At 67.1% G+C, this 48,931-nt stretch carries 45 protein-coding genes and 1 pseudogene; 25 read left to right on the top strand and 21 right to left on the bottom strand.

Going from position 1 to position 48,931, the window contains the following annotated elements; all coding sequences use genetic code 11:
- Positions 1-149 (bottom strand): annotated as a pseudogene (gene glyA / locus HMPREF2716_RS29355) (serine hydroxymethyltransferase); the annotation flags it as partial.
- Positions 150-364: 215 nt separating this feature from the next.
- Here glyA and HMPREF2716_RS05440 point away from each other — a divergent pair.
- The 3 genes from HMPREF2716_RS05440 (at position 365) to HMPREF2716_RS05430 (ending at position 5,972) form a co-directional block, all read left to right on the top strand.
- Positions 365-1,006, top strand: coding sequence for a hypothetical protein (locus tag HMPREF2716_RS05440; RefSeq protein WP_023518210.1), 642 nt, complete (start codon positions 365-367; stop codon positions 1,004-1,006).
- A gap of 83 nt (positions 1,007-1,089) precedes the next feature.
- Positions 1,090-2,130 carry a threonine aldolase family protein gene (locus tag HMPREF2716_RS05435; RefSeq protein WP_003096773.1) on the top strand — a complete coding sequence of 347 codons (1,041 nt, stop codon included), beginning with the start codon at positions 1,090-1,092 and terminating at the stop codon, positions 2,128-2,130.
- A gap of 1,412 nt (positions 2,131-3,542) precedes the next feature.
- Complete coding sequence (locus HMPREF2716_RS05430) at positions 3,543-5,972, top strand: hypothetical protein (protein WP_033863045.1); 2,430 nt, start codon at positions 3,543-3,545, stop codon at positions 5,970-5,972.
- Here HMPREF2716_RS05430 and gbcB read toward each other — a convergent pair.
- Positions 5,966-7,066 (bottom strand): glycine-betaine demethylase subunit GbcB, encoded by a 1,101-nt coding sequence (gbcB, locus tag HMPREF2716_RS05425; RefSeq protein ID WP_003096769.1) that lies wholly within the window; start codon positions 7,064-7,066, stop codon positions 5,966-5,968. The two genes, HMPREF2716_RS05430 and gbcB, sit on opposite strands and share 7 nt — an antisense overlap.
- Positions 7,067-7,490: 424 nt before the next feature.
- Here gbcB and gbcA point away from each other — a divergent pair, with 424 nt between their 5' ends.
- From gbcA to HMPREF2716_RS05410, 3 genes are all read left to right on the top strand, one after another.
- A complete protein-coding gene (gbcA, locus tag HMPREF2716_RS05420; protein ID WP_003096766.1) occupies positions 7,491-8,780 on the top strand; it encodes a glycine-betaine demethylase subunit GbcA in 1,290 nt (429 codons plus the stop codon).
- Positions 8,781-9,054: 274 nt separating this feature from the next.
- A complete protein-coding gene (locus tag HMPREF2716_RS05415; protein ID WP_003096765.1) occupies positions 9,055-9,615 on the top strand; it encodes an HdeD family acid-resistance protein in 561 nt (186 codons plus the stop codon).
- Positions 9,616-9,619: 4 nt separating this feature from the next.
- Positions 9,620-9,796: a hypothetical protein gene (locus HMPREF2716_RS05410; RefSeq protein ID WP_003096763.1), complete on the top strand. Its 177-nt coding sequence runs from the start codon at positions 9,620-9,622 to the stop codon at positions 9,794-9,796.
- Here HMPREF2716_RS05410 and HMPREF2716_RS05405 read toward each other — a convergent pair.
- The 13 genes from HMPREF2716_RS05405 to HMPREF2716_RS05345 all read right to left on the bottom strand — a co-directional run bounded on the left by HMPREF2716_RS05405 (position 9,793) and on the right by HMPREF2716_RS05345 (position 20,627).
- Positions 9,793-10,083, bottom strand: a complete 291-nt coding sequence (locus HMPREF2716_RS05405) for a cell division protein ZapA (protein WP_003105708.1) — start codon at positions 10,081-10,083, stop codon at positions 9,793-9,795. The genes HMPREF2716_RS05410 and HMPREF2716_RS05405 overlap by 4 nt on opposite strands.
- Positions 10,080-10,313, bottom strand: a complete 234-nt coding sequence (locus HMPREF2716_RS05400) for a hypothetical protein (protein ID WP_003105710.1) — start codon at positions 10,311-10,313, stop codon at positions 10,080-10,082. The genes HMPREF2716_RS05405 and HMPREF2716_RS05400 overlap by 4 nt, the downstream gene beginning before the upstream one ends.
- Positions 10,314-10,408: 95 nt before the next feature.
- Complete coding sequence (locus HMPREF2716_RS05395; protein ID WP_003105712.1) at positions 10,409-10,642, bottom strand: hypothetical protein; 234 nt, start codon at positions 10,640-10,642, stop codon at positions 10,409-10,411.
- A 13-nt stretch (positions 10,643-10,655) separates the two neighbouring features.
- On the bottom strand, positions 10,656-11,060 hold the full coding sequence (locus tag HMPREF2716_RS05390) for a hypothetical protein (RefSeq protein ID WP_003117179.1): 405 nt from the start codon (positions 11,058-11,060) through the stop codon (positions 10,656-10,658).
- Between the two features lie 31 nt (positions 11,061-11,091).
- Positions 11,092-11,298 carry a helix-turn-helix domain-containing protein gene (locus tag HMPREF2716_RS05385; RefSeq protein ID WP_003096753.1) on the bottom strand — a complete coding sequence of 69 codons (207 nt, stop codon included), beginning with the start codon at positions 11,296-11,298 and terminating at the stop codon, positions 11,092-11,094.
- Positions 11,299-11,305: 7 nt separating this feature from the next.
- Complete coding sequence (locus HMPREF2716_RS05380) at positions 11,306-11,875, bottom strand: hypothetical protein (protein WP_003096751.1); 570 nt, start codon at positions 11,873-11,875, stop codon at positions 11,306-11,308.
- A gap of 124 nt (positions 11,876-11,999) precedes the next feature.
- The gene (locus HMPREF2716_RS05375) at positions 12,000-12,773 is read right to left on the bottom strand and encodes an electron transfer flavoprotein subunit beta (RefSeq protein ID WP_003105716.1); all 774 of its coding nucleotides are present in this window, start codon (positions 12,771-12,773) and stop codon (positions 12,000-12,002) included.
- A gap of 35 nt (positions 12,774-12,808) precedes the next feature.
- Positions 12,809-14,041 (bottom strand): electron transfer flavoprotein subunit alpha, encoded by a 1,233-nt coding sequence (locus HMPREF2716_RS05370; RefSeq protein WP_019727058.1) that lies wholly within the window; start codon positions 14,039-14,041, stop codon positions 12,809-12,811.
- 118 nt (positions 14,042-14,159) lie between these two features.
- Positions 14,160-16,121, bottom strand: coding sequence for a dimethylglycine demethylation protein DgcB (dgcB, locus tag HMPREF2716_RS05365; RefSeq protein WP_023518208.1), 1,962 nt, complete (start codon positions 16,119-16,121; stop codon positions 14,160-14,162).
- Positions 16,122-16,224: 103 nt separating this feature from the next.
- Entirely contained in the window at positions 16,225-18,285 is a 2,061-nt protein-coding gene (dgcA, locus tag HMPREF2716_RS05360) for a dimethylglycine demethylation protein DgcA (protein ID WP_070621834.1), read from the bottom strand.
- Between the two features lie 15 nt (positions 18,286-18,300).
- Positions 18,301-18,831, bottom strand: coding sequence for a DUF5943 domain-containing protein (locus HMPREF2716_RS05355; protein ID WP_003121333.1), 531 nt, complete (start codon positions 18,829-18,831; stop codon positions 18,301-18,303).
- Between the two features lie 126 nt (positions 18,832-18,957).
- A complete protein-coding gene (locus HMPREF2716_RS05350; protein WP_003106042.1) occupies positions 18,958-19,935 on the bottom strand; it encodes a dipeptidase in 978 nt (325 codons plus the stop codon).
- 221 nt (positions 19,936-20,156) lie between these two features.
- On the bottom strand, positions 20,157-20,627 hold the full coding sequence (locus HMPREF2716_RS05345; RefSeq protein WP_023114997.1) for a nuclear transport factor 2 family protein: 471 nt from the start codon (positions 20,625-20,627) through the stop codon (positions 20,157-20,159).
- A 153-nt stretch (positions 20,628-20,780) separates the two neighbouring features.
- Here HMPREF2716_RS05345 and cls point away from each other — a divergent pair, with 153 nt between their 5' ends.
- The 5 genes from cls to argE all read left to right on the top strand — a co-directional run bounded on the left by cls (position 20,781) and on the right by argE (position 26,220).
- Positions 20,781-22,253 carry a cardiolipin synthase gene (gene cls, locus HMPREF2716_RS05340; protein ID WP_003121332.1) on the top strand — a complete coding sequence of 491 codons (1,473 nt, stop codon included), beginning with the start codon at positions 20,781-20,783 and terminating at the stop codon, positions 22,251-22,253.
- A gap of 293 nt (positions 22,254-22,546) precedes the next feature.
- On the top strand, positions 22,547-23,899 hold the full coding sequence (locus HMPREF2716_RS05335) for a flavin-containing monooxygenase (RefSeq protein WP_003122387.1): 1,353 nt from the start codon (positions 22,547-22,549) through the stop codon (positions 23,897-23,899).
- Positions 23,899-24,321, top strand: a complete 423-nt coding sequence (locus HMPREF2716_RS05330; protein WP_003096732.1) for a RidA family protein — start codon at positions 23,899-23,901, stop codon at positions 24,319-24,321. Before HMPREF2716_RS05335 ends, HMPREF2716_RS05330 begins: the two co-directional genes overlap by 1 nt.
- A 13-nt stretch (positions 24,322-24,334) precedes the next feature.
- Complete coding sequence (locus HMPREF2716_RS05325; protein ID WP_003106037.1) at positions 24,335-25,009, top strand: DUF1028 domain-containing protein; 675 nt, start codon at positions 24,335-24,337, stop codon at positions 25,007-25,009.
- A 56-nt stretch (positions 25,010-25,065) separates the two neighbouring features.
- Positions 25,066-26,220, top strand: coding sequence for an acetylornithine deacetylase (gene argE / locus HMPREF2716_RS05320; protein ID WP_023518207.1), 1,155 nt, complete (start codon positions 25,066-25,068; stop codon positions 26,218-26,220).
- Here argE and cdhR read toward each other — a convergent pair.
- Positions 26,150-27,160 (bottom strand): HTH-type transcriptional regulator CdhR, encoded by a 1,011-nt coding sequence (cdhR, locus tag HMPREF2716_RS05315; RefSeq protein WP_033863044.1) that lies wholly within the window; start codon positions 27,158-27,160, stop codon positions 26,150-26,152. The genes argE and cdhR overlap by 71 nt on opposite strands.
- 210 nt (positions 27,161-27,370) lie before the next feature.
- On the opposite strand from cdhR, the gene HMPREF2716_RS05310 reads away from it, so the two are divergent.
- The 5 genes from HMPREF2716_RS05310 to HMPREF2716_RS05290 all read left to right on the top strand — a co-directional run bounded on the left by HMPREF2716_RS05310 (position 27,371) and on the right by HMPREF2716_RS05290 (position 31,813).
- Positions 27,371-28,309: a choline ABC transporter substrate-binding protein gene (locus tag HMPREF2716_RS05310; RefSeq protein WP_003096718.1), complete on the top strand. Its 939-nt coding sequence runs from the start codon at positions 27,371-27,373 to the stop codon at positions 28,307-28,309.
- Positions 28,310-28,381: 72 nt separating this feature from the next.
- The gene (locus HMPREF2716_RS05305; protein WP_003096716.1) at positions 28,382-29,266 is read left to right on the top strand and encodes a 3-dehydrocarnitine:acetyl-CoA trimethylamine transferase CdhC; all 885 of its coding nucleotides are present in this window, start codon (positions 28,382-28,384) and stop codon (positions 29,264-29,266) included.
- A gap of 50 nt (positions 29,267-29,316) precedes the next feature.
- Entirely contained in the window at positions 29,317-30,282 is a 966-nt protein-coding gene (locus tag HMPREF2716_RS05300) for an L-carnitine dehydrogenase (protein WP_003096713.1), read from the top strand.
- Between the two features lie 50 nt (positions 30,283-30,332).
- On the top strand, positions 30,333-30,812 hold the full coding sequence (locus HMPREF2716_RS05295) for a thioesterase family protein (RefSeq protein WP_004351796.1): 480 nt from the start codon (positions 30,333-30,335) through the stop codon (positions 30,810-30,812).
- A gap of 5 nt (positions 30,813-30,817) precedes the next feature.
- Positions 30,818-31,813 (top strand): acylcarnitine hydrolase, encoded by a 996-nt coding sequence (locus tag HMPREF2716_RS05290; protein ID WP_023116424.1) that lies wholly within the window; start codon positions 30,818-30,820, stop codon positions 31,811-31,813.
- On the opposite strand, the gene HMPREF2716_RS05285 is transcribed toward HMPREF2716_RS05290, so the two are convergent.
- Entirely contained in the window at positions 31,757-32,824 is a 1,068-nt protein-coding gene (locus HMPREF2716_RS05285; protein WP_003146698.1) for a YeiH family protein, read from the bottom strand. The genes HMPREF2716_RS05290 and HMPREF2716_RS05285 overlap by 57 nt on opposite strands.
- Positions 32,825-32,931: 107 nt before the next feature.
- Here HMPREF2716_RS05285 and HMPREF2716_RS05280 point away from each other — a divergent pair, with 107 nt between their 5' ends.
- Positions 32,932-33,825, top strand: coding sequence for a LysR family transcriptional regulator (locus HMPREF2716_RS05280; protein ID WP_019682150.1), 894 nt, complete (start codon positions 32,932-32,934; stop codon positions 33,823-33,825).
- Positions 33,826-34,093: 268 nt separating this feature from the next.
- Positions 34,094-34,342 carry a hypothetical protein gene (locus tag HMPREF2716_RS05275; RefSeq protein ID WP_003096701.1) on the top strand — a complete coding sequence of 83 codons (249 nt, stop codon included), beginning with the start codon at positions 34,094-34,096 and terminating at the stop codon, positions 34,340-34,342.
- A 46-nt stretch (positions 34,343-34,388) separates the two neighbouring features.
- Here the strand turns inward: HMPREF2716_RS05275 and HMPREF2716_RS05270 are convergent, their stop codons facing one another.
- Both HMPREF2716_RS05270 and HMPREF2716_RS05265 read right to left on the bottom strand, forming a co-directional pair.
- Complete coding sequence (locus HMPREF2716_RS05270) at positions 34,389-35,492, bottom strand: choline metabolism transcriptional regulator GbdR (RefSeq protein ID WP_003096699.1); 1,104 nt, start codon at positions 35,490-35,492, stop codon at positions 34,389-34,391.
- Between the two features lie 419 nt (positions 35,493-35,911).
- Entirely contained in the window at positions 35,912-37,288 is a 1,377-nt protein-coding gene (locus HMPREF2716_RS05265) for an L-serine ammonia-lyase (RefSeq protein ID WP_003111339.1), read from the bottom strand.
- A gap of 463 nt (positions 37,289-37,751) precedes the next feature.
- Between HMPREF2716_RS05265 and HMPREF2716_RS05260 the strand changes: the two genes are divergently transcribed.
- Genes HMPREF2716_RS05260 through choV form a run of 3 tightly spaced genes read left to right on the top strand, consistent with a single transcriptional unit; the run spans position 37,752 to position 40,753 of the window.
- The gene (locus HMPREF2716_RS05260) at positions 37,752-38,690 is read left to right on the top strand and encodes a choline ABC transporter substrate-binding protein (RefSeq protein WP_070621833.1); all 939 of its coding nucleotides are present in this window, start codon (positions 37,752-37,754) and stop codon (positions 38,688-38,690) included.
- A 41-nt stretch (positions 38,691-38,731) separates the two neighbouring features.
- Entirely contained in the window at positions 38,732-39,571 is an 840-nt protein-coding gene (gene choW / locus HMPREF2716_RS05255) for a choline ABC transporter permease subunit (protein WP_003096692.1), read from the top strand.
- Positions 39,572-39,574: 3 nt separating this feature from the next.
- Positions 39,575-40,753: a choline ABC transporter ATP-binding protein gene (choV, locus tag HMPREF2716_RS05250; protein WP_003096690.1), complete on the top strand. Its 1,179-nt coding sequence runs from the start codon at positions 39,575-39,577 to the stop codon at positions 40,751-40,753.
- Between the two features lie 218 nt (positions 40,754-40,971).
- Here the strand turns inward: choV and HMPREF2716_RS05245 are convergent, their stop codons facing one another.
- Positions 40,972-42,522, bottom strand: a complete 1,551-nt coding sequence (locus HMPREF2716_RS05245; RefSeq protein ID WP_003104844.1) for a BCCT family transporter — start codon at positions 42,520-42,522, stop codon at positions 40,972-40,974.
- Positions 42,523-42,854: 332 nt separating this feature from the next.
- Between HMPREF2716_RS05245 and betI the strand changes: the two genes are divergently transcribed.
- The 3 genes from betI to betA all read left to right on the top strand — a co-directional run bounded on the left by betI (position 42,855) and on the right by betA (position 46,802).
- A complete protein-coding gene (betI, locus tag HMPREF2716_RS05240; protein ID WP_003096684.1) occupies positions 42,855-43,448 on the top strand; it encodes a transcriptional regulator BetI in 594 nt (197 codons plus the stop codon).
- 60 nt (positions 43,449-43,508) lie between these two features.
- A complete protein-coding gene (gene betB, locus HMPREF2716_RS05235) occupies positions 43,509-44,981 on the top strand; it encodes a betaine-aldehyde dehydrogenase (RefSeq protein WP_003104846.1) in 1,473 nt (490 codons plus the stop codon).
- Positions 44,982-45,116: 135 nt separating this feature from the next.
- Positions 45,117-46,802: a choline dehydrogenase gene (gene betA / locus HMPREF2716_RS05230; protein WP_003104848.1), complete on the top strand. Its 1,686-nt coding sequence runs from the start codon at positions 45,117-45,119 to the stop codon at positions 46,800-46,802.
- 45 nt (positions 46,803-46,847) lie between these two features.
- Here betA and HMPREF2716_RS05225 read toward each other — a convergent pair whose 3' ends face one another.
- Positions 46,848-47,252, bottom strand: coding sequence for an acyl-CoA thioesterase (locus tag HMPREF2716_RS05225; RefSeq protein WP_003096677.1), 405 nt, complete (start codon positions 47,250-47,252; stop codon positions 46,848-46,850).
- A gap of 287 nt (positions 47,253-47,539) precedes the next feature.
- Between HMPREF2716_RS05225 and HMPREF2716_RS05220 the strand changes: the two genes are divergently transcribed.
- Positions 47,540-48,856: an MFS transporter gene (locus HMPREF2716_RS05220; RefSeq protein WP_003104851.1), complete on the top strand. Its 1,317-nt coding sequence runs from the start codon at positions 47,540-47,542 to the stop codon at positions 48,854-48,856.
- Positions 48,857-48,931: the final 75 nt, after the last annotated feature.

Genomic DNA, 48,931 nt, shown 5'->3' with positions numbered 1-48,931 from the left:
CCGCTGCCCTGCGCCTGCATGACCCGCTTGCTGGTGTAGTTCTCCGAGGCGATCAGTTCGAGATGGTCTTCCTGGCGGGCCTCTTCGGCGTCCATCGCGGCGAGCAGTTCGTCGTCGTAGCCGCGGATCTGGTCATGCTTGCTGAACATCGCTGGGTCTCCCTGCGGCGCCGGAACCGCGCCGGAATGGCTGCAACGGGACACGCGGTCCCTTTGCCAGCGATGGTATGACCGGCCCTGCCGGCCCAGATGCCTATGCACGCCACGGGGAGGTGCGTTTGCGACATGGCGGTGGGATTCGGCAACCGATGCGGAACGCCCCGGGCTGGCGCTAAACTGCGTGCTCTTCGTCTTGCGAGAACACCATGAAACGCCCGCTGATCTTCCTTTCCGCCGTGCTGCTCGGCGCATCCCTGCAAGGGTGCGGGGGCGGCGATGAAAAGCAGGCCGCCGCGCCTGCGCTGCCGGCCGATTCCTGCACCGGCCATGAACTCGAAGTGGCCTTGCCGCCGGCCGGCAAGCCACTGTTCGGCTACGACTTCCTCTCCCGCCAGTGCGGCTACAACGACGCCACCGTGGTCTTCGGCGCTGCCGACGGCAGCAAGCGCCTGGAGATCGTCCTCACCGACACCGGCCTGCCGGCGCCGCCGACCGAGGGCGACGCGGTGGCCTATCGGGCGGCGCAGGACAAGCTGCGCGAGATGACCCAGAGCAACCTGACCCTGCTCCACAAGACCCGCGAGACCGCCCTTAAGAACGGCACCGCCGAGCGCTTCGGCGGCGAGGACTACCTGCCGCTGATCGATACCACGCGGATGGGCGACCCGCTGGGAGTGATGGTCCCGGCCAAGGGCGAGGAGGGCGTCTCGACCCTCAGCGGAGTGATCAAGAACCGCTACGTACTGACCCTCAGCACCCGCGACATGCCCAATGGCGGCAGCGCCACGGCGATGCGCCAGGTGCTGGTGCCGTTCGTCGAGCAGATGAAGCTGACCAAGCTACCCTGACAGACTGTGCCGGCACCTACCCGTACCGGCGCGACCGCACGGAGCCCCACGAGGGCTCGGCAACCGTTCCATCCGAGGCCCACATGACCGATAACACCCAACAGTTCGCCAGCGACAACTATTCCGGTATCTGCCCCGAAGCCTGGGCGGCGATGGCCGAAGCCAACCGCGGCCACGAGCGCGCCTATGGCGACGACCAGTGGACCGCGCGCGCTTCGGACTACTTCCGCCAGTTGTTCGAGACCGATTGCGAAGTGTTCTTCGCCTTCAACGGCACCGCCGCCAACTCCCTGGCCTTGGCCGCGCTGTGCCAGAGCTACCACAGCGTGATCTGCTCGGAGACCGCCCACGTCGAGACCGACGAGTGCGGCGCGCCGGAGTTCTTCTCCAACGGCTCCAAGCTGCTGCTGGCGCAGACCGAGGTCGGCAAGCTGACCCCGGCGTCGATCCGCGACATCGCTCTCAAGCGCCAGGATATCCACTATCCGAAGCCGCGCGTGGTGACTCTCACCCAGGCCACCGAGGTCGGCACGGTGTACCGCCCGGACGAGTTGAAGGCGATCAGCGCCACCTGCAAGGAACTCGGCCTGCACCTGCACATGGACGGCGCGCGCTTCTCCAACGCCTGCGCCTTCCTCGGCTGCTCGCCGGCGGAGCTGAGCTGGAAGGCCGGGGTCGACGTGCTCTGCTTCGGCGGCACCAAGAACGGCATGGCGGTGGGCGAGGCGATCCTGTTCTTCAACCGCGACCTGGCCGAGGACTTCGACTACCGCTGCAAGCAGGCCGGCCAACTGGCCTCGAAGATGCGCTTCCTCGCCGCGCCCTGGGTCGGCGTACTGCAGGACGATGCCTGGCTGCGCTACGCCGATCACGCCAACCGCTGCGCGCGCCTGCTGGCCGAGCTGGTGGCCGACGTTCCCGGCGTCAGCCTGATGTTCCCGGTAGAAGCCAACGGCGTGTTCCTACAGCTTTCCGAGCCGGCGATCGAAGCCTTGCGCGCGCGCGGCTGGCGCTTCTACACCTTCATCGGTGAAGGTGGCGCGCGTTTCATGTGTTCCTGGGATACCGATATCGAGCGGGTCCGCGAACTGGCGCGGGACATCCGCCTGGTGATGGGCGCCTGAGTCCGCTCTCGGTCGCCCCCATGGCGCGGGGCGGCCGCTCTTTCCCCAAATTCTGTGGATAACTCTGTGGGCTAACTGTTCGGGAGCTATGCAAAAGTGCTCCCTGGAACGTCCTTCCTGTCTCCGCCCGAGACGCCGAAAGCCTTTATCCACGCGGCTCCACTCCAGTGGCGGGATAACCTGTCCAATCCACAAACACTGTGGAACCGAATGTGAATAACGTGTTCGCAGTCGCTTCCGGGCAGCGCCCCGCCGGGCTCTCCGGAGGCTGGTCGGTTTTTGAGCGAAAACAGCCGTTTGTGAACAGAGGATGACGGTTCGGGTGAAACGCGCTGACGAAACGGTGACGGGTATTGTCCCCTCCGGGCCCATGCAAGCCTGTGGATAGAAAAGACGGGGAGCGAAGTGGGCGCAAAAGTCGAAAACACCCTGCGCGGACGTAACGGCTTGAGGAAAAAGACAAAATTCTTCCGTTCCGAAGTCGCTGGGACAATGGAAGCAATCGCCGAGGGGAATTTCCCCCAATTCCTGTTGAGGTCGATGTGAAGAGCCTGTTTATAGAGTGCGGAGAGCCCGGTGGGGCGAGCCTTTCAGGGAATTGCTCAAGAATTGACCGGATGTTCTGTCAACAGGTGGCGGGCTTGCTTTAGGGAGCTTGTGTATAAATGCAGGGTTGCCCACAAAAGGCCTGGAAAGTCTTGTGGACAACCTGTATGGATAGCGCCAGAAGCCGCACAGGGCTAAGCCTGCGGTGGATTGATCAATAAACGATCGGTGCGCATGGGAAGAGCCGGACTGCCTGAGAAAGCAGAGATTTTTCTTCATGCTGTGAATATTTTTTTGTTTTTCCCCACGGGAAGTGTAAAGCCCTGTGGAAAAGTTGTTCGCTCACGCTTGGGGGGGCCGTACGGCGGGGTCTCTGGCGTATTGATCGTTAAATGAGCAGGAGAGTGCGGCCAGGCCGAGCGTGTGGCGAAGTGCGATTTACCCGGAAGGGAAGCCGGATGGGCTTGCGGAGCCCTCGCGCCACGGAGGAGGTATTGTCGGTATGTTTTGCCTGGACCCGCAGGACATAGGGGAGGCGATGGATTGCACAACTTGTGGATAAGTCTGTGATCAACCTAGCCTGGAAAGGGCTTCCCGGAGGCAGGGACGGGCTGAGTAGCCGGCCCTGAAATGCACTTGAATTTGTAGAATTTATCTTTTATTTCAAATGCTTGAGTGAACACATGGCGGACATCCAGGCGGCGAAGGAACACCTGTATGGAATTCCAGTCCGAATGTGGACAACCTTGGCGCCCTGGTGTTTTCCAGTATGAGAAGGTCAGCTTCGCCGTGGCTCTGGTGGTTGGTCGGAGCCTTGATTACCCTTGGCTTTTGCCAGGAAAGTGGGATGGATCATGGATGATCGGATGTCAGACAAGCCGCTCGGCCGCTTGTTGCTCGAAGGTCTCGGCGAGATCGCCTGGATCGCCGTGCTGGTGGCCCTTGGCGTCCTCCTTCCGTTGCCGCTGGTAGCGCTGGGTTGGGTGCTGCTGCTGGGCGCCGAGTGGGCCACGGATCGTTGGCGCGGCAAGGTGCCGTATCGCCTGCAACAGGCGCTGTTCTTCTGGGTTCTGGGTGGCGGCATCGCCCTGGGCCAGGCACTGCCGGGCTTCTGGCTGGGACTGGGCGGTGGCTTGCTGGCGGTGATCGGCGGCGTGCTGTTGCAGATCCGCTTCGAGCGCGGCCTGCGCCTGGAGCGCCAGGCTCCGCAAGCGCTGGACGTACCCCTGCCGGCCGGAGGTAGCGCATGGGGCGGCGAAGCGCCCGAGCGGACCCCCGAGGGCGAGGCGATCCGCCTGTTCGACGGCGGCGAGATCGCCATGGGCGGCCCGCTGGTATGCCACTACCTGATGCCCGACGGCTGTTTCATCCCCGACTGCAATCCTTCGGCACGCTTTTCCAGCGATGGCCGCCACTTCGTTTCGCCGATACCGAGCCGAGGCGCGTGGGGCCTGGCGATCTTCGACCGGCAGGAGCGGTTGCTCTACCGCTGTGCCGTGGACAACTTCTGGGAGCTGGACAGCGTCACCGAGCGCGAGGTGATCGGGCGGCACAGTCCGCTGACGTCCAACGCACCGCAGCGCCTCGAGCTGCAGGCGCTCAAGGCCGGCAGCGAGGCCGAGGCCTTCGTTGCCATCGGCGACCTCTGGCTGCCCGAAAGCGAATGGCAGCGCTGGAGCGGGGATCTGCGCGCGCAACCGCTACCGTCCCCGCTTGGCGGGCCCGCGCTGGAAATCCGCCCCTGGCTGCCGGACAGCCTGCTGGCCCTGGACGATCCTTTCGCGCCGCTGCGCGCCAACCGCGGCGAGCTGTGGATAAACGACGAGGCCAGCGGCCTCTACCTGTCCCGTGAAGCGCCGCCATTGGCTTGGAACGATGACGGCCGGGCGCTGGCGCTGCAGGCAGCAGGCGAGCCGCTGGGGCAGGATGCCTACTGGCTTTGGCGAGAGGACGGCGGCCTGCGTGCGCTGGGCGCGCCGTGGTCGGCGTTGCCCGCCGAGCCCCATGCCGGCGGGCCCGAACTGCTCGGGCTGGAGGATGGCTGGCTGCGTTTCGGCCTGGACCTGGCGCAACCCTGCCTGACCTACGAACGCTACGGCACGCTGGGTTCGTACAGCCATTCCAGCCTCTACCTTCTGCACGCTCGCGATGCGGACGACCGGCCGCGCTGGCGCGAGGCCGACATGCCGCGCCTGGACCTGTTGCTGCCGCTGGATGGCGCGGCCGGCAGGCCGGGATGCCTGTTGCAGAGCGCACCGCTGGCCGATGGCAGCCGGGCCGTCTGGGAGTGGTTGCGCGACGATCAGGAGGCGGAGCGCGGCGCCTATGCCTTGCGCCTGGGCGACTGGCGCCTGGATGGCGAGTGGACGCTCGACCACCGCGTGTCCGATTGCGGTCGCTACCTGGCCGTGGTGGCCTTCGCCGAGGCGCCGACCCTGCCGCAGCGCCTGGCCATACTCGATAGCCGGGAGCGGCGCCTGGAGTGGCTCGCCGAGCCGCTGGCCGATCTACACCTGCAAGGTTTCATCGATGGCCAGGTGCATTTGCTCCACCTGCTCGGCCGCAACGCCTACCAGCCGCCGGGCGGGCCGGGCGAAGGCGACCCCGGCCTGTTGCGCCGCTTCGACGAAGGCTTGCCCGAGCCCGGCGCCTGGCACGCATTCGGCCGCTTCCACGACGACTGGCGGCATTACTACGAGCAGGCGCGGGTGGCGTTCGATGGCACGGCCTGGCGGCTGTGCCCCACGTCGCGCTGGCTGGACGCAGCGCCGCGGCCCTGGAGCGACGGCGACTTCGTCTTGCCGTCGGTGGGCGCGGAGGACGCCGCCTGGGGCTTCGGTTTCCACTACGAGGGCATGCACCGCGACGAGGACGTGCGCGCCGGGTTCAGCCGCGACGGCTACCTGCTGACCGCGTCGGGCATCGGCTTGGGCAACCTGGCGGCGCCAATGATCTGGTCGGCGGACGGTCGCTACCTGGCGCTGACCCGGTACGTCCAGCGCTACGAGGAAAGCGACCTGGAACGGGACCAGTGGCGCCTGCTGCTGCTCGACGTGCAAGAGCGGACGTTGCGTCGCTACCGCGACGACCTCGGCGAGTACCCGTGCTTCGACAGCTTCGACGACGACCTGTGCTTCCGCTGCGCGGGGACGGGGCGCTACGTGCTGGCCCTGGACTCGCTGCTGAAGGCTCCCGCCGAGCCGCTGCAGGCCTGCGCCGGACGCTGGCTGCCGGCCGAGGAACTGCCGCGGCGGCGCTACTGGGAGCGCCTGGCGTTTCCCTCGCGCCCTCAGTAGTCGATGACCACGTCGCCCTTGGGCACGCTGCAGCAGGAGAGGATGTAGCCTTCGGCGACATCCTCGTCGGTGATCCCGCCGTTGTGCTCCATCTCCACCTCGCCGGCGGTCTTCATTACCTTGCAGGTGCCGCAGATGCCCATCCCGCAGGCCTTCGGAATGTGCAGGCCGAGCTTGGCGGCGGCGGCGTGCACGGTTTCCCCGGGGCTGACGCGGATGCTCTTGCCGGTGGCGGTGAATTCCACCTGGTGCTGGTCGGCGACCGGTACCTCCGGCGCCTCGGCGGCTTCCGCGGCCAGTTCCCTGACGTCGGCGCGGACCTCCGGCGGAGTCGGCCCGAAGGCTTCCTCGTGGTAGCGGCTCATGTCGTAGCCGTGGCCCTGCAGCAGGTGCTTCACCGCGCTCATATAGGGCGTCGGGCCGCAGCAGAAGATTTCCCGCTCGAGGAAGTCCGGGGCGATCAGTTCCAGCATGCGCAGGTTCAGGTAGCCACGGTAGCCGGCCCAGGCTTCGCCGAGGCCGTGGCGCTCGCAGATGATGTGCAGGCTGAAGTTGTCGATCCGCGAGGCCATGTGCTCCAGCTCGCGGTGGTAGATGATGTCCTTCGGCGAACGGGCGCTGTGGACGAAGACCATGTCGACGTTGGCGTTGGTGTCGAAGAACCAGCGCGCCATGGACATCACCGGGGTGATGCCGACCCCGCCGGAGAGGAACAGCACCTTGTCGGCCGGGAAGTCGATGGCGTTGAACAGGCCGACCGGACCGTGCACCGGTAGCTCCTGGCCTTCCTTGAGGTTGTCGTGCAGCCAGTTGGAAACCCGCCCGCCCGGCACCCGCTTGATGGTGATGGAGAAGCTGTAGGGCACCGAGGGCGAGCTGGAGATGGTGTAGGAGCGCATCACCGGCTCGCCGTCGATCTCCAGCTCCAGGGTGACGAACTGGCCCGGCTTGAAGAAGAACAGGATCGGCTGGTCGGCCATGAAGCAGAAGGTGCGCACGTCCCAGGTTTCCTGGATGACCTTGACGCAGCGCACGAGGTGCCGGCCGTTGGCCCAGGTCTGGGTGGTGACCGGATTGAGGAAGTTGCTCGACATGATGATCTCTCCGTGCGCACGGGGCCGAACGATGGCCTGATGGGGCGGATTGTGCGCATCGCCGTGGCCGCTCATTTACCTGCCAGCGACATTTACATGCTTATCGCGACCTGCCTGCTGGGGCGCGGCCCGGAGCGTCGGAAACGGATGCGGTCATGTCGCCCATGGATAAGGTCGGCGGCGGGCGCGGGCCCACACTCCAGACCAGCCGAGACGAGGGTTTGCATGAACCCCGGGAGGGTAGAGCCCGGACGTGTAGAGCGACTGACCTTCATTCCCGCCACGGCGGGGCCCGTCCATCGGCAGGGCGGGATTCCGGACGCCGCGCCGGGATGAGGAAGGCTGTGAACGCCACCTTGCGTAGCAACCGTATCAGCCACTTTTTCCGCCGCCACCCGCGCGGGGGCGGCATGAGGAGTTACCGATGGACGTCACTTCCACCCTGAGTCTCGGCGATCCCCTGGAACCGGCCCGCAAGGCCACCGCCGACATGCTGCGCAGCCGCGACCACAGCTTCTCGCTGCCGCAGCCCTTCTACTGCGACCAGCGCCTGTTCGAGATCGACATGCAGGAGATCTTCCACAAGGAATGGCTGATCGCCGGCATGACCTGCGAGATTCCCGCCAAGGGCAATTTCCTCACCCTGCAGATCGGCAAGAACCCGGTCCTGGTGATCCGTGGCGCCGAAGGCCAGGTGCATGCCTTCCACAATGTCTGCCGGCACCGCGGCTCGCGCCTGTGCGTGAGCGAGAAAGGCAAGGTGGCCAAGCTGGTCTGCCCCTACCACCAGTGGACCTACGAGCTGGATGGCCGCCTGCTGTTCGCCGGCACCGAGATGGGCGCCGACTTCGACATGAAGGAGTACGGCCTGAAGCCGATCCAGGTGAAGACCGCCGGCGGCTACATCTTCATCAGCCTGGCGGAGAACCCGCCGGCCATCGACGACTTCCTGGCGACGCTCGAGCACTACATGGAGCCGTACGACATGGAGAACGCCAAGGTGGCGGTGCAGACCACCATCCGCGAAGCCGCCAACTGGAAGCTGGTGATCGAGAACAACCGCGAGTGCTACCACTGCAACGGCTCCCACCCGGAACTGCTGAAGACCCTGCTGGAGTGGGACGACGTCACCGACCCGCGCGCCAGCCAGGCGTTCAAGGACCAGGTGGCGGCCTGCACCAGCGCCTGGGACGCCGAGAAGATCCCGTACGCCCATGCCAGCTTCGGCCTGCGCAATCGCATCGTGCGCATGCCGCTGCTGGACGGCACGGTGTCGATGACCATGGACGGCAAGCAGGGCAGCAAGAAGCTCATGGGCCGGATCAAGAACCCCGACCTCGGCTCGATGCGCATCCTGCACCTGCCGCACTCCTGGAACCACTGCATGGGCGACCACCTGATCGTCTTCACCGTGTGGCCGATCAGCGCCCAGGAAACCCTGGTCACCACCAAATGGCTGGTGCACAAGGACGCGGTGGAAGGCGTCGACTACGACGTGGCGCGCCTGCGCGAGGTATGGGACGCGACCAACGACCAGGATCGTCGGCTGGCCGAGGAGAACCAGCGCGGGATCAACTCCGACGCCTACCAGCCTGGTCCATACTCGAAGACCTACGAGTTCGGTGTGATCAATTTCCTCGACTGGTACAGCGAGCGCATGCTGAACAACCTCGGCGAGGAGTCCGCCCACGTGCGCAAGGTGGCCGGCAGCTGAGCCGGACGAGGCGCCCCCTGGCGGGGCGCCGCTGCGGAGGAAAGGTCATGGACAATCTGCTGTTCTACGTCAGTTCCGCTTTCGTCAGCCTGCTGCTGGCCTGGAACCTGTTCGCCTGCTGGCGCCGCCAGCGGCCGCCGGAGAAGTCCCGGCCCTGAGCCCGCGCGCACGCCTTGCCTCCCGCCTCCGCCCCCTGACAGCCTCCCGGCAAAAGGACTAAGGTGGGAGGACTCAACCTGAACGGGCCGCTCAAGGGCGGCCTCTGGAGGCAAGCGTGGAAAACAATCCCCTGTGGGCCGAACTGGGCAAGCACTGGAAACTGGTGGCCCTGCGCGGCGTGGCGGCGCTGGTGTTCGGCGTCCTGACCCTGCTCTCGCCGGCCCTGGCGCTGACCGTGCTGGTGCTGTTCTGGGGCGCCTACGCGCTGGTGGACGGAGCGTTCGCCCTGATCGCCGCGTTCAACATGCGCAGCGATGGGCAGTTCAACTGGCCGCTGGCGCTGGTCGGGGTGATCGGCGTGGCGGCCGGCCTGGTTGCGTTCTTCTGGCCGCAACTGACCGCCATCGGCCTGCTCCTGATCATCGCCGGCTGGGCACTGGCGATGGGCATCTTCCAGATCGTCGCGGCGATCCGCCTGCGCAAGTCGATCCAGAACGAATGGTGGATGATCCTCTCTGGTGCCATCTCGGTGCTGTTCGGCGTGCTGATGATCGCCAACCCCGGCGCCGGGGCGCTGGCGGTGGTCTGGGTGATCGGCGCCTACGCGGTGTTCTTCGGCGTGTTGCTGGTCATGCTCGCGCTGCGCTTGCGCAAGACTTCGACCCTGAAGGCCTGACGCGGTGGCGGCGAAGCCGGCGGAGGAAACGCGCTGGTGCCTGTGGCGCCAGGACGACAACGGCAATGCCTTCGTCATGCGCCGCGACCTGACGCGCGACGAGGCCTGCGCGCTGGTCAAGGACTACCAGGCGCGCGGGCATCGGCAGCTGTATTGGGCGAGTCCGCAGGCGCGCGACTAGCCGGATGCCCCGGCGATCCGCTCGACCAGCGCTTCCAGACGCTGCTCCACCGCCCGCAGGCGCGGCGACTCGCCGTCGTTCGCGCCGAGCTGGCGGGCGCAGAGATTGAGCGCGGAGAGCACCACCAGCTCGTTGCTGGTGACGTAGGGAAACTTGCGCTTGTTGGCGTCCACTTCCGCTTGCAGCAACGCGGCAGCGTCCGCGAGGGCCCGCTCCTCGCCGGCCGGCACGCGGATCGAATAGTCCCGGCCGAGGATCGACAGGACCTGGACGCCGTCGCGGCTCATGCGCTAACCGGTTGCTGCGCGCTGAGGCGCTCGACCAGGGCTTCCAGGCGGGCCTGGGTGCCGCTCTGCTTTTCTTCCTGCTCGAGCATGGAGAGTTGCAGGGTTTCGTTTTCCTCGGTGGCCTGGCGCAGCTGCTGCTGAAGCTGGTCGTGGCTGTCGCGCAGGGCCTGGTTCTGTTGCAGTAGCTCGGCTACCAGGGTTTCCAGGCGTTCCAGGGTGTTCTCCAGCATGATCTCGTCCCAGTCGTTCAAAGGGCGCGCAGGATAAAGAAAAGCGCCTGCCGAAGCCAGGTCCGTGGTCGGTTGCCAGGCTTCGGCACCCGGCTTCACCAGTGAAAGCTGCCGCCCAGCGAGTAGTGCCCGGGGTCGGCGACGAAGGGATCGCGATCAGTGGCCGGCGGGCAGTTGCGCCGTTTCAGGCAGTCTTCGGCGCGCTCGGCGTAGCTGCGTTCGTCGCCGCTGACGCGGACGTCCGGAAGGATGCCGGAGAAGGAGGGATAGCCCTGGGCGCAGCCGACCAGGAACAGGAACGGCAGGAGAGGGAAGAGGCGTCGGCTCATGGGGATACTCCGATCATTGAGGTTGCTCGACGATGCGGCGGATGGTGCCGCCGCAGATGTCGGTGAAGCAGCGGTCGTAGTCGGAACCGCAGTTGAAGTTGCCGGAGCCGCCGAAGCCGTTGTAGCCGAACGAGGAGGAATAGCCTGGCGCCAGGCATTCCTTGCGCGCCTGCTTCTTGCTCTTGCCCTGGCTGCAATAGTGGTAGCTGCGCCGTTCCGCTTCGCGCAGGCGGTTTTCGTTCTGCCATTCCAGGCGCGCGAGGCTTTCGCACTGGCTCTGTTGCGTGCGGCACTGGGCGACGCAGGTGCGTCCCGCTTCGCTCGGCGGCATCACGTACTGGTAGCGGACGGAGGGGCCGCAGCCCGAGATCAGGGCGAGCGCGAGCGCAACGCCCGAGAGGTTCAGGTGTCTGTTCATGGTTTCTGGTTGGGAAAGGGTGGAGCGGGGATCAGTCGTCCGCGACGTATTCCAGGATGTCGCCCGGCTGGCAGTCCAGGAAGGCGCAGATCTTCTCCAGGGTGTCGAGGCGGATGCCCTTGACCTTGCCGTTCTTCAGCAGGGACAGGTTCTGTTCGGTGATACCGATGGCTTCCGCCAGCTCCTTGGAGCGGACCTTGTTCTTCGCCAGGATGACGTCTAGTCGGATGATGATCATGAGGTCGTCATATGAAGGCTCTTACTTCTTCGTCCAGTTTCCTGGCTTCGCTCATCATCAGGCCGAACGAGCAGAGAAAGATCGCCTTGAGAAACTCGTAGGCCGCTTCGGAAGTGAGTCCTATCGAAACGCTCAGGACACGCTCGCCGTCGGGCAGGTCGAGAGATAGTACAAGACCTTGCAGCGTATTGATAAATGGCTGGAGCAAGAGTGCCAGGAAGGACAGCAGGCCGATGTGCACCAGGGTCCTGGCGTTGCGCTGCGACCAGCGTTCGCCCTTGGCCAGGCGGCGGAAGAACAGCCCGGTGAGCGCCAGGCCGAACGCGGAAAGCAGGGTCGGCAGGTAGTCCAGCAGCATCAGCAGCGCCCGGCTGCTCCAGGACAGGACGAAGCCGTCGCTGGCCAGCCGCGGCATTTCATCGCTCCAGGCCTGCAGGTAGCCCTGCTCGCTGAGGCCGGAGAACCAGAGATGGGTGTTCGCTCCGAGTTCGATGCAGGCCATGCCCCAGGCCAGGATGGCGCAGAGCATGCCGAGCAGATAGAGCTTGTGGTTGCTGAGATGCGTGGACAGCGCCATGCCGGGTTCCCCTGTGTGTTTCGCGTCTGGATGGCGAAACTAGGGAATAAATTATCGTAATACAATAATTTATCGTCACCACGTCATAACTTGTGATCTGGCGCACAGTGCGTTCTGACCCGCTTCAGCGGATCACGCCTTCCTCGCGCAGGAGCTTGAAGATGGCTTCGGCGCCGGCTTCCGCCGAAAGATCCTTGAGTACCTGCCCGGTACCGCCGGAGGCCTTGGCGGTGGCGGCTTTCATTCGCTCGGCGCCGGTCTTCGCCTTGATTACCTTGAGCCGCTTCGGTCGCGGCCGGGCCGGTTGCAGGCTGTCTTCGGCGAGCAGCGGGTCGTCGACCACCTCCACCTCATGGGCCTCGATCTCGCCACGCCTAGCCGGGCCGAAGGCGCTCTGCCGGGCCACCGGCGCGGCATTGTCGACGCTGGCGACGAACGGCAGGCGTACCCGCAGTCGGCGTCGCTGGCCGCGAGGCAGAGCCTGGAGGACCTGAGCGCTGCCGTCTTCGACCTTCTCGACCTCGGCCAGGCCGACCACCAGTGGCCAGCCCAGGCGCTCGGCGAGGAGGAAGGGCAGCATCCCGGAGCCTTCCCCGGTTTCCGCCTGGCTGCCGGTGAGCACCAGTTGCGCGCGGGAGTCGCGCAGGTGCTCGGCCAGTGCGGGCAGGGCGTCGGCGCCGGCCGGCTGTTCCAGCACGGACAAGCGTTCCAGGCCCATGCCGAGATAGCCGCGCAGCGCCTCGGCGTGCGGGTCGCCGGCGTGCAGCACCTGTAGGCGTGGGCCGCTCAGGCGCAGGCCGAGTTCCACCGCGCGGGCGTCCTGTTCGGCACGGCGCGGGCGTCCGGAGGCGGGATGGGCGCCGATGGAGACCAGCGCGACGATGTTCAGCTCAGTCATGGTTCGATACCGATGAAAGGTACGTGGAAGCGGGTTCAGGCCGCATCGCGGGCGGCGCCGTTGCGGTGTGCCTCGGCCAGGCGGATCAGCGCGCGGAGGATTTCCGTCGAGTCGCCGATCACCGAGAGATCGGCGCGCTTGATCATGTCGCAGCCGGCGTCGCGGTTCACCGCCACCACCTTGTCGCAGGCGCCTATGCCCTGCAGGTGCTGGATCGCCCCGGAGATGCCCACCGCCAGGTAGACCCGCGCGGTGACCCAGGTACCGGTGGCGCCGACCTGGCGGTTGCGCGGCATGTGCCCGTCGTCCACCGCCACCCGCGAGGCGCCCTCGGTGGCGCCGAGGACGGCGGCGGCCTGGTGGAACAGCGTCCAGTCCTGCACGCCGTTGCCGCCGGAGAGAATGAATTCGGCCTCGGCCATGGGAATCCGCGCCGGGTCCACGGCCACCGGGCCGAGGTCCTCGATGCGTGGCAGGTTGCGCGCCACCTGCTCGGCCATGTGCAGTTCGCGAACCTCATGGCGGGTCTCGCTGACCGGCTCGGCGCATTCCGCCGCGGCCAGCAGCAGGCGCGGCAGGGCGCGCTGGATGTCCTCGCGGCCGGCGCCGGCGCGGCCGATGCAGCGGCCGTCCTCGACCTGCCAGACGCGACCGGCCGGCCGCTCGCCGAGCGCGGCGGCCAGGCGCCGGCCCAGTTCGCCGCCGCCGTTGCGACTGTCCGGGAACAGCCAGTGGCGCGGGGCGAGCTGGTTCTCCAGGTTGCGCAGGGCGAGTATTCGCTGCTCGGGCGCGTAGCCGTCGTACTCGCCGCCGGAGAGGTGCAGCAGGCGGTCGACGCCGGCGCTGTCGAAGGCGCTTTCCTTGTGTTCGCCGAACACTACGGCGAGCACCGCGCCGTCGTTGCCGGCGAGCTTGCGGGCCAGTCCGAGGAGGTCCTTGTCGTGGCTGGAGAGACGGCCGCCGACCATGTCCGGGACCACCGCGACGAGGAATGCCGGTTGCTCGACCACATGCAGCGGCAACTGCGCTTCCTGCGCTACGCTGGCGCGGCGCGCGCCGCTGCCCTGCTGGCCGCCGGAGCGATCGATGCGGCGGATGCCGTTGGGGCCGACGAAGCCGACGGCGTGCGGGTTCTTGCGGATCACGCCGTGGGGGCCCATCCAGCGCACCTCGCCGCCTTGGGCGGACTGCATGGCCGCATGCAGCGGATGCAGGCGGTTGCGGGCGATCCATTCGGCGCGTGGATCGCGACGGACGATATCGTTCATGCGGAATGCTTCCTGTGGCTGCGGCTACCCGATCCTGCGGCCCCCTCCCTGGAGGGAGAGGCCGCTATCCATGCTGCCCCGGTTAGCAGCGGGTTCGATGTGAAGCTCGACACTCTCATCAATGCACCTCCGCCACGGCTTCACGCCGCAACGGCTTTTTTGCCGGCGCTTCCGCCTGTTCTATCAGCGCTTCCGCTACCAGCTCGGCGATGTCCTTGATCTCCGGCCGCGGCGCCACTACGCCTTCGAGCATCGCGGTGCACTGCGGGCAGCCGACGGCCACCAGCTCGGCGCCGGTCTCGCGGATGTCGGCCATGCGCATGTCGGGAATCCGTTGCTTGCCGGGGATGTCGGTGATCGGCGCGCCGCCACCGCCGCCGCAACAGCGCGAGCGGAAGCCGGAGCGTTGCATTTCCTTGACCTCGATGCCGAGTGCGCGCAGCACGTTGCGCGGCGCCTCGTACTCGCCGTTGTAGCGGCCCAGGTAGCAGGGGTCGTGGTAGGTGACGCTGCCGGCCTTGCTGCGGCCCGGTTGCAGCGTGCCGGCGCGCAGCAGTTCGTCGATGAAGGTGCTGTGGTGCAGTACCTCGTAGTCGCCGCCGAGGGCGCCGTATTCGTTCTTCAGCACATGGAAGCTGTGCGGGTCGCAGCTGACGATGCGGGTGAAGCGGTATTTCGCCAGGGTCGCGATATTGCGCCTGGCCAGGTTCTGGAAGGTCGCCTCGTCGCCCAGCCGGCGCGCCACGTCGCCGCTGTCGCGCTCCTCCAGGCCGAGCACGGCGAAGTCCACCGCGGCCGCCTTGAGGATCTTCACGAAGGCGCGCAGGGTGCGCTGGTTGCGCATGTCGAAGGCGCCATCGCCGACCCAGAACAGCACGTCGGCGCTCTTCTTCTCGCTCATCAGCGGCAGGTTCAGGTCGGCCGCCCAGTTCAACCGGCCGCCGGGGGCGAAGCCGCCGGGGTTGTCGGTGGCGATCAGGTTGTCCAGCACCTCGGCGCCCTTGTTCGGTGTGGCGCCTTTCTCCAGGGTCAGGTGGCGGCGCATGTCGACGATGGCGTCGACGTGCTCGATCATCATCGGGCACTCCTCGACGCAGGCCCGGCAGGTGGTGCAGGACCACAGGGTGTCGGCGTCGACCAGGGCCTTGCCATCCAGCGCGACGATCGGCTGGTGCGGGCCGCCGCCGTGCTCGCCCAGCGGTTTGCCTGGATAGGGGCTGCCGGCGAACTTCGCGTCGTTGCCTCCGGCCAGGCCGATGACCATGTCCTGGATCAGCTTCTTCGGGTTCAGCGGCTGGCCGGCGGCGAACGCCGGGCACATCGCCTCGCACTTGCCGCACTGCACGCAGGCGTCGAACCCGAGCAACTGGTTCCAGGTGAAGTCGCTGGGCTTTTCCACGCCCAGCGGCGCCTGCGGATCGGCCAGGTCGAGCGCCTTGAGGCCGGTGGAGCGGCCGCCGCCGAAGCGTTCGGCGCGGCGGTGCCAGGCCAGGTGCAGGGCACCGGCGAAGGCGTGCTTCATCGGCCCGCCCCAGGTCATGCCGAGGAACAGCTCGGACACGCCCCAGGCCACGCCAAGGGCGAGGAGGCCGGCGAGGAACCAGCCGCCGAAGCCTTCCGGCAGGATCCCGGCCACCGGCAGGGTGGCGAGGAAGAAGCTCGCGGCGAACGCCAGCAGGCTCTTCGGCAGGCGCATCCAGGGGCCCTTCGACAGCCGCGACGGTGGGTCGAGGCGGCGGCGGGCGACGAACAGCGCGCCGACGAACATCAGCGCCGTGGCCGCCAGCAGGGCGAAGCCGAGGATCCGGCCGTGCAGCCCGAAACCGTGCACCAGGATCGCCAGCAGCGCCGCCAGGACGAAGCCGCCGGCGGTGGCGACGTGGGTCCTGGACATGTACCTGTCGCGCTCTACCACATGGTGCAGGTCCACCAGGTAGCGACGCGGCATCTGCAAGAGGCCGCCGATCCAGTCGACCTTGGCGGGTCGGCCGCGGCGCCACATGAGGAAGCGCTTCGCGGCGCCGAGCACGGCAAGTGCCAGGGCGGCGAAGAGCAGGACGGGGAGGAGGGTGTCGAGCATTTCTGGTCTCCCTGCGGGACGTCAGGCGGCGCTGGATCGGCCTCCTCTCCCGCTTGCGGGAGAGGGGGGCCGGCCGTGCCGGTCGGATGCCACGAGGCGTGTCTTAGAAATCCTTGCACAAGCGCAGCGCGTCATAGATCGCCGCATGGGTGTTGCGCTGGGCCACGCAGTCGCCGATGCGGAACAGCAGGTAGCCTTCTCCGGACTGGCTGAGGCAGGGCTGCGGCTGGATCGCGAACAGCGCCTCGACGTCGATCTGGCCCTTGTTCCGCGAGCCCTGCTTGAGCGCGTAGTAGAGGCTCTCGTCGGGGCGCACGCCGTTTTCCACCACCACCTGGTCGACCACCCGCTCTTCCCGCGCGCCGGTGTATTCGTTCTCCAGCACCGCCACCAGCTTGTCGCCCTCGCGGTAGACCTTCTCCAGCATGAGGTCGCCGGTCATGATCACTTCCTTGGGATACATGCTGCGGTAGTAGGTGGGGAAGGTGGTGCCGCCGATGGCCACGCCCGGCTTGATGTCGTCGGTGACGATCTCCACCTGGGCGCCCTTGTCGGCGAGGAAGTCCGCCACCGACATGCCGCTGAACTCGCAGATGGTGTCGTAGACCAGCACGTTCTTGCCTGGCTCGACCGTGCCGTCGAGCACGTCCCAGCTGCTCACCACCAGGCCTTCGGCGGCGCCCCAGTGTTCGTTCTGCTCGAGGAACGGATGTCCGCCGTTGGCCAGCACCACCACGTCCGGGCGCAGGTCGAGGATGGTCTCGGGGTCGGCCGCGGTGCCCAGGCGCAGGTCGATGCCCAGGCGCGCCAGCTCCAGCTGGTACCAACGGGTGATGCCGGCGATCTGGTCGCGTTGCGGCGCCTTGGCGGCGGTGGTGATCTGGCCGCCGAGCTGCTCCTTCTTCTCGAACAGGGTCACGTCGTGGCCACGCTCGGCCGCCACGCGGGCCGCTTCCATCCCGGCCGGCCCGCCGCCGACCACCACCACCTTGCGCTTCGGTCCGGCGGACTTCTCGATGATGTGCGGCACGCCCATGTATTCGCGGGAGGTCGCGGCGTTCTGGATGCACAGCACGTCCAGGCCCTGGTACTGGCGGTCGATGCAGTAGTTGGCGCCGACGCACTGCTTGATCTGGTCGACCTGGCCCATCTTGATCTTGGCGATCAGGTGCGGGTCGGCGATGTGCGCGCGAGTCATGCCGACCATGTCCACGTAGCCGCCTTCGAGGATGCGCGTGGCCTGGTTCGGGTCCTTGATGTTCTGCGCGTGTAGCACCGGCACGTCGACCACTTCCTTGATGCCGGCCGCCAGGTGCAGGAACGGCTCCGGCGGGAAGGGCATGTTGGGGATGACGTTGGCCAGGGTATTGTGGGTATCGCAGCCGGAGCCGACCACGCCGATGAAGTCGAGCATGCCGGTATCGCTGTAGTACTTGGCGATCTGCTTCATGTCCTCGTGGGACAGGCCGTCCGGGTGGAACTCGTCGCCGCAGATGCGCATGCCGACGCAGAAGTCCTCGCCGACCTCGGCGCGCACCGCCTTGAGCACCTCGAGGCCGAACTTCATGCGCCCCTCGAAGCTACCGCCCCATTCGTCGGTGCGCTTGTTGACCCGTGGGCTCCAGAACTGGTCGATCATGTGCTGGTGCACGGCGGACAGCTCGACGCCGTCCAGGCCGCCTTCCTTGGCGCGGCGGGCGGCCTGCGCGTAGTTGCCGATGACCCGCCAGATCTCCTCCACCTCGATGGTCTTGCAGGTGGCGCGGTGCACCGGCTCGCGGATACCCGACGGCGACATCAGGGTCGGCCAGTGGTAGCCGTCCCAGCGCGAACGGCGCCCCATGTGGGTAATCTGGATCATGATCTTGGCGCCGTGCTTGTGCATGGCGTCCGCCAGGTTCTGGAAGTGCGGGATGATCCGGTCGGTGGACAGGTTCACCGAACTCCACCACTGCTGCGGGCTGTCGATGGCGACCACCGAGGAGCCGCCACAGATGGCCAGGCCGATGCCGCCCTTGGCCTTTTCCTCGTAGTACTTCACGTAGCGCTCGGTGGTCATCCCGCCGTCGGTGGCGTAGACCTCGGCGTGGGCGGTGGAGAGCACGCGGTTGCGGATGGTCAGCTTGCCGATCTGGATCGGCTGGAACATTGCTTCGAAGGCCATGACCCTTTCCTCGGCTTACAGGGGTTTGACGACGAACAGGCCGTCTTCGTGACCGTCCTCGGCGCCGCTGTAGACCTGTTCGGCCACGGTGCGCAGTCTGCTGCCACGGGCGGCGAGGATCTGGTCCATGGCGCCGGCGAACCAGCCGGTGAACATGTAATCGACCTTGCGATTGACCTTGCCGTAGACGTAGACGAAGGCGGAGTGCCGCAGGCGGACCTCGGCGGTGCCTTCCTCGAGGTTGATCCGCTCGATCTCGAACAGGCCCCAGCCGCGCTGGGACAGGCGCTTCATGTAGTGCTCGAACACCGCCACGCCCTCCAGGCCGTGACATTCGGCTTCCTTCTCGCACCAGTGCCAGGCGGACTTGTAGCCGGCCTTGTAGAGGATCTCGGCGTAGGCGTCGGCGCCCAGCACTTCCTCGATGCCCATGTGGTTGTTGACGAAGAAATGTCGCGGTACGTAGAGCATCGGCAGGGCGTCGGTGGTCCAGACGCCGGTCTCGCTGTCGACCTCGATGGGCAGTTGGGGGGCATGTTTGGCCATGGTGTAAGCTCCGATTCTTTTGACTCCCTCTCTCCCTTCAGGGAGAGAGGCGGGGAGAGGGAAGATGGGTGCGATGCAATGCCCCTCCCTGGAGGAAGAGGCGACGAGTCGGGAGTGGGCCGGGAGTTACTCGCCCCAGACGTCGCGCAGGACCCTTACCCAGTTCTCGCCCATCACCTTGCGCACCACGCGCTCGGGCATGCCGCGCTCGAGCAGGGTCTCGGTGAGGTTGGGGAATTCGCCGACGGTGCGGATGCCCAGCGGGTTGACGATCTTGCCGAAGTTGGTCAGGCGCCGGGCGTAGCCCTTGTCGTGGGTCAGCCACTCGAAGAAGTCGTGGCCGTGGCCCTGGGTGAAATCGGTGCCGATGCCGATGGCGTCCTCGCCGACGATGTTCATCACGTACTCGATGGCCTCGGCGTAGTCGTCGATGGTCGAGTCGATGCCTTTCTTGAGGAACGGCGCGAACATGGTCACACCGACGAAGCCGCCATGATCGGCGATGAACTTCAGCTCCTCGTCGGACTTGTTGCGCGGGTGTTCCTTGAGGCCGGACGGCAGGCAGTGGGAGTAGCAGACCGGCTTCTTCGATTCGAGGATGACCTCTTCGGAAGTCTTGCTGCCGACGTGGGAGAGGTCGCACATGATGCCGACCCGGTTCATCTCCGCGACGATCTCCCGACCGAAGCCGGAGAGCCCGCCGTCACGCTCGTAGCAGCCGGTGCCGACCAGGTTCTGGGTGTTGTAGCACATCTGCACGATGCCCACGCCGAGCTGCTTGAACACCTCGACGTAGCCGATCTGGTCCTCGAATGCGTGGGCATTCTGGAAGCCGTAGAGGATGCCGGTCTTGCCCTGCTCCTTGGCCTTGCGGATGTCCGCGGTGCTGCGCACCGGGATCACCAGGTCGCTGTTGTCGCGGATCAGCTTGTTGCTGGCGACGATATTGTTCACCGTCGCCTGGAAGCCTTCCCATACCGATACGGTGCAATTGGCGGCGGTCAGGCCGCCCTTGCGCATGTCCTCGAACAGTTCGCGGTTCCACTTGGCGATGATCAGACCGTCGATGACGATGCTGTCGGCGTGCAATTCGGCTGGGCTCATCTGGCATACCCCTTTCAGGCTGGGCGCGCCGGGACTTGTGCCGACGCTTTGGGGGCAGCATATCGTCGGGGCCCGACGCGACCCGGCCCGAAAACGACCAGGGTCGTGCCGAAAGCGTCAAGCGTGCGACCGCAACGACGGGGGGCAATGTCGCGGATGGAACAGGCGCTGGCCGCCCGGGGCCGGCAACGGGGAGTGCGCGCGCCCCTGCCGGCGCGGGTTCAGAGGCCGAGTTCGCCGAGCGACGGATGGTCGTCCGGCCGGCGCCCCAGCGGCCAGCGGAACAGCCGCTGGTCCTCGCGGATCGGCAGGTCGTTGATGCTGGCGTGACGTTCGTACATCAATCCCTGCTCGTCGAACGCCCAGTTCTCGTTGCCGTAGGAGCGGAACCAGTTGCCCGAGTCGTCGTGCCATTCATAGGCGAAGCGCACGGCGATGCGGTTGCCGGTAAACGCCCAGAGTTCCTTGATCAGCCGGTACTCCTGCTCGCGCTGCCACTTGCCGCTGAGGAATTCGACGATCCGCTCGCGGCCGCGGACGAAGGTCGAGCGATTGCGCCAGACGCTGTCGGGACTGTAGGCCAGCGAGACGCGCTGCGAGTCGCGGCTGTTCCAGCCGTCCTCGGCGGCGCGGACCTTCTGCGCGGCGGTTTCGGCGGTGAAGGGGGGAAGCGGGGGACGGACGTCGCTCATGGCGGGCTCCTCGGTCTGCGGTGGTTTTCGATGGGAACAGCGTAGGGCAGGGCGAGCGCGGCCGAATGACGTCGATCCCACGGATCCTGCCAATCCCGCCTCGCCCCCTGGCTGTTTGCCAGGCTGGCCAGACCTACCCCGGAGAGGGCTATGATGGCCGCCACCGGAGTGGACAAGGATCGACCTCGCGCAATGACCTCCACCACCTACCTCGGCCTGCTGCTGGTCGGTATCCAGGTACTCGGCTTCGTCGCCGCCATCCATGCCGTGCTCACCGTGCGCACCGCCCAGGGCGCGATCGCCTGGGCCACCTCGTTGGTATTCATGCCGTACCTGACCCTGCTGCCGTACCTGGTGTTCGGTCGCAGCCGTTTCGACGCCTACATCGAGGCGCGGCGCCAGGCCAACCGCGAGATGCACCTGGCGGCCGCCGAGCTGGACTGGCGTCCCTGGGTCGAGGAGGCCCTGGCGGCCCGCCAGGTCAGCGGCTACAAGGGGCTCAAGGCGCTGGTGCGGATGACCCGCACGCCGACCCTGGCGAACAACCGGGTGCGCCTGCTGGTCAACGGCGAGGCCAGCTTCGAGGCGATGTTCAAGGCGATTTCCGCCGCCCGCCAGGTGATCCTGGTGCAGTTCTTCATCGTCCGCGACGACGCCCTCGGCCAGCGCCTCCAGCAACTGCTGCTGGAACGTGCGGCCAACGGCGTCGAGGTGTTCTTCCTCTATGACGCCATCGGCAGCCACGCGCTGCCGCACCGCTATGTCGAGCGGCTGCGCCAGGGCGGCGTGCAGATGCATGGCTTCAGCACCGGCAGCGGCATGCTCAACCGCTTCCAGGTGAATTTCCGCAACCACCGCAAGGTCGTGGTGGTGGATGGCGAGTGCGGTTTCGTCGGCGGGCACAACGTCGGCGTCGAGTACCTCGGCGAGAAGCCGCCGCTGGCGCCCTGGCGCGACACCCACATGGAACTGCGCGGGCCGGCGGTGGCGTGCCTGCAGGAAAGCTTCGCCGAGGACTGGTACTGGGCGACCCACAGCCTGCCGCCGCTGATCCTGCCGCCGCAGTACGACAGCGAGGGCGCGCTCTGCCAGGTAGTCGCCAGCGGTCCGGCGGATGCCCAGGAAACCTGCTCGCTGTTCTTCGTCGAGATGATCAACGCCGCCCACGAGCGGGTCTGGATCACCTCGCCGTATTTCGTTCCCGACGAAGCGGTGATGGCCGCCCTGCGCCTGGCGGTGCTGCGCGGCGTCGACGTGCGCCTGCTGATACCCTCGCGCCCGGACCACCGCACGGTGTATGCCGCGTCCAGCCTCTACGCGCTGGAGGCGATCCGTGCCGGGGTCAAGGTGTTCCGCTACCAGCCCGGCTTCCTCCACCAGAAGGTGGTGCTGGTGGACCGCGACACCGCCGCCGTCGGCAGCGCCAACCTGGACAACCGTTCGTTCCGGCTGAATTTCGAGGTGATGGTGGTGACCGTCGACGAGGGCTTCGCCGGCGAGGTGGAGGCGATGCTCGAGGCGGACTTCGCCGAGTCGCTCGAATTCACTCCGGAAGACCGCCGCAGCGTGCGCCGCCTGCAGCAACTGGGGATGCGCGTGGCGCGGCTGGTCTCGCCGATCCTCTGAAAACCTTCGCGAACTCTGTACGTCGGCAAAACCGCGTTGGAAACGGCTTCGGAAAGCTCGGTTGCCGTTCGGGGACTCCGCTTCCCCGTCCGTTTTCGCCCGGTTTCTCCAGCTCGCCAGATCGTCGGCAGGTCCTGAGCGACGCCTCTGCCGCCCGCCGACCGCGCGGGCGTGCAGCTTTTCCCTAGCCAGCGACTACAAAAATCATAATTTCGCTATTCCCCGGCTCTGAACAGAATGCGGCCATCACGCAACCGCAGAACAAGAACGACCAGAGTCCGAGGAACCGAGCCATGACCGACCTGAATCGCACCGCCTTGCCCTCGCGCACGGACGGGACCGTGGAAAAGACCGACACCCTCGTCGTCGGCGCCGGCCAGGCCGGCGTGGCGATGAGCGAGCACCTGAGCCGGCTCGGCGTGCCGCACCTGGTCCTGGAGCGCAACCGCATCGCCGAGGCCTGGCGCAGCGGACGCTGGGATTCGCTGGTGGCCAACGGCCCGGCCTGGCACGACCGCTTCCCGGGAATGGAATTCGACATCGATCCCGACGGTTTCCCCGGCAAGGACCAGGTGGCGGCCTATTTCGAGGCCTACGCGAAGAAATTCGACGCGCCGATCCGTACCGGCGTCGAGGTGAGGAAGGTGGTGCGCAATGTCGGCCGCCCCGGCTTCACCGTGGACACCTCCGCAGGGACCATCGAGGCCAACCGCGTGGTCGCCGCCACTGGCCCGTTCCAGCGTCCGGTGATCCCGCCGATCGCGCCGCGCGACGAGCGTATCCGGCAGATCCACTCGGCCCACTACTACAACCCGCAGCAGCTGCCCGAAGGTGCGGTACTGGTGGTCGGCGCCGGTTCGTCGGGGGTACAGATCGCCGACGAGCTGCAACGTGCCGGGCGCCAGGTCTACCTCTCGGTGGGCGCTCATGACCGTCCGCCGCGTTCCTACCGCAACCGCGACTTCTGCTGGTGGCTGGGCGTGCTCGGCGAATGGGATGCGGAAGTCGCCAAGCCCGGGCGCGAGCATGTGACCATCGCCGTGAGCGGTGCCCGCGGCGGACATACCGTGGACTTCCGCGCCCTGGCGCATCAGGGCGTGACCCTGGTCGGACTGACCGAATCCTTCGTCGACGGCGTCGCGACCTTCCGGCCGGACCTGGCGGAGAACCTGGCGCGCGGCGACGAGAACTACCTGGCGTTGCTCGACGCCGCCGACGCCTATATCGCCCGCAACGGCCTTGACCTGCCGGAAGAGCCCGAGGCGCGCCGCCGGCTGCCGGACCCGCAGTGCGTGACCGATCCGATCCTCGAACTGGACCTGGCCGAGGCCGGGGTGGGCAGCATCATCTGGGCCACCGGCTATGCCGTCGACTTCGGCTGGCTGCAGGTCGATGCCTTCGACCGCGACGGCAAGCCGCGCCACCAGCGTGGCGTGTCCAGCGAACCCGGCGTGTATTTCATCGGCCTGCCCTGGCTGTCGCGGCGCGGCTCCTCGTTCATCTGGGGCGTCTGGCACGACGCGCGCCATGTCGCCGACCACATCGCCATCCAGCGCAAGTACCTCGCATACCGCGACGCCGCCCAGCGCCAGGAACAGGACCGCGCCTCGCAAGCTCCGCAAACCAGCCTCCAGGAAGTCAGCTGATGCCTACCCATACCCGCATTCGCATGTTCAACACCAAGGACACCTACCCCAACCAGTCCCTGGACAACGATCTCTGCCAGGCCGTGCGCGCCGGCAACACGGTGTACGTGCGCGGCCAGGTCGGCACCGACTTCGACGGCAACCTGGTCGGCCTCGGCGACCCGCGCGCCCAGGCCGAGCAGGCGATGAAGAACGTCAAGCAACTGCTTGAGGAAGCCGGCAGCGACCTCTCGCACATCGTCAAGACCACCACCTACCTGATCGATCCGCGCTACCGCGAGCCGGTCTATCGCGAAGTCGGCAAGTGGCTCAAAGGGGTGTTCCCGATCTCCACCGGACTGGTGGTCTCGGCCCTCGGCCAGCCGCAGTGGCTGATGGAGATCGACGTGATCGCGGTGATTCCCGACGACTGGCAGCAATGAGGAGGCGCGCGCCATGACCTTTTCCATCGTCGGCCGCTGCGCCGAAACCGGCCAGCTGGGCATCGCCATCAGCTCGTCGAGCATCGCCGTCGGCGCCCGTTGTCCCTGGCTGCGCGCCGGCACCGGCGCGGTGGCTACGCAGAACATCACCCTGCCGGCGCTCGGCCCGCAGATCCTCGACCGCCTCGACCAGGGCCTGGCCCCTGGCGAAGCGCTGGACCAGGCGCTGAGCAGCAACGGCTATGGCCAGTATCGCCAGGTCACGGTGATCGACCAGCACGGCCGCACCGCGTTGTTCACCGGCCGCGAGGCGCTCGGCGTCCACCATGCGCGGGCCGGCGAACAATGCGTGGCGGCCGGCAACCTGCTGGCCGCGCCGGAAGTGATCGAGGCGATGGTGGATGCCTTCGAGAACGCCGAAGGCCTGCTCGCCGAGCGCCTGCTGGCGGCGATGCGTGCCGCGCTGGCCGCTGGTGGCGAAGCCGGGCCGGTGCATTCGGCGGCGCTGTCGGTGGTCGGCGACCTGCTCTGGCCGGTGGTCGACCTGCGCGTCGACTGGGCCGAGCACGACCCCATCGGCCAGCTCGAGCGACTGTGGCTCGCCTACAAGCCGCAGATGCAGGACTATGTGACCCGCGCCCTCGACCCGACCCGTGCGCCGAGCTACGGCGTGCCCGGCGACGAGTGAGCGGGTCGTTCCCTTCCTCGACGGCGCAGCGCGAGACCTGCGCCCTGGAGCCCGACATGCCCGGCAGCCGCGACATCCTCGCCGACCTGGTGGCCTTCGACACCGTCAGCCGCGAGTCCAACCTGGCGCTGATCGACTACGTCCGCGACTACCTGGCGGGTTTCGGCGTCGACAGCGAACTGTTCTTCGACGCCGACGGCCGCAAGGCCAATCTCTATGCCACCATCGGCCCCAGCGACCGTGGCGGCGTCTGCCTTTCCGGGCATACCGACGTGGTGCCGGCGGACGGCCAGGCCTGGAGCGTGCCGCCGTTCCGGCTCAGCGAGCGCGATGGCCGCCTCTACGGGCGTGGCACGGCGGACATGAAGGGCTACCTGGCCTGCGTGCTGGCGGCCGTCCCGGCGTTCCTCGCCGCGCCGTTGCGCCTGCCGGTGCACCTGGCGTTCTCCTACGACGAGGAAGTCGGCTGCCTGGGCGTCCGTTCGCTGCTCGCGGCGCTGGAGCGGCGTCCGCACAAGCCGTTGCTGTGCATCATCGGCGAGCCCACCGAGCTGAAGCCGGTGCTCGGCCACAAGGGCAAGCTGGCCATGCGCTGCGAGGTGCACGGCGCGGCCTGCCATTCGGCCTACGCGCCGCAGGGGGTGAATGCCATCGAATACGCCGCGCGGCTGATCGGCCGCCTCGGCGAGATCGGCGCGCGCCTGGCGGCGCCGGAGCGCCACGACCGGCGTTTCGACCCGCCCTACTCGACGGTGCAGACCGGACTGATCCAGGGCGGCCGGGCGCTGAACATCGTGCCCGCCGAGTGCCGCTTCGACTTCGAGGTCCGCGCGCTGCCGGCGGACGACCCGCGGCAGGTCGCCGAGGAACTCCGCGACTATGCCGAAAGCGAACTGCTGCCGCGGATGCGCGCGGTGGAGCGAAGTACCGATATCCGCTTCACGCCGCTATCGGCCTATCCCGGCCTGCTCACCGCAGACGACAGCCAGGCGGCGGAGCTGATCGGCCTGCTCAGCGGTTCGACGGATTTCTCCACCGTGGCCTTCGGCACCGAGGGCGGGCTGTTCCACCAGGTCGGTATCCCGGCGGTGATCTGCGGTCCCGGCAGCATGGACCAGGGCCACAAGCCGGACGAGTTCGTCAGCCTCGCTCAGCTCGAGGCGTGCGATGCCCTGCTGGCGCGCCTGGCGGCGTGGCTGCGGGAGCCTTGAGCGGCAGCACCGCGCGATCCTGGCTGGGACTGGCGGCGAAGCGCGCGCGGTAGCTGCGGGAGAAGTACGACGGCGACTCGAAGCCGCAGGCCAGGCTCACCTGTAGCACGCTGAGGTCGGTCTGGCGCAGCAACTGGCGGGCCTTGTCCAGGCGCAGGCCGAGGTAGAAGTTCGAGGGCGTGTCGTCCAGGTGCACGCGGAACAGCCGTTCCAGCTGGCGGCGGGTGACCTGGATGCGCTCGGCCAGCTCCAGGGTGGTCAGTGGCGGCTCGGTATGCCGCTCCATCTCGCCGATCACCTGCACCAGCTTGCGGTTGCTCACGCCATAGCGGGTCGCCACCTGCAGGCGCTGGTGGTCCTGGCGCGGGCGGATGCGGCTGAGCACGAACTGCTCGGAAACCTGCACCGCCAGTTGCGGACCGTGGGCCTGGGCGATCAGGTCGAGCATCAGGTCGATGGAGGCGGTGCCGCCGGCCGAGGTGATGCGCGGACCGTCGATCTCGAACAGCTCCTGGGTCACGCTCAGTTGCGGGTAGGACTCCTGGAAGGCGTCGATGGCTTCCCAGTGCAGGGTCGCGCGGCGCCCGTCGAGCAGACCGGCCTCGGCCAGCACCACGCTGCCGGTATCGATGCCGCCGAGGGTCACGCCGTTGCGATCGAGCTTGCGCAGCCACTGCACCAGTGCCGGGGTGACCGCCCGCAGCGGCTCGAAACCGGCCACCACGAACAGCAGGTCTCCTTTCTTCAGCGGCTCCAGCGCGCCGTCGCTGTTCACCGACATGCCATTGCTGGCCAGCACCGGACCGCCGTCGGCGCTGAGCACGTGCCAGCGGTAGAGGTCGGCGTGGAAGCGGTTGGCCACTCGCAGTGGCTCCACGGCGGAAACGAAGCCCATTACCGAGAAGCCGGGCAGCAGGAGAAACCAGAAGTCCTGGGACATGGGGCGCTCCGGGGTTGAGGTTGCGCAGCCTGTGTGTAGCGCAGGCCCGCCGCGCTTGGCAATGGCCAGGTCGCTGCAGTGCAAGAGCTGGTCGCCGCAGTGCGCTTCGCCGCCGTCCCGGCTGCGTACCTTGGTCGCCAGGGTCGGTCTCGCAAGGGGCCGGCGCCCACCTCGCAGAAAAACAATCAATAGCCGCACGAGGGGAGACCGATGAAGACGACGATTCGCCAGCTGGGCTGCGCCCTGCTGATCCTGGCCAGTGGCGCCGCCCTGGCCGCCGAACCCGAGCAGTGCCGCACGGTGCGCCTGGGCACGGTGAACTGGACCGACGTGGTCGCCAGCAGCGCCGTGGCCGAAGCCTTGCTCGACGGCCTGGGCTACCAGGTGAAGCAGACCAGCGCCTCGCAACAGATCGTCCTGGCCGGCCTGGCCGACAAGCAGCTGGACCTGTTCCTCGGCTACTGGCAACCGACCATGCAGCCGGTCGCCAGGCCTTACCTGGACAAAGGCCGGATCGAAGTGATCGAGCCGCCGACCCTGGCCGACGCGCAGTCCACCTATGCGGTGCCGAGCTACGTCGCCGAGGGCGGGCTGAAGACCTTCGCCGACATCGCCCGCTTCAAGGACAAGCTTGGCGGCCGCATCTACGCTATCGAGCCGGGCAGCGGCTCGAACCGCATCACCCGGAAGATGATCGACGACAACCGTTTCGGCCTGAAGGGCTTCCAGCTGGTGGAGTCCAGCGAGGCCGGGATGCTCACGGCGGTGAAGCGGGCGATCAAGCGCAAGCAGTGGGTGGTGTTCTTCGGCTGGAAGCCGCATCCGATGAACCTGCAGATCGACATGACCTACCTCACCGGCAGCGAGGATGTGTTCGGTCCCGACGAAGGCGCGGCCACCGTCTCCACCATGACCGCCGCCGGCTACCAGGCGCAGTGCGGCAACGTCGCCCGGCTGCTGCACAACCTGCGCTTCAGCAGCGCCCAGGTCAGCCAGGTGATGGCGCCGATCCTCGATCGCACCCAGCCCCTCGACGCCGCGCGGCAGTGGCTGAAGGCCAACCCCGAGCCGCTGAAGGCCTGGCTGGATGGCGTGAGCACCTTCGACGGCAAGGACGGCCTGGCCGCGCTCCAGGCCTCGCTGAAGTAACCCGCACCTATCCGTTCCGCCCGGCGCGGCCGGGCGGGGCTTCGTACACCCCGAATACAGGAAGCTACCACCGTGAACCATGAAGTCATCGTCACCTGCGCGGTGACCGGCGCCGGCGATACCGTCGGCCGGCATCCGGCGATCCCGGTCACCCCGAAACAGATTGCCGAGGCCGCCATCGAGGCGGCCAGGGCCGGCGCCACCGTCGCCCACTGCCATGTCCGCGACCCCGCCACCGGCAAGCCCAGCCGCGACGTGGCGCTGTACCGTGAAGTGGTCGAGCGTATCCGCGAAAGCGACACCGACGTGATCATCAACCTCACCGCCGGCATGGGCGGCGACCTGGAGATCGGCAAGGGCGAGCAGCCCCTGGAGTTCGGTGCCGGCACCGACCTGGTCGGCCCGCTGGAGCGGCTCAGGCATGTCGAGGAGCTGCTGCCGGAAATCTGCACCCTGGACTGCGGCACCCTCAATTTCGGCGACGGCGACTACATCTACGTCTCCACCCCTGCGCAACTGCGCGCCGGCGCCCGGCGCATCACCGAGCTGGGGGTCAAGGCCGAGCTGGAAATCTTCGATACCGGCCACCTCTGGTTCGCCAAGCAGATGCTCAAGGAAGGGCTGCTGGAGGATCCGCTGTTCCAGATCTGCCTGGGCATTCCCTGGGGCGCGCCGGCCGATACCACGACCATGAAGGCGATGGCCGACAACCTGCCGCCGGGGGCGACCTGGGCCGGCTTCGGCATCGGCCGCACGCAGATGCCGATGGTCGCCCAGGCCATGTTGCTGGGCGGCAACGTGCGGGTCGGCCTGGAGGACAACATCTGGCTGGACAAGGGCGTGCCGGCGAGCAACGGCAGCCTGGTGGAGCGCGCCATCGAGATCATCGAGCGCCTCGGCGGGCGCGCCCTGAGCCCGGCGGAAGGGCGCCGCAGGATGAACCTGAAGCCGCGCTGATTTCTTCCTCCCCGCCCCGTCGGGGGCGGGAACAACTTCTGGAGATGTCCATGTCCTTCGTCACCGAGATCAAGACCTTCGCCGCCCTCGGTAGCGGCGTCATCGGCAGCGGCTGGATCGCCCGCGCCCTGGCCCACGGCCTCGACGTCGTCGCCTGGGATCCGGCGCCGGGCGCCGAAGCGGCGTTGCGCGCGCGCGTCGCCAATGCCTGGCCGGCCTTGCGGAAACAGGGCCTGGCGCCCGGCGCGGCGCAGGAGCGCCTGCGCTTCGTCGCGAGCATCGAGGAATGCGTGGGCGACGCCGATTTCATCCAGGAGAGCGCCCCCGAGCGGCTCGACCTGAAGCTCGACCTGCACGCCAGGATCAGCGCCGCGGCGCGGCCCGACGTGCTGATCGGTTCCTCCACCTCGGGCCTGCTGCCCAGCGAGTTCTACGCCGAGGCGAGCCACCCCGAGCGCTGCCTGGTCGGCCACCCGTTCAACCCGGTCTACCTGCTGCCGCTGGTGGAGGTGGTCGGCGGTGAACGCACCGCTGCCGAGGCCGTGCGGGCGGCGATGCGGGTCTACGAATCGCTGGGCATGCGTCCGCTGCACGTACGCAAGGAAGTGCCCGGCTTCATCGCCGACCGCTTGCTCGAGGCGCTCTGGCGCGAGGCGCTGCACCTGGTCAACGACGGCGTGGCCACGACCGGCGAGATCGACGATGCGATCCGCTTCGGCGCCGGCCTGCGCTGGTCGTTCATGGGCACCTTCCTGACCTACACCCTGGCCGGTGGTAACGCCGGCATGCGCCACTTCATGGCGCAGTTCGGCCCGGCGCTGCAATTGCCCTGGACCTACCTGCCGGCGCCGGAACTCACCGAGGCCCTGATCGACCGGGTGGTGGAGGGCACCGCCGAGCAGCAGGGCGCGCGCAGCATCGCCGAGCTCGAGCGCTACCGCGACGACTGCCTGCTGGCGGTGCTCGGGGCGATCAGGGAAACCAAGGCCCGGCACGGCTTCGCCTTCGCCGAGTGACATGACGCGCCTTCCGCCCCGCCGGGCGTAGCGCAACCACGGAGCCTGCCATGAGCCAAGTCCTGACGACCTACGAGACGCCGGTCCTGCCCGAGTGGGTGGACTACAACGGCCACTTGCGCGATGCCTTCTACCTGCTGGTGTTCAGCTACGCCACCGATGCGCTGATGGCGCATATCGGCCTGGACAGCCAGAACCGCAACGCCAGCGGACACTCGCTGTTCACCCTGGAATGCCACCTGAACTTCCTCCATGAGGTGAAGGAGGGCGCCAGGGTCGAGGTGCGTACGCAACTGCTCGGTCACGATCGCAAGCGCCTGCATATCCACCATGCCCTGTACCTGCCTGGCAGCGGGCAGGCGCTGGCGCTGAGCGAGCAGATGCTGCTCCACGTCAGCCTCGACGGCCCGCGCTCGGTACCGTTCGAAGGCGAGGTGCTGGCGCGGGTCGAGGCGCTCGCCGAGGCACATCGCGCGCTCCCCGTGCCGGAAGGCGTCGGTCGGGTGATCGGCCTGCCGCCGGTGCGCTGAGCGCGATGGCTGCGAAGTATCCGCTGTCTCCGGCGATGTGGCGCTTCGTCGAGCACAGCCGGGCGTTCGCCAGCGACAGTCCGCGCCTGGATGCGCAACGTGCGGCCTACGCGCGGATGTGCCAGGCGTTCGCGCCGCCGCGCCCGGCCGGTTTGCGGGTGCTCGACTCCTGCTTGCCGGCCGCGCCGCCGGTGCGCGTGCGCCGCTATCGCCCCGACCGCCCGGCACCGCCCGGTGGCTGGCCGGCGCTGCTCTACCTGCACGGTGGCGGCTGGATGCTCGGCGGCCTCGATTCACACGATTTCATCTGCGCCGACCTGGCGGCGCGCCTGGGCCTGCTGGTGCTGGCGGTGGATTACCGACTGGCGCCGGAGCATCCGTTCCCGGCGGCATTGCAGGATTGCCTGCGTGCCTGGCAGGCGCTGAGCCTGGGCGAGCTGGACGAAGCGCTGGATGGGCGACGCCTGCTGGTGGCCGGCGACAGCGCCGGCGGCAACCTGGCGGCGGCGCTGTGCCTGGCACTGCGCGATGGCGGCGCGCCGTCGCCGGCCGCGCAGATATTGCTCTATCCCTTGCTGTCCGCTGCGCCATCGCCCTCGCGGATCGACTGCGCCGACGCGCCGTTGCTCGGCCTCGGCGATGTGCAGGCGTGCCTGGACGCCTACCTGCCGCTGGCGGCGCTGCACCGACAGCCGCTGGCGCTACCCCTGGAGGCCGCTGATTTCACTGGCCTGCCGCCGGCCTTCGTGGCGGTTGCCGAATTCGATCCGCTGCGCGACGACGGCGAGCGCTATGGCGCAGCGCTACGCGCGGCGGGTGGCGAGGCAGGGTTCTATCCGGGAAGCGGGCTGATCCATGGCTGCTTGCGCGGCCACGGCATCGACGAGGTGGAAGCCCTGCACGAGGCCTTGCGGCGGGCCGTGCAGGGCTTCCTGGCGGAGGACTCAGGCGAGCGCCAGGCGGGTGAGGAATCCACCGCCGAGCACCAGCCAGGCGAATAGCAGGGCGGCCAGCAGCAGCGGCTTGAGGCCGGCGCGGCGGATCGCCGAGAGGTGCGTGCCGAGGCCGAGGCCGGCCATTGCCATGGCCAGGAGGAAGGTGTCGAGGTCGTTGACGTGGCTGACCAGCGCCGGCGGCAGGCTGACCAGCGAGTTGAGCCCGGCGACCAGTACGAAGCCGACGGCGAACCAGGGAATGGTGATCTTGGTCGCGCCGCTGTGCTGCCGGCGGTGCGCCTTGTCGCGTGCCAGCCAGGCCGAGAGCAGGATCAGGAAGGGCGCCAACATCATTACCCGGACCATCTTGGCGATCACTGCGGTATCCGCTGCCTCGATGCCGATCGAGCGACCCGCGGCGACCACCTGGGCCACCTCGTGCACCGTGGCACCGATGTACACGCCCCAGGTGCCAGGGTCGCGCGGTAGCAGCCCCCAGTCCTGGTCGAGCTGGAACAGCGCCGGATAGAGGAAGATGCCCAGGGTGCCGAACACCACCACGGTGGAAACCGCCACCGCGACCTGTTCGGCGCGGCCACGCACGACCGGCTCGGTGGCCATCACCGCGGCGGCGCCGCAGATCGAACTGCCGGCGCCGATCAGCAGGGTGGTGGTGCGGTCCAGGCCGAACAGCCGGGTGCCGAGCAGGCACGCCAGGCCGAAGGTGCTGGCGAGCATCAGGGCGTCCAGCAGCACGCCGTGCAATCCGACGCCGGCGATGTCCTGGAAGGTCAGGCGCAGGCCGTAGAGGATGATCCCGGCGCGCAGCAGGATCTGCTTGGAGAAGCCGACGCCGGCGGCGCTGCCGGCGGCGATCCGAGGGTACAGGGTGTTGCCGACGACGATGCCGAGCACGATGGCCAGGGTCAGCGCGCTGATGCCGTTGTGCTGCAACCATTGCGAACGACCCAGGAGGATCGCCACGCCGGCCAGGGCGGCGCTGAGCAGCAGGCCGGGGATGAGTTTCTGGACCTGGGCCAGGGGTCTGGTACCGGTCTTGACGGGGAGGGTGTGCATCCTTCGCTCCTCAGGTGAGGTCACGGGACGCAGGTTAGGTAGCGGGCATGAATTTGTGAAACGAATAGTTTCTGTATTAAATACCTGAAAAACAGGTAGGTGAGTCCATGGCCCTCAGTTTCCGTCAGCTCCAGATCTTCTGTGCGGTGGCTCGCTGCGGCAGTACCACGGCGGCGGCGGAATCCATCTCGCTGTCGCAGTCGGCCACCAGCGCCGCGCTCAACGAGCTGGAATCGCAGCTTTCCACGCGCCTGTTCGACCGGGTCGGCAAGCGCCTGCAACTGAACGAGGTCGGCCGCCGCTTCCTGCCCCAGGCATTGCGCCTGCTCGACGGGGTGGCGCAACTGGAGCAGCAGTTCGCGGTTTCCGCCGCGCCCCAGGCGAGCCTGACGGTGGCGGCCAGCAGCACCATCGGCAACTACGTGCTGCCGCGCCTGCTGGCCTCCTTCGAGCGGGAGCAGCCGGGCGTGAGGGTCAACGCCAGCATCGGCAACACCGGTTCGGCGGTGCAGGACGTGGTGACCTTCGCGGCGGACATCGGCCTCATCGAAGGCCCCTGCCACGAGCCGGGCCTGCGGGTGGAGCCCTGGCTCGAGGACAGCCTGATCGTGGTGGCGGCGCCCGGCCACCCGCTGGCCTCGCGCACCCAGGTCTCCCGCGAGGCCCTGCGCCGCGCGCGCTGGCTGCTGCGCGAGCCCGGCTCGGGCACGCGCGAGGAGGTCAGCCACGCCCTGCTGGGCCACCTGCATTACCTGGAAGACAGCCTGGACCTGGGCAGCTCCGAGGCGATCAAGCACAGCGTCGCCGCCGGGCTGGGCATCAGTTGCCTGTCGCGCTGGGTGGTCGAGGAACAGTTGGCCTCCGGCGCGCTGGTCGAACTGCGCAGCAGCCTGCCGCCGTTGCGCCGGCGCTTCTACATGCTGCGCCAGCGCGACAAGTTCCTCTCGCCGGGCTTCGAGCGTTTCTGGGAACACTGTCGGGCGGGAGTCGGCGCCGGCTAGCCGGCTTCCGGCAAAAAAATCCCCCTGCCGCGCCCGACGCGCGGAGGGGGATGAAAAAGGAGCCAGGAACGGCCCTCAGTGTGAGTCTGGCGTTTTCCGGAAGCCGTCCGCTGCATTCCGCAAGCCGCTGGAGGCGATTGTGGCGGTGTCGCTGGCGGTCGAATTAGCCGAAAACGACCTGCCCATGTCCAGGCGGGACAGCCCCCTTGCCGGGAGCGACGTGGGCTTAGCAGAATCGATGGCAATCCCCATCGAAGGAGCTGCCGCGATGATGCACGCCGATCTGATCGACCAGGACGATTTCCGCGAACGCCTGCAGGCGCTGGGCTTCAGCGTGCCGCCGGACTCGACTCCGGAGCAGGCCTGCGAATACGCCGTGCGCGGCCTCAGTCCGGAGCGCGCCCAGGCGCTGCGGCGGCTGGTGGAGGACATGCTCGGCGGGCACGCCACGCTGCTCCCGGCGGTGCGCGAGGCGATTTCCCGGCAACTGCTGCCGGCGCTGGTGCCGCGGGGCTGACAAGGCCCTGCCCGCTCCCGTGGATGGGGCGGGCAGGGACGCGCCGTCAGATCCGCACGCTGGCGAAGGTCGACTCGCCCTGCGCCTGGCTCAGGGCCGACAGCGCCGAGGAGTTGGGCATCAACGCCAGGTCCTGCGGGATCGGCATCAGCACCACCGGCTGGCCCAGCGGCTGGCCCTGGCGCTCGTCGCGCGGCGGGATGCCGAAGTACTCGCGGTAGCATTTGGAGAAGTGCGGGGTGGAGACGAAGCCGCAGACCGAGGCCACCTCGATGATCGACATGGACGTCTGCTTGAGCAACTGGCGGGCGCGGATCAGGCGCAGCTTCAGGTAGTAGCGCGACGGCGAGCAGTGCAGGTACTTCTGGAACAGCCGCTCGAGCTGGCGACGCGAGACGTTGACGTAGACCGCCAGTTCGTCGAGGTCGATCGGTTCCTCCAGGTTGGCCTCCATCAGCGCGACGATCTCCTGCAACTTCGGCTGGTTGGTGCCGAGCATGTGCTTGAGCGGCACGCGCTGGTGGTCCTGCTCGTTGCGGATGCGCTCGTAGATGAACATCTCGGAGATCGCCGCCGACAGCTCGCGGCCATGCTCGCGGCCGATCAGGTGCAGCATCATGTCCATCGGCGCGGTGCCGCCGGAAGAGGTGAAGCGGTTGCGGTCGATGGAGAACAGGCGGGTGCTCATGGCCACCCGGGGGAAGGCTTCCTGCATCGCCGCCAGGCATTCCCAGTGCACGCTGCAATCGTAGCCGTCGAGCAGGCCGGCGCGGGCCAGCGCCCAACTGCCGGTGCACACCGCGCCGAGGCGCCGACCCTGGCGGGCCTGGGCCTGGAGGAAAGTGACGTGCTCGCGGGTGACGCTGCGCTGGATGCCGACGCCGCCGCAGACGATCACGCAATCCACCGCCGGGGCGTTGTCGGTACCGGCGTCGGGGGTGATCTGCAGGCCGTCGCTGGCCCAGACCTGGCGGCCGTCCAGGCTCAGCGTATGCCAGCGGTAGAGTTCGCGTCCCGAGAGCTGGTTGGCCATGCGCAACGGTTCCACCGCCGAGGCCAGGGAGATCAGGGTGAAGTTGTCCAGCAGCAGGAAGCCGATGGACTGCGGATTTCGGTTCTGTGGTGGGACTCCGGGCGCGTACGTGGTCATGGGTGTATCTCCTCACGCTGAGCAAGCAGGCCTCTCACGAGGCTTTTTTTATGATTGTTGGAATTTCCGGGTGGCTGCTTGGGCCACGCCGTCGGCGTTGCTTGTAACCAGAGCAAGGCAAATGCCATGCCTATATTGATTGGGCGTTCAATCAAAAAAGCCGGAAGGCTTTAGCCCGGTATTTCCACTCGGACCTGGCACAACGACAGCATGGGCGACGGCTGGCGGCGCGCCGCGCGCCTGGGCATTTCGGTAGCACCAGGGCGGCCCCCGGCGAGAAGCCGGGGCAGCGGCCGTGGCGACAAAGGTAACGACGGGCGGCGAGCCGTTACTCCGCAGTGTGACGGATGACGACCGCCCGGTCACGCGTCATATGCGCCAAAAAGTGGCGTCTCGATCGTTTCGTGAGCAATTCCGGTTCAGCACTCGATGGCGTTCACCGCCAGGCCCCCGCGCGAGGTTTCCTTGTACTTGTCGTGCATGTCGGCACCGGTGTCGCGCATGGTGCGGATCACCTTGTCCAGCGAGATGAAATGCTGGCCGTCGCCGCGCAAGGCCATTTGCGCCGCGTTGATGGCCTTCACCGCGGCGATCGCGTTGCGCTCGATACAGGGCACCTGGACCAGCCCGCCGACCGGGTCGCAGGTCAGCCCGAGGTTGTGCTCCAGGCCGATCTCGGCGGCGTTCTCGACCTGCGCCGGGGTGGCGCCGAGGACTTCCGCCAGTCCGGCGGCGGCCATCGCGCAGGCCGAGCCGACCTCGCCCTGGCAGCCGACCTCGGCGCCGGAGATCGAGGCGTTCTTCTTGCACAGGATGCCCACCGCGGCGGCGGCCAGCAGGTAGTCGACGACGTCGCGGTCCTGGGCGTCGGGATTGAACTTCATATAGTAGTGCAGCACCGCCGGGATGATCCCCGCCGCGCCGTTGGTGGGCGCGGTGACCATGCGCCCGCCGGCGGCGTTCTCCTCGTTCACCGCCAGGGCGAACAGGTTGACCCATTCCATGGCGCTGAGGGTCGAGCCGATCACGTTGGGCTTGCCGATCTCCTGCAGGTTGCGGTGCAGGCGCGCGGCGCGGCGTTGCACGTTGAGCCCGCCGGGAAGGATGCCTTCGTTGCGCAACCCGTTGTCGACGCAATCGCGCATCGCCTGCCAGATGCGCCGCAGGCCTTCGCGGATGTCGGTCTCGCTGCGCCAGATGCGTTCGTTGGCCAGCATCAGCTCGGATACCCGCAGGTTGTGGCGCTTGCACAGCAGCAACAGTTCCTCGGCGCTGGAGAAGTCGTAGGGCAGCACCGTGTGGTCCTGGTCGAGCTGTCCCGAGGCGGCCTGTGCCGCATCGACCACGAAGCCGCCACCCACCGAGTAGTAGGTCTCCTGGTGCAGTTCGCCTTGCTCGCCGTAGGCGACCAGGGTCATGGCGTTGGGGTGGTAGGGCAGGTTCTCGTCGAGCAGGCGCATGTCGCGCACCCAGTCGAACGGTACCGCCACGCGGCCGTCCAGTTGCAGCAGGCCGCTATCGAGCAGCGCGGCCATGCGTGGGGCGATCTGGGTCGGGTCGATACGATCCGGCCATTCGCCCATCAGGCCCATGATCACCGCGCGATCGGTGCCGTGGCCGACGCCGGTGGCGGACAGCGAGCCATACAGGCGCACTTCGAGACGCCGCACCGCCGACAGCGCCTGGCGCTGGCGCAGGGCAGCGGTGAACAGCGCGGCGGCGCGCATGGGGCCGACGGTATGCGAACTGGACGGGCCGATACCGATCTTGAAAAGGTCGAACACACTGATAGCCATGCCGGCCTCCGGGATTGCCGCGGCATCCGTGCCTGCGTAGTGGGGGTGGCGGCTCCTCCGCCCGCGATTCCTGCGCATCATCGGGCTTTCCCCGGGGCGGGCCGCATCCGCCACCGACCCGGCCATGTCCAAAAGCGCCGCGTCCGCGCCCGGATCGGGGAACCTCTGCGGCCGAGGGGCGTCTGCACCTGCACGGCGTCGGAATGAGAACGGGCTCGCGCCGCTCCGAAAACGGCATCCGCTGGTCGCCGGCAAAGACCACTATGATTGAATGCGACACAGCGGGTACTGAATGCGACCCCGCCTGCACTGGTTGCGACCCACCCTGTAGGCGACGGATGCGTCCTGTTTCATGATCGTTCACGAATTGCCCGCTGAGGGCCGCTACCGGTCGGCCCGATACAGACAGACCGCCGCGCCCTTCGGGGTAGCGCCGGCGCCTTACCCTGCAGAGGAGTTCGCTATGAAAGGTTGCAAGTCTTGGCTGCTGGCCGTGTCTCTGTGCGCACCGCTGGCAGCCCAGGCCGCGGAGCCCGAATCCTGTGCGTCGGTGCGTTTCGCCGACGTCGGCTGGACCGACATCACAGTGACCACTGCGGTCACCCGCCAGGTCCTCGAGTCCCTCGGCTACAAGACCAAGGTCAATCTGCTCTCGGTGCCGGTGACCTACCGCTCCCTGGCCAACAACGACCTCGACGTATTCCTGGGCAACTGGATGCCCACCATGACCAACGACATCAAGCAGTACGCCGAGAAAGGTACGGTCGAGACACTGCGCGCCAACCTGGAGGGCGCCAAGTACACCCTGGCGGTTCCCCAGTACGTCTACGACGGCGGCCTGCGCAGCTTCGCCGATATCGCGAAGTTCTCCGACAAGCTGGGCAACAAGATCTACGGCATCGAGCCGGGCAACGACGGCAACCGCGTCGCCCAGAGCATGATTGACAAGAACGCCTTCGAACTGGGCAAGTTCAAGTTGGTGGAATCCAGCGAGGCGGGCATGCTCTCGCAGGTGCAGCGGGCCATCCGGCGCAACCAGTGGGTGGTGTTCCTCGGCTGGGAGCCGCACCCCATGAATACCCGCTTCCAGATGAAGTACCTGGAAGGCGGCGACGACTTCTTCGGCCCCAACTATGGCGGCGCGACCATCTACACCAACGTGCGCAAGGGCTACGCCCAGGAGTGCGCCAACGTCGGCCAACTGCTGAAGAACCTCAGCTTCACCCTCGAGATGGAGAACAAGCTGATGGACGCGGTACTCAACGAAAACAAGAAACCCGAGGAAGCCGCTAAGGCCTGGTTGAAGGATCACCCGGAACAGCTGGATGCCTGGCTGGCCGGTGTCCCCCCCCGCGACGGGCAGCCTGCCGCAGCCGCGGCCAAGCTGGCGTTCGCCAAGTAGGCGACCGGTCGTTCATTTCCCGCTCTTGATGGACCCTGATTATGTTCCTGACTGATCACAAGCTCCCGCTGGGAGAGCAGATCGCCGGTTTCGTCGACTGGCTGACCCTGCATGGCGCATCGTTCTTCGACAAGATCTCCGACACCCTTGAGTTCCTCATCCATGGCGTCACCAACGGCTTGCTCTGGTTCAACCCGCTGGTGCTGATCGCCTTGCTGGTAGGGCTGGTGCATTTCATCCAGCGCAGCTGGGGGCTGACCGTGTTCGCCCTGGCCTCGTTGCTGCTGATCCTCAACCTGGGCTACTGGCAGGAGACCATGGAAACCCTCGCCCAGGTGATATTCGCCACCCTGGTGTGCATCGCCGTAGGCGTGCCGCTGGGCATCGTCGCCGCGCACAAGCCGTGGTTCTACACCGCGCTGCGGCCGCTGCTGGACCTGATGCAGACGGTGCCGACCTTCGTCTACCTGATCCCGACCCTGACCCTGTTCGGTCTCGGCGTGGTGCCGGGCCTGATCTCCACGGTGATCTTCGCCGTCGCCGCGCCAATCCGCCTGACCTGCCTGGGTATCCAGGACGTTCCGGCGGAGCTGCTCGACGCCGGCAAGGCCTTCGGCTGCTCGCGCTGGCAACTGCTGACGCGCATCGAGCTGCCGCACGCGATGCCGAGCATTGCCGCCGGCATCACCCAATGCATCATGCTCTCCCTGTCGATGGTGGTGATCGCCGCGCTGGTCGGCGCCGATGGCCTCGGCAAGCCGGTGGTGAACGCGCTGAACACCGCCGACATCTCCCTCGGCTTCGAAGCCGGCCTGGCCATCGTCCTGCTCGCCATCCTGCTCGACCGGGTGTGCAAGCAGCGCGCCGTGAAGGGGAAATAAGCCATGACCGCGATCCGATTCGACCATGTGGACGTCATCTTCGGCACCCACACCAAGGAAGCCCTGAAGCTCCTCGACCAGGGCCTCGGCCGCGCCGAGATCCTCAAGCGCACCGGCCAGGTGCTCGGCGTCGAGGACGCCTGCCTGGACGTCAACCGCGGCGAGATCTGCGTGCTGATGGGACTTTCCGGCTCCGGCAAGTCGAGCCTGCTGCGCTGCATCAACGGCCTGAACAAGGTCAGCCGCGGCAAGCTGCTGATCGAGCACGAAGGTTCGCAGGTGGACATCGCCAACTGCTCGCCGGCGACCCTCAAGGCCATGCGCACCAAGCGCATCGCCATGGTGTTCCAGAAGTTCGCCCTGATGCCCTGGCTGACGGTGGCCGAGAACGTCGGCTTCGGCCTGGAGATGCAGGGCCGTCCGGCCGCCGAGCGGAAGAAGCTGATCGACGAGAAGCTCGAGCTGGTCGGTCTCTCGCAGTGGCGCGACAAGCGTCCTGACTCGCTCTCCGGCGGCATGCAGCAGCGCGTCGGCCTGGCTCGCGCGCTGGCGATGGATGGCGACATCCTGCTGATGGACGAACCGTTCTCCGCCCTCGACCCGCTGATCCGCCAGCAATTGCAGGACGAACTGCTGGTGCTGCAACGGCAACTGCACAAGACCATCGTGTTCGTCAGCCACGACCTCGACGAGGCGCTGAAGATCGGCACCCGCATCGCGATCATGAAGGACGGCCGGATCATCCAGCACGGCAAGCCGGAAGAGATCGTGCTGAGCCCCGCGGACGACTACGTGCGTACCTTCGTCGCCCATACCAACCCGCTCAACGTGCTGTGCGGCCAGAGCCTGATGCGTGGCCTCGACCAGTGCATCCGGCAGAACGACGAGATCTGCTTCGACCAGGGCCGCGACTGCTGGATCGGTCTCAGCGAAGGCGACGTGCTCAAGGGCGCGCGCCAGGGCAGCAACGTCATCGACCTGCAACGCTGGCGCCAGGGCGACCCGGTGGAGAAGCTGCGCCGCGAACCGACACTGGTGGATGTCAGCATCCGTATGCGCGATGCCCTGCAGATTCGCTACCAGACCGGCCACAAGCTGGTCCTTCAGGAGCAGGACAGGGTGGTCGGGGTGCTCGGCGACAGCGAGCTGTATCACGCGCTGCTGGGCAAGAACCTCGGCTGATCCCCCACGGCCCCGCTCGGGGCCGCTACGAATGCCCGGCGCTGCCGGGCATTCGCGTTTACCCTCCGCGCTTTTTCCGCCTGCTCTTCCTGTCCCACACTCCCGCGCGCTGGTTCCTGCGGCATGCGCCGGGCGCCGGGTGGCAGAAAAGAAAGGCCCGGCGAAACGCCGGGCCAAGTACGCACCTGATTGGCGAGGGCGCCCTAGCGGCGCCGGGTTCAGGTCTGGGGCTGGGTTGGCGCCGGCACCGGCTGGTAGGTGCGGCGGTCGCCGACCTGGGCCTCGTAGTCGGCGCGCATGGCCTTGTGCAGGCCGAACATGAACAGGATCAGCACCGCCGAGAACGGCAGCCCGGCGAGCACCACGACGGTTTGCATCGCCGTGAAGTTGCCGGCGAACAGCAGGCCGATGGTGACTAGCGTGACGACGGCCGACCAGAGGATACGCAGCCAGTTCGGCGCGTCCTCGTCCAGCTCGCCGCCGCTGCGCGAGAGATTGGCCAGCATCACCGAGCCGGAATCCGCCGGGGTGAGGAACAGCACGAAGCCGACGAAGATCGACAGGCCGATGACGATCTTCGACAGCGGATAGTGTTCCAGCAGCAGGTAGATCGACATCGACGGCTGTTCCAGCGCGGCCTTGCCCAGGTCGGTCGCGCCGTGGTTCATCACCAGGTCCAGGGCGCTGTTGCCGAATACCGACAGCCAGGCCAGGGTGAAGCCCAGCGGGATCAGCAGCACCCCGCAGACCAGTTCGCGCACGCTGCGACCGCGGGAGATGCGGGCGATGAACATACCGACGAAGGGCGCCCAGGAAATCCACCAGGCCCAGTAGAACAGGGTCCACAGGCCCAGCCATTCCTCGCTCTTGCCGGCGCCGGCACCGGTGTAGACGTAGAGGTCGAAGGTCTTCAGCACCAGGCCGTCGAGATAGTCGCCGAGGTTCTGTACGAAGCCGTTGAGCAGTTCCAGGGTCGAACCGCAGACCAGCACGAACAGCAGCAGCGAGCTGAACAGCACGATATTCAGGTTGGACAGCCGGCGGATGCCTTTCTCGACACCGGAGACCGCCGCCAGGGTGGCGACCAGGCTCATCGCCAGGATCACCGCCAGCAGGGTGCCTTTGCTGTGCGGCATGCCGGTCAGGTACTCGAGACCGGACGACACCTGCAAGGCGCCGATGCCCAGGTTGGTCACCAGCCCGAGAAGGGTGACGAAGATGCCGAAGCAATCCACCGCGTGGCCCGCGGCGCCTTTCACCCAGCGCTCGCCGAGGATCGGATAGAGCGCCGAGCGCAACGCCAGCGGCTGGCGATGGCGGTAGGCGAAATAACCGACGGCGAGGCCGACCAGGGCATAGATCGCCCAACCGTGCAGGCCCCAGTGGAGGAAGGTCAGTTGCAGCGCCTGGCGCGCCGCCTGAGGGCTGCCGGGAACGCCTTCGGGTGGATGGTAGAGGTGGTCGATCGGCTCGGATGCGGCGAAGTAGAGCAGCGAGATGCCGATCCCGGAGGAGAACAGCATGCCGGCCCAGGCGCCGTAGCTGAAGTCCGGCTTTTCATGCTCCTCGCCGAGCTTGAGGGTGCCGAAGCGCGAGAAGGCCACCCAGGCGACGAAGAACAGGTAGGCGCCGATGGCCAGCATGTAGTACCAGCCGAAGCTGTGCGACAGCCACGCCTGGATGCGGCCGAGCAAGGCTCCGGCGCTGTCGGGATAGAGGATGAGGGCGGCGGTCAGAACCAGGATCAGTGCGGTCGAGCCGAAGAACACGATCGGATTCAGACGTACCTGCTCGTTTGTTTTTATTGGCGAAGCAGTACTCATTGGAGGATGACCCCATGGCAGTGAAAGCATGGCGGCTTATGGCCGCGGACTACAGACACAGCATTGCCACCCCACTTGAAGCCCGGATTCTGCGATCCTTGGCGGACTTCGGCGACGAGGTGATGAACGGCGCGGGCCAGGTTGCACGCAGGCTGGGAGCCGCTCATGGACGCCGAGCTTATTCTTAGTTGATTGAACGTTCAATAAAAACAAAATAGACTGGCCACCAATGACGTCGGTCGGTGCCCGCACGCACCCATCGACGAGAGGAGATAGCAATGCCCAAGGTCGGTATGCAGCCCATCCGCCGCTCGCAACTGATTCACGCCACCCTGGAGGCGGTCGATCAGGTCGGCATGGGAGACGCCAGCATCGCCCTGATAGCCCGCCTGGCGGGTGTTTCCAACGGCATCATCAGCCACTACTTCCAGGACAAGAACGGCTTGCTGGAAGCGACCATGCGGCACCTGCTCAGCGCCTTGAGCAAGGCCGTACGCGAACGCCGCGCGGCGCTCTACGACGACAGTCCGAGGGCGCACCTGCGAGCCATCGTCGAAGGCAACTTCGACGACAGCCAGGTCAATGGTCCGGCGATGAAGACCTGGCTGGCGTTCTGGGCGACCAGCATGCACCAGCCGGCACTGCGTCGATTGCAGCGGGTCAACGACCATCGCCTGTATTCGAACCTGTGCTACCAGTTCCGCCGCCAGCTCTCGGCGGACGACGCCCGCGCCGCGGCACGCGGCCTGGCGGCCCTGATCGACGGCCTGTGGTTGCGTGGCGCGCTGACCGGCGACGCCTTCGATACCGACGAGGCCCTGAACATCGCTTACGACTACCTCGACCAGCAGTTGGCAAAACAGTCGGGGTAGGGACGAAAACCCCCGCGGCGCCGCCTTGCGCCTGCGATACCGATAAGAGAGGACTGCAACATGGCCCGATTCGAAGAACAGAAGCTCTACATTGGCGGTCGCTACGTGGAGGCCAGCAGTGGCGCCACCTTCGAGACCATCAACCCGGCCAACGGCGAAGTGCTCGCCAAGGTCCAGCGGGCTTCCAGGGAAGACGTCGAGCGGGCCGTGCAGAGCGCCGTCGAGGGGCAGAAGGTGTGGGCGGCGATGACCGCCATGCAGCGCTCGCGCATTCTCCGTCGCGCCGTCGACATCCTCCGCGAGCGCAACGACGAACTGGCTGCCCTGGAAACCCTGGATACCGGCAAGCCGCTGGCGGAAACCCGCTCGGTGGACATCGTCACCGGCGCCGACGTGCTCGAGTACTACGCCGGCCTGGTCCCGGCCATCGAAGGCGAGCAGATTCCCCTGCGCGAAACCAGTTTCGTCTACACCCGCCGCGAGCCGCTGGGCGTGGTCGCCGGCATTGGCGCCTGGAACTACCCGGTGCAGATCGCCCTGTGGAAATCCGCCCCGGCCCTCGCTGCCGGCAACGCGATGATCTTCAAGCCCAGCGAAGTCACCCCGCTGACCGCCCTCAAGCTGGCCGAGATCTACACCGAGGCCGGCGTGCCGGACGGCGTGTTCAACGTGCTCACCGGCAGCGGACGCGAAGTCGGCCAGTGGCTGACCGAGCACCCGCTGATCGAGAAGATCTCCTTCACCGGTGGCACCTCCACCGGCAAGAAAGTCATGGCCAGTGCTTCCAGCTCGTCGCTGAAGGAAGTGACCATGGAGCTGGGCGGCAAGTCCCCGCTGATCATCTTCCCCGACGCAGACCTCGACCGCGCCGCCGACATCGCCGTCATGGCCAACTTCTTCAGCTCCGGCCAGGTCTGCACCAACGGCACCCGGGTGTTCATCCACCGTTCCCAGCAGGCCCGCTTCGAAGCCAAGATACTGGAGCGCGTGCAGCGCATCCGTCTCGGCGACCCGCAGGACGAGAACACCAACTTCGGCCCGCTGGTCAGCTTCCCGCACATGGAAAGCGTGCTCGGCTACATCGAGTCCGGCAAGGCGCAGAAGGCTCGCCTGCTGTGCGGCGGCGAGCGTGTGACCGATGGAGCGTTCGGCAATGGCGCCTACGTCGCGCCGACCGTGTTCACCGATTGCAGCGACGACATGACCATCGTCCGCGAGGAAATCTTCGGCCCGGTGATGAGCATCCTGGTCTATGACGACGAAGACGAGGCGATCCGCCGCGCCAACGATACCGAGTACGGCCTCGCCGCCGGCGTCGTGACCCAGGACCTGGCCCGCGCCCACCGCGCCATCCATCGCCTGGAAGCCGGCATCTGCTGGATCAATACCTGGGGCGAGTCGCCGGCGGAAATGCCGGTCGGCGGTTACAAGCAATCCGGTGTCGGTCGCGAGAACGGTCTCACCACCCTGGCTCATTACACTCGCATCAAGTCCGTGCAAGTGGAGCTGGGCGACTACGCCTCGGTGTTCTGAGCCTCGACGCAGCGCTCGAACCCCTAACCAGGCCGGTCCCAGGCAACGCTCCCTGACACCGGCCATTCCGAACTTCCAGACACCGGCGCGCCAGCGTCGCGGCCGGTGTCATGCCGAGAAAAGAGGAAGGCCTGCATGTCCCAGGAATTCGACTACATCATCATCGGAGCCGGCTCTGCCGGTAACGTACTCGCTACCCGCCTCACCGAAGATGCCGACGTCAGCGTCCTGCTGCTCGAAGCCGGCGGTCCCGACTACCGCTTCGACTTCCGCACCCAGATGCCGGCGGCCCTTGCCTTCCCGCTGCAGGGGCGGCGCTACAACTGGGCCTACGAGACCGACCCCGAGCCCTACATGAACAACCGCCGCATGGAGTGCGGTCGCGGCAAGGGCCTGGGCGGCTCCTCGCTGATCAACGGCATGTGCTACATCCGCGGCAACGCCCTGGACTTCGACGGCTGGGCCAAGGAGCCGGGCCTCGAGGACTGGAGCTACCTCGACTGCCTGCCGTACTTCCGCAAGGCGGAAACCCGGGACATCGGCCCCAACGACTACCATGGCGGCGACGGCCCGGTCAGCGTGACCACGCCGAAGGCCGGCAACAACCCACTGTTCCATGCGATGGTCGAGGCCGGCGTGCAGGCCGGCTACCCGCGAACCGATGACCTCAACGGTTACCAGCAGGAAGGCTTCGGCCCCATGGACCGGACCGTCACCCCGGAGGGCCGTCGCGCCGCCACCGGGCGCGGCTACCTGGACCAGGCCCGCGGCCGGCCCAACCTGACCATCGTCACCCACGCCCTGAGCGACCGCATCCTGTTCAGCGGCAAGCGCGCCATCGGCGTCTCCTACCTGGTGGGCAACGGCGACAACCCGGTCACCGCCCACGCCCGCCGCGAAGTATTGGTGTGCAGCGGCGCGATCGCCTCGCCGCAATTGCTGCAACGCTCCGGCGTCGGCCCGGCGGCCCTGCTGCGCGACCTGGACATCCCGGTGGTGCATGACCTGCCGGGCGTCGGCGCCAACCTGCAGGATCATCTGGAACTCTACCTGCAGTACGCCTGCAAGCAGCCGGTGTCGATCTACCCGGCGACCAAATGGTGGAACCAGCCGGCCATCGGTGCCCAGTGGCTGTTCCTCGGCAAGGGCCTCGGCGCCAGCAACCAGTTCGAGGCTGGCGGCTTCATCCGAACCCGCGAAGCGTTCGAATGGCCGAACATCCAGTTCCATTTCCTCCCGGTGGCGATCAACTACAACGGCAGCAAGGGCGTGCAGGAGCACGGCTTCCAGGCGCACATGGGCTCGATGCGCTCGCCGAGCCGCGGGCGCATCCACCTGAAGTCCAGGGACCCGCGCCAGCATCCGAGCATCCTGTTCAACTACATGTCCCACGAGCAGGACTGGCAGGAGTTCCGCGACGGCATCCGGCTGACCCGCGAGATCATGAACCAGCCGGCGCTGGACCCCTATCGGGGCCGCGAGTTGAGCCCTGGGGTGAGCGTGCAGTCGGACGCCGAACTCGACGAGTTCATCCGCAACCATGCTGAGACCGCTTTCCACCCATCCTGCTCGTGCAAGATGGGCAGCGACGACATGGCGGTGGTCGATGGCCAGGGACGGGTCCATGGCATGGAAGGACTGCGAGTGGTGGATGCGTCGATCATGCCGCTGATCATCACCGGCAACCTCAATGCCACCACCATCATGATGGCCGAGAAGATCGCCGACAGGATCCGCGGTCGCCAGCCGCTGCCGCGCAGCACGGCGAAGTACTACGTGGCCGGGGATGCGCCGGTACGCGGCAACCCCGTGCGGGCCTGAGGAACGCGCAAACAAGAACGCCGGCGATAGCCGGCGTTCCTGCGTCTAGCCCCGGCGTGGCGGGACCGGGCGGGTGCGCCCGCTGCCATCGATGGCGACGAACACGAACACCGCCTCGGTGACTTTGCGCCATTCGCTGGACAGCGGGTCGTCGCTCCACACCTCGACCAGCATGCGGATCGAGCTGCGGCCGACTTCCAGGGTCTGGGTATAGAAGGAAAGCTGGGCACCTACCGCGACCGGCACCATGAAGGCCATGCGGTCGATGGCGACGGTGGCGATACGGCCGCCGGCGATCTTGCTGGCCATGGCGGTTCCCGCCAGGTCCATCTGGGATACCAGCCAACCGCCGTAGATATCGCCGAAACCGTTGGTTTCGCGCGGCAGCGCGGTAATCTGCAAGGCCAGGTCTCCCTGGGGAATGGGGTCTTCTTGTTCAAGCTCGATCATAGGTAAGGGCCTCGTGCCCCCCGGATTTCTTGTTCAAGCGCGGTTTAGGGGAAAACTCTCCCAAAACGCCTGCCGGTGCAAGGTCTTGGGACAGCTTTCAGAGGCGCCCGGGCATTATATAGAGGAGTAGGGCAGCCGACGACCGCCCGGTTCTCTCTTCGACCGACTGTGTGGACATTCGTCGATTTGCTATGGTTTCGCTCCTGCGTCCCCGGGTCGCAGGTCGACACGCCTGCCGGTCGAACCCCGCTCATGCTTGCTGAACGAATAAAGAGAACAATCCCGACATGCCATCCGCGAATGCTCCCGAGGCGCCGGCCCAGCGTCCATTGACCCGCAGCGACTACAAGACCCTGTCCCTCTCCGCCCTGGGTGGAGCGCTGGAGTTCTACGACTTCATCATCTTCGTGTTCTTCGCCACCGTGGTCGGCAAGCTGTTCTTCCCGGCGGACATGCCGGAATGGCTGCGTCAGCTGCAAACCTTCGGCCTGTTCGCCGCCGGCTACCTGGCGCGGCCGCTGGGCGGCGTGATCATGGCCCACTTCGGCGACCTGCTCGGGCGCAAGCGCATGTTCACCCTGAGCATCTTCATGATGGCGGTGCCGACCCTGATCATGGGCCTGCTTCCGACCTACGCGCAGATCGGCATCTGGGCGCCCCTGGCGCTGCTCCTGCTGAGGGTGATCCAGGGCGCCGCGATTGGCGGGGAGGTGCCGGGGGCTTGGGTCTTCGTCGCCGAGCATGTACCGGCACGGCATGTCGGTTATGCCTGCGGGACGCTGACTTCCGGCCTGACGGCGGGCATCCTGCTGGGCTCGCTGGTGGCTACTGCGATCAATAGCTTCTATAGCGCGACAGAGGTGCAGGACTACGCCTGGCGGATACCCTTCCTGCTCGGCGGGGTGTTCGGCCTGTTCTCGGTCTATCTGCGCCGCTGGCTGCACGAGACGCCGGTATTCGCCGAGCTGCAGCAGCGCAAGGCGCTGGCAGAGGAAGTGCCGTTGAAAGCTGTGGTCCGCGATCATCGTGGCGCCGTCCTGGTGTCGATGCTGCTGACCTGGGTGCTGTCGGCCGCGATCGTGGTGGTCATCCTGATGACCCCTACCGTGCTGCAGAGCGTATACGGCTTCGATGCCGCCACGGCGCTCAAGGCCAACAGCCTGGCGATCGTCTGCCTGACCCTTGGCTGCATCGTCGCCGGGCGCATGGCGGATCGTTACGGCGCGGGGCTGACTTTCGTTGCCGGTAGCGTGCTGCTGGCGCTGGTGTCCTGGAGCTTCTACGGCAACCTCAAGGCCCACCCGGACTGGCTCTTTCCTTTATATGCACTGACCGGCTTCTTCGTCGGCATCGTCGGCGCCGTTCCCTACGTGATGGTCAATGCGTTCCCACCGGTTGTGCGTTTCTCCGGCCTGTCCTTTTCCTACAACCTGGCCTACGCCATCTTCGGTGGGCTGACGCCGATGGCGGTGGCCCTGCTGCTCAAGCAGAGCCCGATGGGGCCGGCTTACTACGTGGTCACTCTGTGCCTGGTCGGCTTCCTCGTCGGGCTCTACCTGCTGGCGCAGAAAAAGCCGGCTGGCGAGGCGGTTTCGGTGGGCTGAAAGCGCTTCCGGCGGTTATTTGAATTATTTTTGAAATAATCGTTGACGCCAGTTTCTATCTCCCTATAATGCGCA

Source organism: Pseudomonas sp. HMSC076A11 (assembly GCF_001810205.1).
GTDB classification, from domain to species: Bacteria; Pseudomonadota; Gammaproteobacteria; order Pseudomonadales; family Pseudomonadaceae; genus Pseudomonas; species Pseudomonas aeruginosa.
Note: the sequence above shows the minus strand (reverse complement) of the source record. Positions and strands in the feature narration are given on the sequence as shown.

What these genes read in the sequence shown, in the direction of transcription:
- HMPREF2716_RS05440 (WP_023518210.1), top strand. Translation starts at nt 365, where the DNA reads ATGAAACGCCCGCTGATCTTCCTTTCCGCCGTGCTGCTCGGCGCATCC.
- HMPREF2716_RS05435 (WP_003096773.1), top strand. Translation starts at nt 1,090, where the DNA reads ATGACCGATAACACCCAACAGTTCGCCAGCGACAACTATTCCGGTATC.
- HMPREF2716_RS05430 (WP_033863045.1), top strand. Translation starts at nt 3,543, where the DNA reads ATGTCAGACAAGCCGCTCGGCCGCTTGTTGCTCGAAGGTCTCGGCGAG.
- gbcB (WP_003096769.1), bottom strand. Translation starts at nt 7,066, where the DNA reads ATGTCGAGCAACTTCCTCAATCCGGTCACCACCCAGACCTGGGCCAAC.
- gbcA (WP_003096766.1), top strand. Translation starts at nt 7,491, where the DNA reads ATGGACGTCACTTCCACCCTGAGTCTCGGCGATCCCCTGGAACCGGCC.
- HMPREF2716_RS05405 (WP_003105708.1), bottom strand. Translation starts at nt 10,083, where the DNA reads ATGAGCCGCGACGGCGTCCAGGTCCTGTCGATCCTCGGCCGGGACTAT.
- HMPREF2716_RS05400 (WP_003105710.1), bottom strand. Translation starts at nt 10,313, where the DNA reads ATGCTGGAGAACACCCTGGAACGCCTGGAAACCCTGGTAGCCGAGCTA.
- HMPREF2716_RS05395 (WP_003105712.1), bottom strand. Translation starts at nt 10,642, where the DNA reads ATGAGCCGACGCCTCTTCCCTCTCCTGCCGTTCCTGTTCCTGGTCGGC.
- HMPREF2716_RS05390 (WP_003117179.1), bottom strand. Translation starts at nt 11,060, where the DNA reads ATGAACAGACACCTGAACCTCTCGGGCGTTGCGCTCGCGCTCGCCCTG.
- HMPREF2716_RS05385 (WP_003096753.1), bottom strand. Translation starts at nt 11,298, where the DNA reads ATGATCATCATCCGACTAGACGTCATCCTGGCGAAGAACAAGGTCCGC.
- HMPREF2716_RS05380 (WP_003096751.1), bottom strand. Translation starts at nt 11,875, where the DNA reads ATGGCGCTGTCCACGCATCTCAGCAACCACAAGCTCTATCTGCTCGGC.
- HMPREF2716_RS05375 (WP_003105716.1), bottom strand. Translation starts at nt 12,773, where the DNA reads ATGACTGAGCTGAACATCGTCGCGCTGGTCTCCATCGGCGCCCATCCC.
- HMPREF2716_RS05370 (WP_019727058.1), bottom strand. Translation starts at nt 14,041, where the DNA reads ATGAACGATATCGTCCGTCGCGATCCACGCGCCGAATGGATCGCCCGC.
- dgcB (WP_023518208.1), bottom strand. Translation starts at nt 16,121, where the DNA reads ATGCTCGACACCCTCCTCCCCGTCCTGCTCTTCGCCGCCCTGGCACTT.
- dgcA (WP_070621834.1), bottom strand. Translation starts at nt 18,285, where the DNA reads ATGGCCTTCGAAGCAATGTTCCAGCCGATCCAGATCGGCAAGCTGACC.
- HMPREF2716_RS05355 (WP_003121333.1), bottom strand. Translation starts at nt 18,831, where the DNA reads ATGGCCAAACATGCCCCCCAACTGCCCATCGAGGTCGACAGCGAGACC.
- HMPREF2716_RS05350 (WP_003106042.1), bottom strand. Translation starts at nt 19,935, where the DNA reads ATGAGCCCAGCCGAATTGCACGCCGACAGCATCGTCATCGACGGTCTG.
- HMPREF2716_RS05345 (WP_023114997.1), bottom strand. Translation starts at nt 20,627, where the DNA reads ATGAGCGACGTCCGTCCCCCGCTTCCCCCCTTCACCGCCGAAACCGCC.
- cls (WP_003121332.1), top strand. Translation starts at nt 20,781, where the DNA reads ATGGCCGCCACCGGAGTGGACAAGGATCGACCTCGCGCAATGACCTCC.
- HMPREF2716_RS05335 (WP_003122387.1), top strand. Translation starts at nt 22,547, where the DNA reads ATGACCGACCTGAATCGCACCGCCTTGCCCTCGCGCACGGACGGGACC.
- HMPREF2716_RS05330 (WP_003096732.1), top strand. Translation starts at nt 23,899, where the DNA reads ATGCCTACCCATACCCGCATTCGCATGTTCAACACCAAGGACACCTAC.
- HMPREF2716_RS05325 (WP_003106037.1), top strand. Translation starts at nt 24,335, where the DNA reads ATGACCTTTTCCATCGTCGGCCGCTGCGCCGAAACCGGCCAGCTGGGC.
- argE (WP_023518207.1), top strand. Translation starts at nt 25,066, where the DNA reads ATGCCCGGCAGCCGCGACATCCTCGCCGACCTGGTGGCCTTCGACACC.
- cdhR (WP_033863044.1), bottom strand. Translation starts at nt 27,160, where the DNA reads ATGTCCCAGGACTTCTGGTTTCTCCTGCTGCCCGGCTTCTCGGTAATG.
- HMPREF2716_RS05310 (WP_003096718.1), top strand. Translation starts at nt 27,371, where the DNA reads ATGAAGACGACGATTCGCCAGCTGGGCTGCGCCCTGCTGATCCTGGCC.
- HMPREF2716_RS05300 (WP_003096713.1), top strand. Translation starts at nt 29,317, where the DNA reads ATGTCCTTCGTCACCGAGATCAAGACCTTCGCCGCCCTCGGTAGCGGC.
- HMPREF2716_RS05295 (WP_004351796.1), top strand. Translation starts at nt 30,333, where the DNA reads ATGAGCCAAGTCCTGACGACCTACGAGACGCCGGTCCTGCCCGAGTGG.
- HMPREF2716_RS05290 (WP_023116424.1), top strand. Translation starts at nt 30,818, where the DNA reads ATGGCTGCGAAGTATCCGCTGTCTCCGGCGATGTGGCGCTTCGTCGAG.
- HMPREF2716_RS05285 (WP_003146698.1), bottom strand. Translation starts at nt 32,824, where the DNA reads ATGCACACCCTCCCCGTCAAGACCGGTACCAGACCCCTGGCCCAGGTC.
- HMPREF2716_RS05280 (WP_019682150.1), top strand. Translation starts at nt 32,932, where the DNA reads ATGGCCCTCAGTTTCCGTCAGCTCCAGATCTTCTGTGCGGTGGCTCGC.
- HMPREF2716_RS05275 (WP_003096701.1), top strand. Translation starts at nt 34,094, where the DNA reads ATGATGCACGCCGATCTGATCGACCAGGACGATTTCCGCGAACGCCTG.
- HMPREF2716_RS05270 (WP_003096699.1), bottom strand. Translation starts at nt 35,492, where the DNA reads ATGACCACGTACGCGCCCGGAGTCCCACCACAGAACCGAAATCCGCAG.
- HMPREF2716_RS05265 (WP_003111339.1), bottom strand. Translation starts at nt 37,288, where the DNA reads ATGGCTATCAGTGTGTTCGACCTTTTCAAGATCGGTATCGGCCCGTCC.
- HMPREF2716_RS05260 (WP_070621833.1), top strand. Translation starts at nt 37,752, where the DNA reads ATGAAAGGTTGCAAGTCTTGGCTGCTGGCCGTGTCTCTGTGCGCACCG.
- choW (WP_003096692.1), top strand. Translation starts at nt 38,732, where the DNA reads ATGTTCCTGACTGATCACAAGCTCCCGCTGGGAGAGCAGATCGCCGGT.
- choV (WP_003096690.1), top strand. Translation starts at nt 39,575, where the DNA reads ATGACCGCGATCCGATTCGACCATGTGGACGTCATCTTCGGCACCCAC.
- betI (WP_003096684.1), top strand. Translation starts at nt 42,855, where the DNA reads ATGCCCAAGGTCGGTATGCAGCCCATCCGCCGCTCGCAACTGATTCAC.
- betB (WP_003104846.1), top strand. Translation starts at nt 43,509, where the DNA reads ATGGCCCGATTCGAAGAACAGAAGCTCTACATTGGCGGTCGCTACGTG.
- betA (WP_003104848.1), top strand. Translation starts at nt 45,117, where the DNA reads ATGTCCCAGGAATTCGACTACATCATCATCGGAGCCGGCTCTGCCGGT.
- HMPREF2716_RS05225 (WP_003096677.1), bottom strand. Translation starts at nt 47,252, where the DNA reads ATGATCGAGCTTGAACAAGAAGACCCCATTCCCCAGGGAGACCTGGCC.
- HMPREF2716_RS05220 (WP_003104851.1), top strand. Translation starts at nt 47,540, where the DNA reads ATGCCATCCGCGAATGCTCCCGAGGCGCCGGCCCAGCGTCCATTGACC.